Below are 57,671 nucleotides of genomic sequence, written 5' to 3'. Positions count from 1 at the left end.
CCTGGCGCTGCGCCTCGATGAACGTGACCGTCCCGTCGACCACGAACGCCGTCGGCGTGCTCGTGCCCCAGTCGTTTTCGGTCGCAGGCGTGACATCGTCGATCGCCTCGCCGAACGCCCCGGAGGGCAGCGGCGTCATCTGGACGTCCGGCGTGCGGTAGGTGCTGGCGTCGCACATCCGCCGCTCGCCGGGGAAGAACGTGAGCGAGGCGGTGAGCCCCGCGGACGCCGGATCCTTGAAGAACTGCTTGGTCGCGGCGACGACGGGATCCCACTTGAGCTCCTTGCTGTGCGAGGGCCTGTCGTTCATCCCCATGCTGCCCGACACGTCGAACGCGACAGCCAGGTACACGGGCTGGAGCCCGGCCTGGGCCGATTGCGTGGCGCACGCCTCGCCGGCCCCGGTCGAAGGGCCTGCGCCGCTGCTGGGGTTGCCCGAGCCGGCGCCGCTGCCCGAGGTCACCCCCCCTGAACCGAAGCCGCCGTCGTCTCCTCCGGTCCCATTGCCCGAGCTGTTCCCGGCGCCCGCGCCGCTCTGATCGAGATTCTCGTCACCACCCCCGCCGCACGCCGCGCTGGCAACGGCGACCGTGAACAAGGCAATGCCCATCGCAGGCAATCTCATGGCCTGACTCCTTTATAAGTAAGTACCGGCGCCGCGCGCCGGTAGATAAAGCAGACCACCACACGAGACCTCAGGAGCCGGCGCATCGCCGGACCACGCTCCTGAGAACTCGCCACCCATTCCCAGTATAAGCCATCGCGCGACGCATTGCGAGATGCGCCTTCTCAAAGTTCGTATCAGTTTCGTGCAATCGCGTTGGTTCGCGTCGGTTCGCGTTGGTTCGCGTTGGTTCGCGCTGGTTCGCGCGCCCTCAGCGCAACTCACCGGTGTGGCCGCACGCCTGTGCGCCTGTGTGACCTGCAGGCGCACACAGGCGCGCGCCGGTGCTACGGTTCGCGCCTGATGGTCCGCGCAGTGTGTTTCGATCTGATGGACACCGTCCTCTACGACCCGTACCGGGAGGCGCTCGCCGCGGCGATCCGGTCCGCCGCGCCCGCCGCGCCCGCCGCGCCCGCCGCGCCCGCCGCGCCCCTCGAGATTGCGAGGCACCGCGACCCCACGTGCTGGCCTGCGTTCGAGATCGGCGAGATCGATGAGGCCGAGTTCGCTCGCCGGTTCTTTCGTGAAGGCGCCGAGGGGCTCTCGTTCGACCTCGACGCGTTCAACCGGGTGCGCCGCGCGGGATATCGCTTCTTGCCCGGCGTGCGCGAGATCGTCGCGTCGCTCGAGGGCCGCGCGCTCAGGTTCGTGGCGAGCAATTACCCCGTGTGGGTCGAGGAGGTGCGCGAGGCGTTCGCGCTCGACGTCCTGTTCGAGGGGGTCTATTCGAGCCATCACCTGGGCGTGCGCAAGCCGGCGCGCGCGTTCTTCGATCGGCTCATGACGCGCATCGAGGTCGGCGCGGGCGAGTGCCTGTTCGTCGACGATCGCGCCGAGAACTGCGCGGCGGCGGCCGCGGTCGGGATGCGCGCGCACGTGTTCGACGGGCCCGCGGGGCTGCGCGCGCGGCTGGCCGGCGAGGGGCTGCTCGGCGCGTGACGGGCTCGCCCCGCGCCGCCCCGCGCGTCAGACCGCCGCGCAGAGCGGGCACGACGCGCCCGCGTGCGGCGCGTCGCCGCGATGGAGATCGAGGATGGCGCGGGAGATCTGCGCGAGCTCGCGCCGCACCTCGCGGCGCATCCCCTTCACGCGCGGGATGGCCATCGCGTCGTACGCCGTGGTCTGGTGCCGCATCCAGGCGATCACGGCCGACTCGGCGCGCTGCGCGACCGGGATCCGCTCGGTGCGGGCGACGGTGCCGCTGCCGACCGGCGTGGCGTGCAGCGCCACCTTGGTCGCGAGCGCCCGCGCGAGCGCCGCGTAGCGCGGCGAGAACCGGAGGAACGCGGCCACCGCCGCCTCGAACTCGCGCACGTACTCCTCCTGGTCGCGCTCCCTCCGCCGGGCGTCCGCCTCCCGCTTCTTCGCGTACGCGGGCGTGCTGCGCTCGGCCTCGAGCGCAGCGCGGGCGGCCTCGATGGTGGCGGCCGGCGCCCAGAGACCCCGGGAGAACGTCTTCCTCCCGCGCTTCTCGACGACCATCCAGGACGGGCCCGCGAGCTTCACCCTGCGGGTGAGCCCGGCGTCGCCCGGGGGCAGGCACACCCAGCCTTCGGGCGGCGAGAGCAGCGCGCCGTCGGGCGCGCGGAAGCGGCGGGGATCCGGGGTCGGGGCAAGGGTCAGGCACTCGGGCATGGCAAACCGCCGGCGTGCTAGGCCAGGTCATGCCGCGCGTCCAGAAGACGCCGGCCGGCGCCGTCGCCCCGCGCCGGAGCCGCCCCGCTGGAGGATGGTACGCTCCGCGCCAGCGAGGGGCGCTCGCCGGTGCTCGCCCCGGCGCGGCCAACAGGACAGGAGGACAGCGTGTCGGACGACGATCGCACGAGGTGGGACGCCCGCTACCGCGAGGGCGGCGGCGATCCGGGGGAGCCGTCCGCCGCGCTCACGGCGCTCGATCCGCTCCTGCCCCGGCGCGGGCGCGCGCTCGACCTGGCGGGCGGCGCGGGTCGTCACGCCCTGTGGCTCGCGCGGCGCGGGCTCGACGTGACGCTGGCCGACATCTCCGAGGTCGGGCTCGGCATCGCGCGGACCGCCGCGGCGAGAGAAGGGCTCGCGCTGCGCACGGTGGCGCTCGACGTGGAGCGCGACCCGCTGCCTGCCGGGCCGTGGGACCTCCTCCTGATCTTCTACTTCCTCGAGCGCAGGCTCGCGGCCTGCGCGGCGGAGCTCGCCCCGGGCGGCCGCCTCGTCGTCGTGCACCCGACGCGGTCGAACCTGCTGCGGCACGCGCACCCGAGCGCGCGCTGGCTGCTCGATGACGGCGAGCTGCCGGGGCTCCTCGGCGAGGCGCTCGAGGTGGTCCGTTACGAGGAAGGGTGGCTCGAGGAAGGGCACCACGAGGCTCGCCTCGTCGCGCGGCGTCGGGGCGTCGCGGCGCCTCCTCCGTGACGGCGGCCCGCCGCCGGCGTCGCGCGACGACCACGACGCACGAGCTCCGCGCTGGCGGACGCCGGCGCTCGTACGTCGCGCTGCGCGGGTCCCCAGGCTTGCCGCGACGCGAAGATCGCGCTTTGCTCGCGCCATGCGCTTCGCTCGCCTCGCGCCTCCCGATCAGGATCGCCCAGCCTTCTTCGCCCGCCTCGACGGCGCAGCCGCGCTCGTCCTGGACGCTCCGCCCTGGCTCGGCGGCAAGACCACGGGAGAGGCCGTGGCGTGGACCGACATCGATCTCGCCTGCCCCGTGGCCCCCACGAAGATCGTGTGTGTGGGGCGCAATTACGCCGCGCACGCGCAGGAGCTGGGCAACGACGTCCCGGTCGAGCCGCTCCTCTTCCTCAAGCCGCCCTCCGCGCTGATCGGTCCTGGCCAGTCCATCGTGCTCCCTCCGGAGAGCCAGCGGGTCGAGCACGAGGCGGAGCTCGGCGTGATCATCGGCCGCCGCGCCCAGGCCGTGCGGGCGGAGGACGCGCTGGATCACGTGCTCGGGTACGCCTGCCTGGGCGACATCACCGCGCGGGATCTGCAACGGAAGGACGTGCAATTCACGCGAGCCAAGGGGTTCGACACGTTCTGCCCCGTCGGGCCGTGGATCGAGACGGCGCTCGATCCCGCGGCGCTCCGCGTGCGGGCGGTCGTGAACTCCCAGGTGCGGCAGGACGGGATGACGGCGCAGATGATCTGGGGAGTGCCCGAGCTGGTCGCGTACATCAGCCGGGTGATGACCCTGGAGCCTGGCGACGTCATCGCGACCGGGACGCCCCAGGGCGTGGGGCCGCTCGTGTCCGGCGACGAGCTCGTCATCGATATCGCCGGCGCCACGGCCGAGGCGCGCGGGATCGGCGCGCTGCGGCTGTCCGTGGCCGCGCGGGGCGACGGCCCGAGCGGGCGGTAGCCCGGCGAGCGGCCCGGGGGCGGGCCGGGATCGACGCTCGAGCCCCGGCGCTCACCTCATCGACACGCTCACATCAGCCCTTCCGCTGCCCTGATATCCTTCCACGAACATCGAGACCTCGCTCAAGCTCCCCATGTTCATCCCCAGACTCTGCCATGCGTCAAAGTGGTTGGCGACGGAGATGGTTCCGCTCGTGCGCTTCTGCTTACGAACGCTCCAGAACTGATATGGGGGATTGATGCCATCAATCCCAATCACGTCGGATCGCTGGGTTTTGTAGATGTCATAGACGCCTCCGTCGCTCGCAACGGTGCCCATGGTTCCTGGTGCGCCAGGGGGACGCCAGGTGCCCCAGCCATCAATGATATAATATTCCACGGCCGGGCTCTTCGTCCATCCATAGACACCCAGGTAGGCATTGCCGTTTGGCTGAAAGTCCGCCTCGTAGGTCACGATCTGATTCCGTGACCCGGGCCTCAGACCTTTGCGGCCCAGCAGACTGTTGATGTCGCTCCATTCCACGCTGAAGCCATCCGCGGTGTTGGTCAGGCATCCGGTCCCCTGGTCCATCCAGAGTTGATAGGTGAAGCCGCAGTGGCTGCCGGTTTCATTGCCGCAGACCGCCGGTTCGGATGTCGTGCACGTGTCGGGTGCGCCGCCGGCCCCACCCTCCCCGCCGGCGCCGCCGGCCCCGCCGCCGCCCGTCCCCGGGCTGCTGCTCGACGACGAGTCCCCGCCGCCGCCGGCCTCGCCGCTGCCCGTCCCCGAGCTGCTGCGCGACGACGAGTCCCCGCCGCCGCCGCCGGCCTCGCCGCTGCCCGTCCCCGAGCTGCTGCTCGACGACGAGCCCCCGCCGCCGCCGCCGGCACCACCGCCGCCCGTCCCCGAACTGCTGCTCGACGACGACGAGCTGCTCGACGAGGAGTCCAGGACGTCGAGGTCCTCGCCCACAACGCGCTCGACGTTGCACGACAGCAGGCCGCATGAGACCGAAGCGGATACGTAGACAAGCAAGGGAGCGACGCGCATCGAAGGGTTCTCCATGATGGACCGGCCGAGCCTCAGACTTCTTCTCTCGATGGATTCATGAACCCATCGAGCCGTCTGCGGCCCCTTCGATCCAGCGGTCAAGACTCGAGTGTTCCAGCGAGCGCGCCCATGTTCCCGGTGATCATGGATGCACCCGCAGTGCCTGCGCCGACCACAGGCCTGGCGATCACGACGTTTGTCGAAGAGACACGCACATGCGAATGCCCCATGCAATGGGGATGGGCATCACGTCAGAGAGAGCGAGAGCACCTCGGACGCGCAGCCGCAAGAAGCAAGTGATCCCCGCAGTGGCCTCACCCGGAGTCGGCCCTTGTGCGATCCTGCAACCGACTGCGGCGCCCTGCTGAGAGAGGTCCGGACCGCCATGGGCGGCTTGGAATATTCTTATAATTACGAGGCGAAAGTCAAGGGTCCTTACGGCTTCATCGCGACAGTTTCGCGGTGCCGTGCCTTGCAAGATACAGCCACGCTGCGCGCACGGGTTCAATCATGGACCTCTGTCGCCCCTCGATTCGTTCACTCTCCTGGAAAAGCGACGACAGCGCGATCCGGGCAGTCACGACGGCGGAGGCGAAGGTACCGAGGGCGGAACGGCCGCGTCTGGGCTGCGCAGTACCGGTGCGTTGTCAACCGGAAAGCGCGCCATGCGAGGCACCTTGATTCGCTGGTAAGGCCCGTTGACCCCTTGAGACCAACGGCAGCATTGCGGTCTCGGGTGATATTTTCTCGCAAATGGGCCAAGACTTGCAGATTCCTCCCGGTTGACGCCAAACGGCCGGCGTCAGTACCGTGACTGCATGCGTTATATCGCGCATTCGCTCTCGATTTTTCTCACGCTCGGGGCCGCGACAGGCTTCACCAGCTCAGCCCGTTCGTCAGCGAGTGGGGCGACGACAACAGCGCCGGCACGAAGGGCGCGCCGGTGAGGACGTTGCAGCACGCGATCGGGCTCGCCGCGCACGGGCGAGGCCACGGGGAGGCAGCGACCCGGCGCGTGTACGCGTGCGGCGGGTCGTTCGAGGAGAAGATCACGCTGCCCTCGGGGGTCGACCTCTGGGGCGGGCGACTGTGTGACGGCGGCGATTGGTCGTATGATGGGTCGTTCGGCGGACCGGATCACCCGACCATCCTCGCTCCGCCGGTGGGGATCCCGCTGCGGGTGCTCACGGGAGGAGAAGAGGGCGCCACGTCCACGGTCTTCGGCGTGCGCGTCGAGGCGGCGGATGCGTCCGCGGACGATGGCAAGTCGTCGATCGCGATGATCCTGAGCTCCGGGGCCAGGGCGATCGTGCGGGAGAGCGTGTTCCTCGCAGGCGATGGCAAGGATGGAGAGCCGGAATACGAAGCGGCGCTCACACTTGAGCGCTGCTCGCTGAAAGCGCTCGGAATCCTCATGGACATCGCTAAAGCGGCGATCATGTCTGAGAACTACGGGCGAGCGACCGAAGCCGCAGAGCGACTGCTTGCCGATGCCACGGATCACGCCGACACATTTCAGTATGGGAATGCCGTACATTACGCGCACATCACCCTGGGAAAGGTCGCGTTAGCACGCAACGATCCGACCAACGCAGCAGAACACCTGCGGGCTGCGGGCGAGGTCCGCGGTTCGCCACAACTCGACACATTTGGGCCCAACTTCGAGCTCGCATCCCGATTGCTCTCCATGGGGCAGAGAGACGCGGTTGTCGACTACATCGACGGCTGCAAGAAGTTCTGGAAGAGCGGCGCAGCACGGCTCGACCAATGGACGCTCGCCATCGAACGCGGCGAAACACCAGATTTCTCAAAGCGCTGGACGACCTAACTCTACTGCGGGAAGTCGGCCGGGGAAACGAACCGCTAAACCGCTAAGAAAACCAGGGAACAGGGGGAATGCCCGGACGGCCGCCCTCCACGCTGGCCACCACATGGAGCTCGGCCACGTCGACGGCGAGAGGCAGCACGAGTTCAGCCAGGCGGACGCCACCGCGGCCGCCGCGCCACTGGGGCACCTCGACCCGAGACAGCGCGGCGCGAGTTCGGACTCTCGCGGCCCAGATGTCAAGGCGGAAGGAGGAGCGGGGTCATGGTACCGCCGTAATCCCTGACCTTGCCTCCCGCCAGCCTCCGAATGAAGCCAGCGGCGCTCTCGATGGCGTTGAGCCAGTCAGCGCCCTTGAGGCGCACGTGGTCATCGGTCTTGAACCCTAGCACGTCCACGGCCACAGACCACAACCCGTCCGGTTCCTCTCGAAGGTCGCTAATACGGATCGTTATGGTCCGCGGCGCGCTTCCGTCCGATGGCGTGAAGGTAGAGCTGAATCGAGCCAGCCTTCCACGTGACCGTGCATTCGGCGAGCTGGGAGCCGGCGCTGCACGGGTCCTCGTCGTAGCCCGTGTGATTCTGCGGCTCCAGCGGGACATACCCGAAGCCTCCGACCCCGCCGGTAGGGGTGATGATGCCCCCGCCGGCCCCCTCCGTTCCATGACCCCGGACGTAGCACTCTCCCATGTCGAAGTTGCACCCCGTGAGACCGAGAACCAGAAGAACGATTTGCCTCTGGCGACGAGGCTACGAGCGCAGAGCAGGCCGACCTTGCCGTGGAAGCGCATCGACATGGTAAACGCTCCTGGCCGAGCCTCGACACGCGGTGTGGGGACACCCGCCATTGTTCTTGGTGGGATCTGGGCGTCAAATAGAAACTCGGCGAGCAATCCGAAGTGACAGGAGTCGACCCGTCCCGGGCATATGCCGGTGTTCTGGCAGTGATGTGATTGGGAGTCTTCGCGTGCCAGCGCGATTGCGTGGCGCGCAGGAGCTCGATCTTGTCGCGGAACCCGCGGATCTCCTCGCGGGTGAGCGGGGGCTCGTCGTCGGCGAACGGCCTGCGCACGAGATCCGCCGCGTCGCGCCCGGCGGCGAGCTGGATGCGGCTCGACCAGATGACGCGGCGAGCGAGCTTGCCTGGGAAATACATCGTACTGTCGCCGAGCGACTCGGCCTCTCGGCGCAGCTCGGCCTCGCGGTCGGGGCTCAGCGTGTACTCTGCCGCTCCGCGGGACGAGAGAGCCAGGCCCTCCGCATCGCTCGAAGCTCGCGCTGCGCAGGAGGTGGCCATGGCTGCGCAGGAGAGCCAGCGGCGCTGCGCAGGAGGCGGCATTCGGTGAGAAAGGACACACAATCGACGTGCAGGAGGCCGCCGGCGCTGCGAGGGCGCCGTGCAATACCGACCGAGGTTGGGCAGAACGTTCACGTTCACGCTCGTGCCGTCGAAACCACGACCAGGACCACGACCCGCTCGGCGCTACGCCACCAGCGACGACCGACCGCCTCGATGGCGCGGCGCTACCTGCCGAGAGAGCGCTCCCTCAGACCCCCGCGCCCTCCCGGAGCACGATCGTCACGTGCGACAGCCCTGTCCCGCCGAGGAGCATCGCCTTCACCAGGAACTCGACCATCGTGTCGAGGCACTCGGCTGGCGAGAAACCCGCCCTCCCCGCCCCGAGCAGCGGCAGCGCCATGCTCCGGAGCTTCATCGTGTCCGCGTGATAAAAGCACCCTTCCAGGAGCCGCAGGATGAGATCGCGCGTCGGCCTGTAGGTGGCCACGTGATCCCAGTCGAGCGTGATCGCGTGGAACACGAACCGCGCGTTCAACCTGCCAGCGGAGCTGACCACCACCCCGCCATGCCGCACGGGAACGTACTTGCGCGTCTCCATGTGGCACACGCCGCCGCTCGCATGGTTCAGGGCCAGCGCCACGCCGCCCGACATGGTGAGCTGCCCGTCGTCCGCGCTCACGAGCGCGTCGGCCGAGACGCCCGCGATGTTCGCGCGAACGATCGAGAGCGTCCTGTCCCCGTGGAACTGGAAGGCCGTGACCGGCCCCGCAGGGCCGCCCGACAGGAGGGCGGGCCGGAAGCGCTTGTACTGCTCCATGTACACGCGGAGCGTCAGATCGTGCGGATCCCCCCAGCGGGTGCTCTGGGCGCCCACGAGGGCGGTGTCGATCTCGTCGAAGGACTGGAAGCGGTCCTTCGGGTCCTTGGCCAGGCAGCGCTCCAGGACGGCCTGCACGTCCTCGTCGAGCTCGGGACGGAGCGCCCGCGGCCGGGCCGGGATGTCCTGCCGGTGCGCGAGCAGGAGCGGCAGGAGCTCCTGCTCCTCGAACGGCCGCTGGCCCGTGGCCGCGTGGTAGAACGACGCGCCGTAGCTGTAGATGTCCGCGCGCGTGTCGCTCTCCTGCGGGCTCCACGCCTGCTCGGGCGCCATGTAGAACGGCGTCCCCAGCACGGTGCCCATCGCGGTGAGGGGCTGCTCCCGGAGCGCCGAGGGCCCCGTCGTGGCGGTCAGGCGCGCGAGGCCGAAGTCGGCGACCTTCAGCTCCCCTGACGGCGCGATCAGCATGTTCGACGGCTTCAGATCGCGGTGCATCACGCCGAGCTCGGCCGCGGCGGCCATCCCCCGCGCCGCATGGAGCATGTAGCGCCGCAGATCGTCGAGCGGCAGCGGCCCGTCCTGGAGCCGCGCGGACAGCGACGGGCCGCCCACGTACTCCATCACCATGAACGGCGATCGGCTCGAAAGGAAGCCGAAGTCGTAGCAGCCCACCACGTGCGGCGACTTGATGAGCGCCGAGATGCGCGCCTCGCGCAGCATCCGCTCCCCGGCGTTCGGATCCGTGTGCCCGGTGAGCACCTTGATCGCCACGACCCGCGCGAGCGCGAGGTGGCGCGCGCGGAAGACGGCGCCCATCGAGCCCACGCCGAGCAGCCCCTCCACGCTGTACCGGCCCGCGAGCTCCTTGCCCAGCGTCGACGCGTCGATCATGAACGGACCATCGCTTGCACCAGCGAGGATGTTCGGAACCCCGGGCGCCGCGGTCAAGGGGCACGGCGCGCGACGCGGATCAGACGGCGTACGCGGCGGGAGCGCCGTCCTGCGCGCGCTGGCGCGGCGCCTCGCGCAGCCTCGCGATCTCGGCCTCGACGCGGGCCCTGAGGCGCGGATCGTCGGCGAGGCGCCTGGCCCAGAGCCGCTTCATGCGCACCCACACGGTGCGCCGGATCACGCGGTCGCCGGGCGCCGCGGCGCTCCCGCTGCGCTCGGTCGCGACGATCAGCCGGGCATAGTCGGCCGCGTGCAGCGGGCCCCAGACGGCCTCCCACGCGCCGACGTAGGCCGCGTCGAACTTGTCGCGGAGCGCCCGCTCGCGGCGCCTGGCCTCCTCCGTCATCGAGTCCCGCCACCGCCGCTCGGCCGCTGCCCAGCGCGCCTCCGACAGGCCGTGCGCCCTGAGCACCTCGGCGCGGGGGACCGGCTTCTCGGCGAGCTCCGCCGTGACGATGGCGCACCGCTCGAGGCTCACCTCGTCGCCGTCGCCGAGCGGCGGGAGCGACGCGGAGGGAGATCCGTCCTCGCGCCGGAGGACGTGAAAGAAGCGGGACGCGGCGGGTCGCTCGGGCTCGCGCGCGAGGACGCCCGAGGCCGGGGCGGCGTACGACGATGACTCGACGGGCGGCGGCAACACCTCGGCGGGCGGCGGCGGAGCCTCCTCCAGCGCGAGGGTCGCGAGCCCCAGGGACGGGCCGGGCGGCGGTGAAACGAGCGCGCCAGACCAGGGCGCGCCGGGGATCGGCGCCCCGAGCTCGAGGCGCGGCGCGGGCCTCGGGTCGAAGAAGAACGGGATCGCGGGCCGCTCGCCGGCGCGCACCTCCTCCTCGCTCGACAGCGCGAGCGTCGCGCTCGCGCCGGCGTCGATCTGCGGTCGCGCTGGCTCGGGCCGGCCCTGCCGCGCCGATCCCGGCGCGGGCGCGAACGGAAGCGCCGGCGCGCGCACCGCCGCCTCGCCCTGCTCGTCCGAGAGCGCGACGGTCTGCAGCGGCGACGGGCGCTGGATCAGGTCGATGAGCTCGATCTCGTCGTCCGAGAGGTGGATGGTGCGCCCCGGATCCCCGTCCCGCTGGCGCGCCTGGCCAGGCGCGCCGGGCGCGTCCTCGATGTGCACGGTCCCTCGCGGGCCGGTCGGGAGCGGAGCCGGAGCCGCTCCCGCGGCGCCCGGGGCCCGCCCGGGGCGCAGGTCAGGCCACGCGAGCTCCTCGCCGTCGACGGCGACGCCGGCCGCGATCCGCACGGGCGCGAGGGCGTGGCCGTCGGGGACGGGGACGATCCGACGCCACACGACCGTGCAGCGCTGCTCGGCGCCGTCGATCCGGAGCGTGTCCGCGTTGAGCTCGATGACGTCGCCCCCCGCCGCAGGAGGCGCGGCGAGCCCCTGGATCCGCGCCATACCGCGCGCCCGGGGCAGGCGCATCTCCAGCCGGCGAGCGGCCGGGTGCAGGTTCTCGAGCACGATCCACTCGTCGCCGCGCAGGTAGTCGATCCGCTGGTCCGGGGGCGCCGCCTGGAAGTACGACCAGTCGAAGCCAGCGGGGATCTCCGCGTTCGGGCCCTCGAGCGTCTCGCGCCGGGTCTTGCCGAGCAGCCGCTTGCGCACCGGCCAGGCGCGCGCGATCGGGCCGAGCCCCGCGGGCCGCGCGGGGTCCTGGGGATCGAGGACCCTGGGCTCGCCGTCGCCCGCGTCGATGCCGAAGGGGTTCTCCCAGCCGTTCGCGCCGCGCGCCGCCTTCTCGTACACGAGGGGCATCCGCTGGAACGGCTTCTCGTCGCGGACGAGGAGGCGTTTGTCGAGCGCGCAGCCGCCCGCGCCGAAGACCGCGAGCCGCACCGGCAAGGACTCGACATGCGCGCCGTCAGGGGCGTGCGCGTCGCCCGTGAAGAGCACGTCCGCGCGGCCCAGGTAGGGCGCGAGATCGCCGGTGAACCGCACGCTCCGCGCGGGGTTCTTGCCGTGATGCACCTCGGCGCGGAGGATCTCCTGCGGCTCCGTGCGCCACATGGCCGCGCCGGGCGTGAACGCGAAGCTCGCCTTGACGATGATCGTGATGTAGCGCTGTCCCTGCGTGCGCCACGAGACGGCGGCGGCCTCCGCGCCCGGGAGCGACGCCACGGCGTCGGGCGGCAGCGCGCTCACGACCGCGTCCTTTTGTAGAAGCACCTCGCCATCGCTCGCATCGCGTCACGCATCGCTCTGCGACAAGTGAACCCGCTCCACGTGACCATCGCGTTGCAATCGCGTGATCCGCGTGTGGAGCCGGCGCGGCGGCGAGGGCGTGGGCGGGCGTGGGCGGACGTGGACCGGAGCCGCCGCTCACCCGCCGCACGGGTTCGCCCGGCACGCCCGGACGAAGCCGATCTCGCTCTGCCCCGCCTCGATCTGTTCGATCCACCAGCCGAGCCCCGGGTAAGCGGCCCGGATGAGCGCCGCGGTCTCCGCGAAGCGCGCCGTGTCTCCCCGCGCGGCGTAGATCTCGGCGCGGAGCGCGTGGGCCTCCGGCTCGTAGACGCCGCGGAGCACGTCGAGGATGGCCGGGTCCACGTCGCCGAGCGGCCGCGGCCCGTACATCAGGTAACGCAGGATGCGGTCGAAGCGGAGCGGATCGCCCGGCTCCACGCGGCTCGTGACCACCGCGCCGCTCTCCGGAGGGAGGCTCGTCCAGCGGCCCCAGGAGCCCACGCGGGCGGCCTCGGGCGCGAGGCGCCCGAGCTCGCGCTGCTCCTCGGGGCTCGGCGCCGCGAGCTCGATCGGCACCGGCGCGCTCTCCGCGCGGTCCGGCGGCCCGACGTAGACGATCGCCAGCGTGTACTGCCCGGGCTCGAGCCCCGCAGGGAGGTACGACGAGACGTCGATGAGCATGCGCCTGCACTCGCCCGGGCACAGGCGGAACACCGGCGTGCCGTGCTCAGGGAGCACGATCGGCGAGGGCTCGGTCCGCACGACCTCCTCGCCGGTGTCCGCCCGCGCGAGGCGGACGCCGATGGAGCCTGCGTTGCCCGCCCAGCTCGGGCGCGGCAACCGCAGGATGCAGGCCCCAGGGCGGTCGGCGCACAGCGTGATGGCCACGTGCAGGGGGAAGCCGAGCACATAGCGGCGATCGTGATCGAGCGAGCGGAGCACCAGCCCAGGCGGGTCGACCGGGTCCCCGGCGCTCCGCGTGTGTTCATCGGACATGACAATCCCTCATCTCCATCGAAGTCCCCTGTTGTTCTCGAGGCGCACGCGCCGGGTCTCCTTCACGTGGCGCCCGCACAGGTCGTTGCCAACCCGCCCGTCGGTCCCAGGGATGAGCTGCTGGTCGGCGTCCACCATCCAGTGGGACCGATAGTTCATGCAGCACGTCGTCCGGCGCGGCTGCCGGTAATCGAAGTAGCCGCACTTGTGCGGCATCCCGAAGGCGTGCGTGAGCTCGTGGACGATGGTGTGGAGCGTGGCTTGCTCGTAGCCGCGCCGGGGCCGCGCGGCCTCGGGGTCCCACCACGCCCTGTGATGGGTGAAGAGGATGGTCCTGCCGGCGAAGTACCTCGCCGGCCCGATGTCGATCGTGGGGCTCATGCCGGCGACGTAGGAGGCCCCTGGGCCCCGCACGTCGGCCTCGACGCTCGCGGGGATGCCGTAGCCCGGGGGCTCCCACGCCCCGTCCCTGCGGCGGGCCCGCGGGAAGAAGAAGAGGCGCCGCTCGTACGCGTGCGCCAGGGACCCGTCGCCCGCCGTGAACTGGCGCTGGATGTCGTGCGGCGCCAGCCAGAGGCGGGTCCGCGGCGGGTCGTCGAGGACGGCCGCGCTCGCGGCCGAGAAGCTGATCTGCCAGCCGTCCCAGCGAAACGTGACGTAGCTCGCGTCCGGGTGGGTGCCAGGGATCTCCACGTACTCGCCGCGCCGCTCGCCCTCGCCGCCGTCCAGGATCGTGACGCTCCCGGAGAACAGCAGCTCGCCCCGGACCTCGGGCACCGGGTGCGGCTCGAGCGCGGCGATCAGGCAGAACCAGCCAGGGTCCCCGGCATGCTCGAAGTGCTCGCTCACGAAGCGCGAGGCCATCTCGCCGAGCGCGTCCGCGTCGAGCGCCAGGTGCTGCAGGTCCTGGATCACGCGCGCCTCGGCGAAATCGAGCTGGGTGAAGACCGGCTCGAAGTGCTCCGGCGCCAGCTCCACGGGCAGCGGGGGCGCGCTCTCCATCCGGATGTACTCGACGTCGATCCGGCGCCAGAGCGTCATGATCCCGGTCTCGTCGCCGGCCGCCTCGGCGACGCCGGCGGCGTCGAGCGCGGCGCTCACGATCAGGTTGTCCCCGGCGACATCGGACATGTGGCGCCGGACCTTGCTCCTCCTCCCGACGATCGCCGTGCTCGCGCTGGTCTCCGTGATGTCGGAGAGCGCGTAGCCCTCCACCTCTTCCCAGCCAGGCGCCCTGTCCTGCGTTCCCTCGTTGTCGTCTTCGACCGGCCCCACATAGTCCCCCGCGGCGTCGTAATCGTTCTCGTCGAGGGTGGGAGCCCAGTCCGGGTGCACCTCCGGCCACTCATTCGAGGGATCGTCGGGATCGCGCGCGCTCCAGCGAATCCGGGCTCCTTCTGGCAGCTCGCCGTCGGAGCTCGTCACCTCGACCGTGATCTCGACGAGCTGCGTATTCTTTGCCCACTGCCCATCGAGATCTCGATTGATGTAGACGCGTCCCCGGTTATCGAGGCTCTTGTAACCAGGCTTGTATCCAGCCGCCCGCGTCGTCCCCGGCGGCGCCGTGCTGTCGTGAAAGCCCGGCAGATACAGGCCCTTGATGTCGACAATCCGCACCGAGATCATCGGGGCAGAGCATTGCAAATGCCGCGCTCAGCTCGGCCGCCTCCGGGCCTCTCATCCGTCGCGGCGCCTGCCCTCCGCTTGTCGCTTTCTCCCGGCGCGCGTTCGTGCGTAGACTCCACGCCCTCATGAGCTTCGAGCCAGTTGCAGGGTTTCGCTTCGGCGCCGTCAGCGCCGGGATCCGGAAAGACGGGCGCATCGACGTCGCGCTCGCGGTGGCCGATCAGCTGGCGATCGTGGCCGGCATGTTCACGCGGAATGTGGTGCGCGCGGCGCCCGTGGACATCGCGATGCAGCGCGTCCTGTCGGGGCGCGCGCGCGCCGTCGTCGCCAACAGCGGGTGCGCGAACGCCTGCACGGGCGAGGCAGGCTGGAAGGCGACGCTCGATACGACGCGCGCCGTCGCCGAGTCGATCGGCGCCTCGGAGGACGAGGTGCTCCCCGCCTCGACCGGCGTGATCGGCGCCGTCCTGCCCGCGCACCGGATCATCGAGCGTGTCCCCGAGCTGTCGGCCCGCCTGTCGCCGAAGGGCTACCTCGATTTCGCCCAGGCGATCTGCACGACCGACCGCTGGCCGAAGCTCGCGCAGCGCAAGCTCGGCGCCGGCGCGACGCTGCTCGGCATCGGCAAGGGCGCCGGGATGATCCACCCCGACGTGGGCCCGCCCCACGCGACGATGCTCGTCTTCCTGTTCACCGACGCCGTGCTCGACGCCGGCGAGGCGAGCGACGCGCTTGCGGCCTCGTGCGACGTGACGTTCAACGCGTGCAGCGTCGACGGGGACACCAGCACCAACGACACGGTGCTCCTCCTGTCCTCCGGCGCGTCCCAGCGCCGCGTCTCGCGCGACGAGCTCTCGGCGGGCCTCACCGAGGTCTGCGGCGAGCTCGCGCGCTCGATGGTGGCCGACGGCGAGGGCAGCACGCACGTCGCCGAGATCCGCGTCCGCGGGCTCGCGACGCGCGACGGTGCGCGCGCCGTCGCGCGCACGGTGGCCACGTCGATGCTCGTGAAGACCGCGCTGTTCGGCAAGGACGCGAACTGGGGGAGGCTGCTCGCCGCCGCGGGCCGCGCAGGCGTCCCCTTCGACCCGCGCGAGGCCCAGATCCTCGTCGGCGGGATCCCGATCGTGCGGAACGGCGCGCCGGTCGGGGCGGAAGCCGAGCTCAAGGCGAACGAGGTGCTCGCGCGCGACACCTACGTCATCGAGCTCGTGCTCGGCGGCGGCCCCGGCGACTTCGCTTACCTCACGAGCGATCTCGGACACGGCTACGTCGACGTGAACGCGGGGTACCGCTCCTGATCCTCGCGGGGTGACCGGCCGGGCTGCTCGCAGGGAGCGCCCCCACGCCTTCGCCCCGACCGGAAGCGCCGGCCGCGGCCTTCCCCACCGCTCCCGGGCCCCGAGCGCCGGCTGTCCCCCGCCTCACCTCCGCGCGATCCCCGCGGATCAGTGAACCTCGCGCGACGAGCGCAGGTGAACGCAGGTTCACAAGCGGGTTCACGAAATGAGCGCCTCGTCGGGCTTCCCGGCGCTCCGCTCCTGCCGCCCCGTGGCACGCTGCGTGTTAGCGCGCGTCATGGTAGTCGTGCGGGAAGGCCGCGCCGGTGCCGGCCGCCGCTGGAGGACTTCGATGCTGCTTCATTCCCCCCTTGCGAAGATCCTGGGTCGAGGCGCGCTGTTCCTGATGATCACCGCGACCGCGACGGGCTGCGGCGGCTGTGGCGATGCGTCGCTCCAGTGCGACCCCGATGGCGAGAACTGTTTCCTCTGCGACGGCTACGGGTGTCGCCCGGCAGAGCCGGACATCGACACCGCCAGCAGCGGGGGTTCGGGCAGCGCGGGTCCGGCAGACCCGGGCCAGGGCGGCGCGGGCCAGGGCGGCGCGGGCCAGGGCGGCGCGGGCCAGGGCGGCGCGGAGGCCGAGTGCGACGCGGAGCTCACCACGTGTCCCTGCGACGGCGACAGCGCGTGCGAGGACGGCACGCGGTGCGTCGACGGGCTCTGCATCGCGGCGTGCGAGTTCAGCTACGAGTGCGGCGACGGCAGGGTGTGCGTGAACGGCGAGTGCAAAGGTGGCTGCTCCAGCGCCGCGCCCTGCGCGGAGCCCGGCACGCGCTGCGATCGCGGGGTCTGCGTCCCCGACCCCGCGAACCCCGAGTGCGGCGACGCGGCCCCGTGCGGGGGCGGCGCGATCTGCGTCGACGGCGCCTGCACAACCGGCTGCGCGACGCACGCGGACTGCGCGCCCGGCGAGGTGTGCAACGCGGCCACCGGCGCGTGCATGGACGACCCCTCGCCTCAGCCCGGCTGCGGCGCCAAGGCCTGCGCGGCGCAGGGCCAGGAGTGCATGGAGGACGGCTACTGCCACTACCCGTGCGAGGACACGCGGGCCTGCCAGCTCATCGACAGCCGCTTCGTCGGCTGCGAGGACGGGTTCTGCAAGACGCGGGAGGAGGTCGCGCCGGAGTGCTCGCTCGACGAGCCTTGCCCCGACGGCGAGCGCTGCATCTCGGGCAAGTGCCTCTGAGCTCCCGCACACCTTGACCGTCCGTCACGCGGCGGGTAATCGCCTCCAATGGTCTCCCGCTCTCCCGTCCATCGGCCCGCGCCGCTCTTCGCTCGGATCGCCCGCGCCGCCGCCGTGTCGCTCGCCCTCGCCGTGCCGAGCGTCGCCGCCGCCGAGACCCGGATCGCCGTCGTCGACGTGCAGCACGCCGTCATGCAGACGGAGGACGGCATCCGAGCGCAGGCCACGCTGAAGAAGCTCTTCGACCGGCGGCAGCAGGAGCTCGACGCGAAGCAGACCGAGCTCCAGCGGGCGCGCGAGGACATCGAGAAGCAGTCGCGCGTGCTCTCGCGCGAGTCGCTCCAGAAGCGGATGGAGGACTGGCAGCGCCAGATGGTCGAGCTCCAGACCGTGTTCGTCGACTACAACAAGGAGCTCCAGAAGAAGCAGGGCGAGCTCACCGGGCCCATCCTCAAGAAGATGATGCTCATCGTCGGCAGGATCGCGAAGAGGTCGAGCTACGAGATCATCTTCGACAAGCAAGCGGCCCCGTACGTCCGCGCCGATCTCGATCTGACGGAGCAGGTCATCCAGCTCTACAACACCGGCGGCGGCGAGGACGACGCCGGCGGCGACAAGGCAGAGAAGAAGGACGACGCGAAGTAGCGCGCCGCCCGCGCGCTCCACACCGCGGAAAGGAGCCGGCCTTGCCCGAGCGAACCCAAGCGCCCGTCACGCTCGACATCCATCAGATCCTGTCGATCCTGCCGCACCGTTACCCCCTCGTGATGGTCGACCGGGTGACGGAGATCACCGCCAACAAGTGCATCCGCGGCTACAAGTGCGTCGCCTACAACGAGCCCTGGTTTCAGGGGCACTTCCCCCAGCGGCCGATCATGCCCGGGGTGCTGATCCTGGAGTCGCTCACGCAGCTCGGCGGCATCCTCGCCTATGCGTCGGATCCGTTCGACGCCACGTCGAACCTCATGTTCTTCCTCGGCATCGACAAGGCGAAGTTCCGCCACACCGTGACGCCCGGCGACCGGCTCGATCTCTACGCCGAGGTGCTGCACCACCGCTCGAACGTCTGGAAGCTGCGCGGCGAGGCGAGCGTCGACGGGACGCTCTGCGCCGAGGGAGAGATGCTCGCGTCCATCGTCGATCGCGAGCCCTGATCGGAGAGAGAGGGAGATCTCGTCATGAGCCCCAGCCCGTCGCCGTCGTTCGCCCGTGTCCTCGCGGCCCTCTGCGCCTCGCTCTCGCTCGCAGGCGGCTGCGGCGGCGCCGCGCCCGTCGCGCCCCCGGCGCCCGAGACGGGCGGCGGCCTCATCGGCTCGGCGGCGCCCGAGCTCGCGGCGGAGGTCGTGAGCGGCGAGGGGCCCTCCACGCTCAAGGACGCCCGCGGCAAGGTGGTGATCGTCGATTTCTGGGCGACCTACTGCCGCCCCTGCAGAAAGTCGTTCCCCAAGTACCAGGCGCTCGTCGACCGCTTCGGCGGCAATCTCGCCGTGCTCGCCGTCTCCCTCGATGCGCCCGAGGACGTCTCGACGGAGCAGCTCGCGGGGTTCGCGGACGAGGCGGGCGTCAGGTTCAAGATCCTCTGGGACAAGGACCAGAGCGCGGAGAAGGCGTACAGGCCGCGGAGGATGCCGACCGCGTTCGTCGTCGATCGGGGCGGCGTCGTGCGCCATGTCCACGCGGGCTACGAGGACGGCGAGGAGGACAAGATCTCCCGGGAGGTCGAGGCGCTGCTCGGCCCGGCGGCCGCTCCGCCGCCTGCCGGCGGCGGCGGCCGATCCCCTTGAGGTCCCCGAGGAGGCGACGCGCGTCGTGACGACCCCCACCCTGATCCGGCGCGTCTCGGTCGAGGCGCTCGACATCCCGTTGCACGAGCCGTTCGGCATCGCCGGCGGCGCGCAGGAGCGCGCGGCGAACCTCCTCGTCACCGTGGAGCTCGCCGACGGGACGCTCGGCTTCGGCGAGGCGGCGCCGCTGCCCGCGTTCAACGGCGAGACGCAGGACGGGTCGCGCGCCGCCGCCCTCTCCTTGCGCGAGGCCGTGGTGGGCTCGGACGCGCGCGCGTGGCGCGCCGTCGCGCGCGCGCTCCGCGAGGCGTCCGGGGGCGGCGCGGGCGCGGCGCGCTGCGCGATCGAGACAGCGATCCTCGACGCGCTCACGAAGCGCGCGGGCATGCCGCTCTGGGCGTTCTTCGGCGGCTCCGGGGCGGCGCTCACGACCGACATCACCATCACCACCGGCTCGCCGGAGCGCGCGGAGGAGGCCGCGCGGCGCGCCTCGGCCATGGGCTTCCGCGCGCTCAAGGTGAAGGTCGGCGGCCGCCTCGCCGCGTCGGACCCGGCGCGCATCGAGGCGATCCACGCGGCCGCGCCCGGGGCGTCGCTGATCCTCGACGGCAACGGCGGGCTCACGGCGGGCGAGGCGCTCGCGCTCGTCGCGCACGCGCGCCGGCTCGGCGCGGACGTCGCGCTGCTGGAGCAGCCGGTGCCGCGGGACGACTGGGACGGCATGAAGGAGGTCACGCGGCGCGCCGGCGTCGACGTGGCCGCCGACGAGAGCGCCGCCTCCGCGGAGGACGTCCTCCGCGTCGCGGCGGAGCGCGCGGCGACCGTGGTCAACATCAAGCTGATGAAGGGCGGCATCGTCGAGGCGCTCGACATCGCGGCGGTCGCCCGCGCCGCGGGGCTCGGGCTCATGATCGGCGGGATGGTCGAGTCGGTGCTCGCGATGACGGCGTCGGCGTGCCTGGCCGCCGGCCTCGGCGGGTTCTCGTTCGTCGATCTCGACACGCCGATGTTCCTCGCCGAGAACCCGTTCGACGGCGGCTTCGTCCAGCGAGGCCCGGCGCTCTCCCTCGAGGGGATCCGCGCCGGCCACGGCGTCACCCCGGAGCGCCGTTCTCCAGGGGCGGGCTAGCGGCCGCGTCGCCGACGGCGCCGATCCACGCCGGCACGCCCAGCTGGTCGAACGGGCCCCGCAGGTCGTCGGGCAGCGGCGCGGCGAGGCGCAGCGGCGCGCCCGTCTCGGGGTGGGCGACGGCGAGCTCGGCCGCGTGGAGCGCGAGGCGGTGCAGCGCATACCGCTCGCGGAACAGGCGGTTGTGCTCGCCCTTGCCGTAGTTCACGTCGCCGATGATCGGGTGGCTGATGTGCTTGAGGTGCCTCCGCACCTGGTGCAGGCGGCCCGTGCGCGGGCGCGCCTCGACGACGGCGTAGCGCTCGAGCGCGTGGAGGCGCTCGAAGTCGGTGACGGCCGGCACGCGCGGGCCCCCCTCGCGCCGCGGGATCGGGTGATCGATGCACCCGCGCTCGGGGGGGACGCCGCGGACGAGCGCCAGGTAGCGCTTCCGCGCGAGGCCCTGCTCGAACTGCGCGCAGAGCAGCGCCGCGGCGGCGGGGTCGAGCGCGACGAGCAGCACGCCGCTCGTCGCCCGGTCGAGGCGGTGGACCGGGTAGACCTTCCGGCCCAGCGCGCGCTCGGCGAGGTCGACGAAGACGACCGGCGCGTCGCCCCAGCCGCGGTGCACGAGCAGCCCGGACGGCTTCGCGAAGGCCGCGACGCGATCGTCCAGGTGGAGCAGGGAGAGCTGCATCGCGGCCGCGCTCATCCCGTCCCGAGCGCGAGGTACCGCGCGAGCCGCTGGTACAGGGCGGCCGCGAGCTCCGCGTCGTGCTCGCAGACCTCGGCGAAATCGTCCTTGCGGATCCGGATGAGCCGCGTCCGCGCCGCGGCGACGGGCAGGTCGCCCTTGCGCCGCGCGCCCACGAGCGACTCCGGGAAGAGCAGGCCGGAGGACCCGACGCGCCGCCCGTCCGGCAGATTCACGGCCCCGTCGAGCACCAGGTAAGCGACAAGATCGCTCGCGACGTCGCGCGGGATCCGATCCCCCGCGCCGAGCTCCACCTCCACGCCGGCCGCGAGCGCCCCGAGCACCGCCGCGGGGCTCATGCCGGCGAGGAGCGGGCACGCGGAGAGCACCGACAGATCGCGCGAGGACGGGCCGGCGTCGTCCGCGCGCTTGACGAAGCGCTCCTTGATGTCGATGACGATCACGCTCGCGTTGTCGTGGCCTCCCCGATCGCGCGCGTGGCCGAGGAGGCCGGCGGCGACCTCCTCGGGCCCGCCCTTCGAGCAGAAGCGGGAGAGCGCCGCCTCGCTGTCGACCGCGTTGTGCACCCCGTCGGTGCAGAGGACGATGCGGTCGCCGCGCGAGAGATCGACGAACACGGTGTCGACCGCGACGGTGCCCGCGAGCCCGATCGCGTTCACGAGCGGGTTCCGTTGCGGCTTCCTGGCCGGGGTCGGGTTGCCGGCCGCGCGGAGCGTATCGTAGAGGGCGTGGTCCTGGGTGAGCTGGACGGTGGTCGTCGGGCGAACCAGGTACGCGCGGCTGTCGCCCGCGTGGGCGAAGAACGCCCGGCTGTGCGCGAGCACGACGAAATCGAGCGTCGTGCCCATCCCCTGGTAGCTCGGCTCCATGCGGCGCGCCTCCAGGATGGCCGCGTGCGCGGCCTCGCCCACGCGCCGGAGCAGCGCGAACACCTCGCGCCGCGCCTCGATGTTCGGGTCGGCCACGTACGCGTCGAGGAGGGCGGCGGCGGGCGGCCGGAGCACCTCGGCGCGCACCGTGTCGACGGCGATCTGAGCCGCGACCTCGCCCGCGGCGTGGCCGCCCATCCCGTCGGCGATGCCGAAGAGGGCGAGCTCGGGGCAACAGAGGATCCGGTCCTCATTGCTCGGGCGGACGAGGCCGACATCGGTCGATGCGGCGAACTCGATGCGATAGTCGAAGCGAGGGAGGATCCGGGACACCGCGCCCAGGATAGACACCGTGCGGGCGGCGTCAAAATGGCGCGTCTGTCGACGGCCGCGCGGCGGCTCCGCGCCCGCTCGCCTGCGCCGGCCGGCGCTCGCCCCTCCCCCTGCCGCGAGCGCGCGCCACGTTGCCGCCCCGCTGCCCCCCTGGCGTGGCGGCGCGCAGCGGGGCCGCGCCCTGGCCCCGCTGACGCGGGCCGGCGCGCCCTGCGCCCCCGGTCGAGGCGAGGCCGTGCCCCCGGCGGACACACCAGCGTGCAACGCGCACGGATCCACAGTTGGCCCGACTCTCGCGTCTTCGGGGAGCATGCAACTCATCGAGGTGGACGTCGGGCGCTTTCGGCTCGAATTCGGCGGAGGGCTCGGGCTGGAGGTCATCGTCCTGTTCAGCCGCTCGGTGGCCTTCTGGCGCTGGGGCGGCGAGCTCGTTGCGGAGGTCAGCGTCGGCGTGAGCTGAACCGGACAGCCGCCGTCTCGACCCGAGCCCCGCCGGCCACAGCAGATTCGGGGCGCGCAGCGAAAGAGCCCCAGACGAAAAATTCCGGTAGGATTCGGCTCGACCGCATGAGGCCTCGCCGCTGTCTGACATCCACCACGCTCGCTCCCGCCGCGGCTCTGCCGGAGGCCTGCGCAGCGACTCCGCCGTTCACGCTCGAGCTCGGCGGTCCGGCGCGGACTGCGGGGCGCGCGACCTCGCGCCGCTCGCGGAGCGCGCGATGACGGTAGAGCCGCGGATCGACGTCGCCACGATGCGGCGCGCGCTGTCCACCGCCGAGGCGGTGATGGCGCTGAACCCCCCCGAGTCGCCGATGAGCGAGGGGTACCGGCTGTTCCGGGTGTCAGGCGGTGACGTCGCGTGGCTGGACCTGCCCGCGAACAGCGGCGCATACGCCGTCTTCGGCTCGCACCCGCGCTGCGACGTGAAGTTCGCGTCGGGCGACGACGTCTGCGTGCGCCACCTGGTCGCCACCTGCTGCAACCTCCCCGACGGCGGCTTCGGGCTGCGGCTCATGGATCTGCAGACCTCGATCCCCTTCTTCGTGGACGACGACGTGCCGCGGCGGTCGATCGTCGTCAGCGGCCCGCTGCTCGTGCGCATCGGCAAGCACGTGGTCGGCGGGCTCCCGGTCGGGCCGCGCGCCTCGTCGAGGGTGCTCGAGGTGAGCTCGTGCGGGATGAGCGAGCCGCCGCGCGGCCTCGAGAGCGTCGCGGACAAGGCCGTCAGCGAGGGCGCCGCGCCGCCCGCGGCGACCGAGGGCATCACGACAAGCCACCGCTTCGCCCGCGGAGAGATCTCGCACATCACGTCCGTGCGCCCCGTCGCGCACATCGAGGAGATGGTCGCGCCGCGCGCGAAGAGCGGGTACGTGCGGCTCACGCTGCAATCGAGCGAGCGCAGCGCCGCGGTCGAGCTGCCCCAGCAAGCGCTCGACGACGGCGTGCTGCTCGGGCGCGCCGACAACTGCCTGGACCGCGGCCTGCGCGCCGTCCTGAGCACGCACATCTCGCGGACCCACCTGCTGCTCCTGCGGGACGGCGCGGAGATCATGGCCCTCGATCTCTGCTCGACGAACGGGACGAGGTTCGCAGGCCAGAAGGTCCGCCGCGTGATGGTGCCCGCCGAGGGCCTCGCGCTCACGCTCGGCCCCGAGCTCACGCTGGTCTGGCACCCGCAGACCTGACACGCCGGCCGCGCCTCGCGGCGAGGCGCCTGGCGATCCCCGAGGTGCGGCACGTTCGGCCGAAGCACCGCGCTCCCCAGGCCGAGCAGCGCGGCGCGCTACGCGCTACGCGCTACGCTAGGAGCTGGCGCGCGATGACGAGGCGCTGGATCTGGCTCGTGCCTTCGTAGATCTGGAGGACCTTCGCGTCGCGCATCATCTTCTCGACGGGGTACTCCTTCACGTAGCCGTTGCCGCCGAACACCTGCACGGCGTCCACGGCGGTCTGCATGGCGCTGTCAGCGCCGTAGGCCTTCGCGAAGCTCGAGACGATCGGGTCGCGCACCCCGTGATCGAGGTTCCACGCGGCCTTCTGGTAGAGCAGGCGCGTCCCCTCGACGCGGATCGCCATCTCCGCGAGCATCCACTGGATGAGCTGGTGGTTGCCGATCGGCTGGCCGAAGGTCTTGCGCTCCTTGGCGTAGGCCACGCACTCGTCGACGCAGCGCCGCATCAGGCCCGTCGCGGCCGCGCCGATGTCGGGGCGGGTCTGGTTGAAGGTCTCCATGGCGAGCTTGAAGCCCTGTCCCTCGGGCGCGAGCAGGTTCGCCTTCGGCACCTTCACATCGTCGAGGAACACCTGGGCGGTGTCGCTCGCCCGCTGGCCGAGCTTGTCCTCCTTCTTGCCGACGCGGACGCCGGGCGTGTCGCGGTCGACGATGAACGCCGCGATCCCCTTGTGCCGCAGCTCCGGGTTCGACGTCGCGAAGATCACGTAGTAGCGCGCGTAGCTCGCGTTCGTGATCCAGCACTTCTGCCCGTTCAGCACGTAGTCGTCCCCGTGCTTCGTGAAGCGCGTCTTGAGGCCCGCGACGTCGCTGCCCGCGTCCGGCTCGCTCGTGCAGTAGCTCGCCATGATCGGCTCGGCGGTGAGCATGCCGAGGTACTTCTTCTTCTGATCCTCGTTGCCGGCGAGCTTGATCGGCGTGAGCGCCAGGCCGTTCGCGAGGAAGCTCGTCTGGATCCCGGTGCACCCGTACGAGAGCTCCTCGGCGAGGAGGGCGTTCTCGAGCTCGCCCATGCCCGGGCCGCCGTACTCGGCCGGGCAGGTCGGGTTGACGAGGCCGATGTTCCAGCCCTCCACGAAGACATCCATCGGGAAGTACGATTTCTGATCGCACTCGGCCGCGATCGGGAGGATGCGCTCCTTCGTGAAGCGACGCGCCGTATCGATGAGAGCCTTGTGCTCTTCGCTCACAGAGAAATCGACCACCTTGTGACCTCCGGCTAGTGGGGCGGGGACGGCGCTCACCGGGCCCGCCAGCTATGCGGGACGAGGGCCTGCGCCCCCGTCACTCCTTCATCCTGCGCCTGCGCCGCTCGAGCTCGGCGCGCACGGCGCGGCTGCCCAGAATGTAGCCGACGATCAGCCCAAGCATCAGCACCACGGGGATGTAGAGCGCGTGCTGCGGGGTCATCTCCCCCAGGTTCGGCATCAGCCCGCCCCCTGGCCCGCTCCAGCCCGTGCCTTCTGCACGGCGGCCTCGAGCGCGTCGATGCGCCGGTCGATCTGCCTCTGCCGGCGCCAGGAGACGAAGACCAGCGCGAAGAGGATGAGCCAGATCGCGGCGTACGCCTCGACCAGCAGCTTCTCTCCGCTCTGCATGTCGTTCCCCCCCTCGACGGGGCGGAAGGCCTGCGCTCGGTCGTCCGTCGTGGTGCTCGTCGGCTGCTGCAACGCCGCATGGGAGAACAAGGAATGATTGGATTTCATGTTGTCAGTCCTCTCCGATGCCGGCTTCGAGGGCCTCTTGCTCGAGCTCCGCGAGCCGCGCGGACGCGAGATCGACGCGGTAACGCGCCCACACGAGCGCGAGGGTGAGCAGGGTGAACGAGAGGAAGCCGAAGCCGAGCGCCATCTTCATGTCAGGGTGCCCGAGGCCGCCGCCTTTGCCCGTGATGACCGTGGGGTGGTTACCGCCCCACATCTTCACCGAATAATGGATGATCGGCAGGTTGGCCGCGCCGAGGACGCCCAGGGCCGCCGCGAACTTGCGCTCGGCGTCGCTGTCGCCGGTGAAGGCGCGGAGCACGACGTAAGCGATGTAGATAAGCACGCTGAGCAGCGACGTCGTGAGGCGCGGATCCCACGTCCAGTACACGCCCCACGCCTTGGCGGCCCACAGCGGGCCGGTGACGAGGACGATCAGCCCCATCGCCACGCCGACCTCGGCGCCGGCCTTCGCCAGCGAATCCCAGCGCTGCGTGCCGCGCGCGAGGTAGCCGGCGGAGCCGATGAAGCAGACGGTCGCGCCGATGTACATCGCGTACCCGGCGGGGGCGTGGAAGTAGAAGATCTTCTGCACGATCCCCATCGTGGCCTCGGTCGGCACGACGTACGCCACGAAGTGGAGAGTGCCGATGACGGCGAGGGCCGACGCCGCGAGCAGGACGTAAAACGCGATGCTGGCGCCCGCGGACGCGCCGCTCGCCGCGCGCCGCGCCGCATCACCGTTCGCTGCCAAAGCCACCTTGTGCGGCGCCCGCTCGACGTTGACGTTGGCTCCCATGCTGTCGCGCACCGTACTGCCAAGGACGGTCGCGTTCAAGCCGGGGTGACGCGGGGCCGAGCGGCGCCCGAGCGACGCAGCGCGCGCCTCAGCGCGGCCGCCCCCTCGCTCAGGTGCCGTCGGGCGCGATGGCGTCCCAGCCGGTCGCCTTCGCGAGCCGCGACATCGCCATGTCGAGATCCATCGTCGCGTTCAGCTGGTTGAATCGGTTCGTGGCATATGCCTTGGCTGGATCGATGAGATCCTTGTCCGCCATCGTCCCGACGTCGATTCCTTGCTGCACCATCACGAGCCAGCGCTTCCCGTACCTGGCCGCCTTGGTGTAGGCGTCGAGCCGCTTCTGGGCCTCCACGACCTCGGCATAGGCGGTCTCGACCTCGGTCGCGACCCCGCCCATGGCGAAGCGCTGCGTCGCGGCCATCTCCTCGAGCTGCGCCTCGGCGGCGCGGATGCGCGCCGATTGCGGCAAGAGGTCGAGCTTCCACTGCAGCGCGAGCGCCGCGCTGTAGTGGAAGAAGTTGCCGGGGTCGCTGGTGAACGGGTTCAGCTGATCCGCGACCTCCGGGGCGGCGCTCACCCCGACCTGCAGGGCGATGCCGATGTCGGGGAACAGCTGCGCGCGCGCGAGCCGCACCTGCGCGGACCTCGCGTCGAAGCCCGCGCGCGCCTGCGCGAGCTCCGGCCGGTAGAGGCGCGCGGCGGTCAGGTAACGGGTGACGTGGCCGAGCCGGTGGTTCGGCGGGCGGATCGGGACGTCGGGGATGTCGAGATCCGCGACGCCCGTGTAGAAGCGCAGCCCCGCCAGCGCGACCGAGATGTATTTGTCGACCTCGGCCCCGCGCGCCTCGAGCTCGGCCCCGAAGGTCTGCAGCTTGAGCAGCTCGATGGGATCGCCCTCCTCGCGCTCGACCTGCTCCTCGAGGCGCCGGAGGGCCTTGTCCATCTCGGCCCTCACGTCGACGAGCAGGCTCCGCGAGTCGCGCGCGAGCTGGAGGCCGAAATAGGCCTTGCGGACGTCGAGCCGCACCGCGTCCCGCTCCTTCTCGACGCTCGCCTGGTTCACCCGGACGTTCGCCTCGGCGGCGTCCCGGAGGTTCGTGATCTTCCCGAACGTCCAGAGCGGGACGACGCCGTCGATGTTCACGCGCCAGCCGACCCCGAGGCTCGAGGTGAGCGAGACGTCGGTGTTCGGGCTGAAGACGTTGTTCCCGCGGACGGTCGGCGCGAGCGCGACGCCGCCCGTCAGCTTGAACTGCGAGAACGGGGCGTACCGGGCCTCGTCGAGCTGCGCGCGGACGTGGTCGAGCTTCGCGCGCGCGACGGCGACGTTCGGGTGATTGCGATCGGCGAGCGCGAGCACGCCGGGGAGATCGTGGACCACCGCCGCTCGCCGCCCGGGAGCCCCGCCGGCGTCGGCGGCGGCGGCAGGGAGCAGCGCCAGCCGGACCGCGAGGGAAAAGGCGGCGGCAGCAAGGGCAGCTCGTGCAGCGCGTCGGGCCATTTTCGGCGCAACGTAGCACGAGCCGGGCGCGCGCTTCTGCGACGTGCGCCCGGCGCGACCGACGTGTCCGCGCGTCAGCCCGCGCCGCCCTTGCTCGGCCCCGCCCCGTCGCTCTCCCCCTGCGCCGCCTCGTCTCCGCGCGACGTGACCTTTTTCTTCAGCCTCCGGAAGTTCGAGCGATCCATCCCCGCCTGCCGCGCCGCCTCGCTGAGGTTGTTGCCCGTGCGCTCCAGCAGGCGCCCGACGTAGATCTGATCGAACGCGTCGACGGCGCGCTCCTTGGCCTCCGCGTAGGGGAGATCGCAGAGCTCGGCCGGCAAGACGAGCGCGTCCCTCGGAGGGCGAAGCGGCGGCCCGGAGCGCCCCGACACCGAGGGCGGCAGATCCGCGGGCAAGATCGCCTCGCCGCGCGCGGAGATCACGGCGTGCTCGATGGCGCTCTCGAGCTCGCGCGCGTTGCCCGGCCACGCGTGCTCGCGGAGCAGGCGCGCCGCCTCGGGGCCGATCCGCTTGACGTCGCGCCCGTGCCGGCGCGCGCACCGGTTCAGGAAGTGGCTCGCGAGCAGCGCGACGTCCTCCTTGCGCCGCCGGAGCGGCGGCAGCTCGACGACGATGACGCCGAGGCGGTACGCGAGATCCTCCCGGAGCTGGCCGGCGGAGGCGAGCTCGCGGAGCCCCTCGCACGTCGACGCGATCACGCGCACGTCGACGCGGCGCGGCTCGCCCCCCGCCCTCGCGATCTCGCCGTGCGTGAGGACCCGGAGCAGCCTGGCCTGGGCCGCGGGCGGCAGCGCCGAGACCTCGTCGAGGAAGAGCGTGCCCTTGTCCGCCGCCTCGATCAGGCCCCCGCGGGCGCGCCCGTCCGGCGAGGCGTCGCCGCCTTCGCCGAAGAGCTCGCCCTCGGCCCGCGACCCTGGCAGCGCGCTGCAGTCGACGGCGACGAACGGCCGCGCGGCGCGCGGGCCGCGCCGGTGGACGGCGCGCGCGACGAGCTCCTTGCCCGTACCGCGCTCGCCCACCAGCAGGAGGGGCGCGCCGACGGCCGCCACGCCGAGCGCCTTCCTGTAGGCGTCCTGCATCGCGGCGGAGCTCGTGATCACCTCGCCGAGCTGCTCGTGCTCGTCGACCCGCTCCTCGAGGGCCCGCGCGCGGCCCGCGAGCCGCCGGCGCTCGATCGCGCGCTCGATCGCGATCGAGACCGCGGCCTCCGCGTCGACGGGCTTCGTCACGAACCCGTACGCGCCGGCGCGCACGGCCGCGATCGCGGCGTCGAGGTCGGCGTGGCCGGCCATCACCACGACCTCGACGTCGGGGTACGTGGCCCTGATCCGGTCGAGCACCTCGGCGCCGCTCATGCGCGGCATGGCGAGATCGAGCAGCACCGCCTCGACGCGGGTCGTCGCGAGCAGCCCGAGCGCCGCGGGGCCGTCCTCCGCGGTGAGGACGTCGAAGTCGCGCACGAGCGCGCGCGCCAGGCCGCGGCGCAGGGCCGGCTCGTCGTCGACGAGGAGGATACGGGCGCGATCTGCGGCGTTCACGAGGCGGGGCGGGACTACAGCGGCTTGCGTGGGGCGAAGGGCGGGATGTCGGTGCCCCGGCGCGTCTGCGGCTCCCTCGGCTCGTCCGTGACCGCGTGCGCCGTGTGCGCCGTGTGCGTCGCGGCGAAGGCGGGATCGCTGGAGCGGCGGAGCTTCCCCGGCGGCGGCGAGGACTGCGGCTCGCCGCCCGCCGCCGGCGTGTAGATCTGGCCGTGCTGCTGGAAGACGCAGATCCGGTTGCCGCCCTCGCGCTTCGCCTGGTTGAGCGCGCTCTCGGCGGCGCGGATCAGCCCGTCCTTGGAGCGGACGTCGCGCGAGGGGTAGAGCGCGACGCCGATCGAGACGCTGCACGGCCTCGCCTCTCCGCCGAACTCGACCGGGTTGCCGGCGGCCTCGCGCCAGATCCGCTCGGCCACCGTCAGCGACCCGGCGAAGTGGGTGCTCGGCAGGACGATGAGGAACTCCTCGCCGCCGTAGCGCGCGACCACGTCGACCTCCCGGACGGAGCGGCGGATCCCATCGGCCACGCGCCGGATCACGGCGTCGCCGAGCGTGCGCCCCCCGGTCTCGTTCATCGCCTTCAGCCGATCGATGTCGACGAGCACGCAGGCGAACGGCTCGTGGTAGCGCTCCGCGCGCTTGAACTCCTCGTTGAGCCGCGTGAAGAGGTACCGGTAGTTGTAGAGCCCCGTCATCTCGTCGTGGATGGAGAGCTGCTCCAGGTAGGCGCGCTGCGCCGCGACCTGGTCGTGCAGCCGCTTGATCCGGAGCATCGCGCCGACCCGCGCGAGGAGCTCCTCCTCCTCGAACGGCTTGCAGACGTAGTCGTCGGCGCCGATCTTGAGCCCCTCGACCCGGTTCGCCGTGTCGCTCTTCACGGTGACCAGCACGACGGGGAGGAACGACTCGGAGGTCATGCTCTTGAGCAGCCTGCACGCCTCGAGGCCGGTGAGCCGGGGCATCACGATGTCGAGGAGCACGAGATCGACCCCTCCCCGCCCGATCAGCTCGATCGCCTCCTGACCGTCGTCGACCGCCTCGACCTGGAAGCCGGCCTTCTGGAGGATGCTCACCAGCATCTGGCGCGCGAGGCGGTCGTCGTCCGCGACGACGATCCTGGCCGGTCGACCGCTCGGGAGCTCGATCGGCGCGGAGAGCGGAGCGCTTCGGAGTTCGTCGCTGTTCGGCACCGGCACATCCTCCCTTCGGCCGGGGCCGGGCGCAACGAGATCGCGCTGCGGCGGACGCCGCCTCGCCGCCGGTCGCGCGCGGTCGCGCGCAATCACGAAGGCAATCGCAGGAGTTGCCCGGGCAAGTCGCCCCAGCATCGCCGATCTCGCGCGGGCTGCCGTCGCGCTGGTTTCGCGGTAAGGACCCGGCATGACTCAGGCGCGGTTCTGGAAGCTCGCGGCGCTCGCGCTGGCCTTCACGCTCGGCGTGATCCTGTGGGGCGCGTTCGTGCGCGCGACCGGCTCGGGCGCCGGCTGCGGCAGCCACTGGCCGACGTGCAACGGCGACGTCATCCCGCGCTCTCCGAGCGCGGCGACCCTCATCGAGTTCACGCACCGCGCCACCTCGGGCGTCGCGTTCCTGCTCGTCGCGCTGCAGCTCGTCTGGGCCTTCGTCGCGTATCCGTCGGGCCACCCCGTGCGCGGCGGCGCGGCCGCGTCGATGCTGTTCATGATCACCGAGGCGGCGGTCGGCGCCGGGATCGTCCTGCTCGAGTACGTCGCCCACGACGCGTCGGCGGCCCGCGCGATCTGGATGGCCGTGCACCTCATCAACACGTTCCTGCTGGTGGGCGCCATGACCTGCACCCTCTACTGGGCGCGCGGGGGCCGGCGCGTGCGCTTGCGCGGCCAGGGGGTGACGGGCGCGCTGCTCGGCGTCGGGCTCGCCGGGGTCCTGGCGGTGGGCGTGACCGGGGCCATCGCCGCGCTCGGGGACACGCTCTTCGCCGCGGCGTCGCTCCGCGAGGGCCTGGCGCAGGATTTCTCGCCCGCGGGGCACTTCCTGCTGCAGCTGCGCGTGCTGCACCCGACCGTGGCGGCGGCCGTGGGCGTCTACCTCCTCTTCGCCCGCGGCGCCGTCGCTGCCCGGCGCCCCTCGCCCGAGGTCGCGCGGCTCTCGGCGGCGACCGGGGCGCTCGTGCTGCTGCAGATCGGCGCGGGGCTCCTCAACCTCTTCTTGCTCGCGCCGGTGTGGATGCAGCTCGTCCACCTCCTGCTCGCCGATCTCCTGTGGATGGTCCTCGTCACGTTCGCCGCGGCGGCGATGAGCGAGTCGGCCTCGGCGGCGGACGCGGGCCCGCCCGGGGAGAAGGCCCGGCGGGAGGCGGTCGCCATCTAGAGCGGCGGTCACCCGCGTCGGATACGGGCCCATCTCGACGTTTTCGGTGCTCAGCGCACTGGAGTGCGCTTCCGCGCCGAAAACGCCGATCTGGACCCGTCTCCTGTGCGGGTGACCGCCGCTCTGCGACGCTCGTACCAGGCTCAACTGAAAATCGCTCTAGAGCTCCGAGCTCTCCTCGTCGCTCCCGGGGTCCTGCGAGATCGTGCGGCGCTCCGAGCGCGTGCGCGCTCCGTCGGCCGGCGCCGCGGAGCGCTGCTCGGGGACGGACGGGGGGAAGTCGACCTGGAGCACCATCCCTTGATCGGTCTCGATCACGCGGTAGGTCGCGTCGGCCTGGGTGCGCAGGTCGATCACCATGTCGAGATCGTTGCCCTGGCCGACGAGCTGCACCTGGGTGACCGGGGTCGCGAAGAACGACGTCACGAGCGGGAAGCGGTTCGTCTGGATCGCCCCCGCGCCCTTCAGCCGGTAGACGAGGCGTCCGGCGGCCTTCGACTCGGCGACGTCGACCTTGCCCCCGTGGATCTGCACGAACACGCGCGAGCCGCCGGTCGGGAGCATGCGGAAGCCGGGGAAGGTGGCGATCGGCCGCCCGGCGAGGCTCGCCTGCGCGTCCTTCTTGGGCTTGCGCGCGCGCCCGGGGCGCTGCGGCGCGCCGGCGCTGCCGCCGCGCGGCTTGTTGACCGCCGGCTTCTGCGGGGCCGCGGCCTTCTCCGGCGCGGCGGGGGCCTTCGGGGCCGGCTGGGCGGTGGCGCCCTGCGCGAGGGCCAGCGACGAGGCGAGGCCGAGGGCCAGCGAGAGGCTCAGCGAGAGGTGCCTGGAAGGTCGCATCCTAGCAGTACAGCACGACCGCCTGGCCCAGCAAAGACGGCAGCACGGTAAGCTCTGCGTGTGCCGGCCCGCGCTCCACGCTTCTCGCACGTCATCGGCGTCGACGACGCGCCGTTCGCCCGCGACCACCGCGGCGACGTGCAGGTCGTCGGGACGGTCTTTTCGGGGCTGCGCCTCGAGGGCGTCCTCTCCACCCGCGTGAGGCGCGACGGGCGGAACGCCACGCCCGCGATCGCCGCGATGATCCGCGGCTCCCGCTTCTACGCCCAGGCGCAGGTGGTCCTGCTCCAGGGCATCGCGGTGGCGGGCTTCAACGTCGTGGATCTCGCGGCGCTGCGCGAGGCCCTCGCCCTGCCGGTCGTCGTGGTGGCGCGGCGCCTCCCGGACCTCGACGCGATCCGCGACGCGCTGCTCTCGCGCGTCCGCGGAGGGCGCCGCAAGTGGGCGCTCATCCAGCGCGCCGGCCCGATGGAGCCGGTCGCGGGCGTGTACGTGCAGCGCGCCGGGATCTCGCTGGACGACGCGAGCGCGCTCATCGCGCGGCTCTCGGTGAACGGCCACCTCCCCGAGCCCCTGCGCGCCGCGCACCTCATCGCCGGCGGGCTGACCACCGGCGAGAGCCGCGGGCGCGCGTAACTGGACGCTGACGAGCCGCTGACGAGCCGCAGACGGGCCGCGACGGCTCGCGCGCGTCAGAGCGCCTGCCGGCGCGGAGCGCTGGCGGCGCCCGCCTTCTCGGCCTTCTTCCCGCGGCCGGTCACCTTCGAGTAGATGACGTCGAGGTTGGCGTTGATGTCGAGATAGAACTGAGCGTCAGGGCTGTAGAAGAAGTTCCTGCGCTGTCCGTCCTCCCCGAGCTGCCTCGTCGTGTTGTTGTAGCCGAGCGTGAGGTCGACGACCTCGTAGACCGGGTAGCTCACGTTGAGATCGAACGCCGTCTGGGCGGCGTAGGTGGGCCCCTGGGAGCCCTCGTACGGGGCGCAGCCGGTCGGGATCTTGGCGCATCCCTCTTCGAACTCGTGCTTGAACTGGCTGATGAGCCTGAAGCTCGTCGCCAGGGAGAGGTCCTTGTAGAGCGGCAGGCCGACCTCGAGGCCCGTGGTCAGGCTATCCATGGTCTGAGACGCCCCGGTCAGCTGGTCGTCAAACATCGGGTCACCGCTCGCCGCCGTCCGGGGCCGCCGGAGGCCGGAGCTCACTGGCGTGTACGAGTCCGCGAACAGATGGGCGTAGGTCACGCCGAGCGTCGCCGTCACGTTGTTCAGCCCGTCGGCCTTCGAACCGAGCAGCTTGATCTTCTGGGTGATCTGCGGGCCAACCGACATGAGGAAGTACCTGCCGGAGTTCCAGCTGATCGGCGAGGTCGGCAGGAGCACCCGCAGCCGCATGGCCCCGTCCGTCTTGTACTCGCCTTGGTTCGCGCCGCCGCTCTTCCAGAGTTCGCGGCTGTATCGGGCGCTGAGCCCGATGTCCTTGAACTGCGGCTCACGGTAATCCGTCGTGGTGTCGCTGTTCGTGAGCTCGGTAACCCAGCCGATCTCGGCGGCCACCGACACCTTGTCCTTGGGCTGGTCGAGCACATAGAAGTTGGGCCGGAACGTGAAGTCCCAGCCGTAGACCTGGATGGCGGGGATATACCCGCCGCCAACGCCGAAGAGGGTCGTGCTACCGCCCTGGTTCCAGGTGAACGTCGTCCCGCGCCAGCGCAGCGTCGTCTCTTCGTCCTCCTCCTGGACGGTGTCGGCCCCAGTGGCCTGATTCCACTGCACCATCGGGGAGACCGCTGCGTCGGGCCGCGGTGTCACCGGGGCGGGCAGCGGCTCTGCTGGAGGGTCCGGCTGCGCGGGCGGCGCTGGCTGCGCGGGCGGAGCAGCGCCGGGCGGAGCAGCGCCGGGCGGAGCAGCCACGCCCGGCGCAGCAGCAGCAGCGCCTGGCGCAGCGGGAGCGCCGGGCGCCGCAGCGGGAGCGCCGGGCGCCGCAGCGGGAGCGCCGGGCGCTGCCGGCGCCGGGGCGGCCGGTGGCTCGGCCGGCTGGAGCGGCGTGGGATCGACCGGCGGAGCTGTCGGCGGCGCGGGCGGCGTCTGCGCGGACGCCACCGAGATGCTGCCCAGGACACCGGCAGCCACAAGCAACGATCGGAACGTCATCTCCACTCCCTCTCCTGGTCGCCTCGGCCCCTCACGCTCCACCGCGCGCTTGGCCAGACGTCGGCCACACTCCGCGCGCCCCCCGGCGGTCAGCGCGCCGGGGGACCTGCTCGGTCCGCCCCACGTGCAGAAAACGTACCCTGCCGCAAATCGAACCCAAGCATCGGAAATTATTCAATATATGCCGCCACCGCCGCGCGCCCGTTACGGGGCTGACGCGCACCCCCGTTGCGAATGTGACGATGCCTGAAGTAAGCCAGCGGGCGATGGAGCCGATGTCCTTCCCGGGCGACAGGGATTCGCCCCTCTCGCCGCGATCTCCAGGAAGCCCCCGCGGCGACGACGGCGGGGGCCACCGGCCCACCGAGATCAACGCCCTCCTGGGCCGCGGTACGCACTTCGAAGGCAAGCTCTTCTTCGAGGGCCGCGTGCGCATCGACGGCAGCTTCCGCGGCGAGATCCGCGGCGAGGACGTGCTCGTGATCGGCGAAGGGGCGCTCGTGATCGGGGAGATCCACGTCGTGACGTGCATCGTCACGGGCGGCGAGGTCCAGGCGAGCATCCGCGCCCGCGATGCCATCGAGCTGTACGCTCCATCCAAGGTGACCGGCGCCCTGCACGCGCCCGCCATCTTCATCGACCGCGGCGTGCAGTTCGACGGCTCCTGCAAGATGGCCCCGCTCGACGAGGAGCCAGGCGAGCGGCCCCAGCGGCCGCCCACGGCGTCGTCCGAACCCGACGCCGACGCTGCCGGACAGGCCGCGAGCGCCGCGCCCACGACGCCCACGATCGACGACAGCGGCGGCAGCACGCAACGTGCAACACGCGCGTGAGCGTTGAGCGCGCCGACGCCGACCGCTGAATTCCGACCTCGTCCGACGAAAGCATGTTTTCTGTAGTGCGCAGGCGTGCGGCCGCGTGCTGACGGAGGTACATCTAGCGAGGGGCTGCCGTCTCGCCGCCCGAGGCGCATGTCCGCGACGTGGGGGGGAGCCCGCGCTGACGGACGTCGCTCGAACAGGAGAGTCCATGAAGAAGCTGTGGTCCCTGTCCTTGATCGCCTTCTCGCTCACCGTCCTCGCCCTCTCCCTCTCGCCGCGCGCCGCCCGCGCCGCCGACGCCGAGTCGGAGAAGCTCGCGTCGCTCGGGAAGGCGCTCCGGTACACGCTGAAGACCACCGGGCCCGTCGCCGCGATCGACACCGGGGGCGCGGCGATCCTCGTGAAAGCGCCCCTGCCGACGGTCCGGAAGATCGTCACCTCCTACGGCAACTACAAGACGTTCATCGGCCCCTTCGACCAGAGCCGCGTGCTCGGGAAGCGCAAGGGCACGAGCGAGGTCTATCTCCAGGTGCCGATCCTGAACGGCGCCGCGCACATCTGGACGGTCGCCGACATGTCGCCGCCCACCAAGGACGGCGCCGACGAGGTGATCTCCGGCCGCCACAAGCGCGGCAACGTCGCCGACTTCCGCGCCCGCTGGCGGCTCCGCGCCGTCGACGAGCACCACACGATCCTGAAGCTCGAGCTGTTCGTCGCCCCGAAGCTCCCTTTCCCGCCCTCGGTCGTGACGACACAGCTCGTCAAGGCGGCCGACAAGGCGGTGACCGCTGTGCGGAATCGCGCACAGTCCGAGGCCCCCCCCGGCGTCGGGGCGACGACCGCCGCCGCCACCGACGTTCCGCCAGGCACCGCGGCGAGCACGTCGGCCGCCGCGTCCGCTGGCGCCGCTCCCGCCGCGCGAGGCGACGACCAGAGCAGCGTGACGGCGGCCCCCGCCGTGCTGCCAGCGAGCGTGGCCGATCTGCCGCCGGCCGACGACACAAGCGTCCGCCGCGACAAGGACGTGGCGCACCGCTAGCTCTCCCCGCAACCGACGCGACCGACGCGACCGACGCAGCCGACAGGGCGCCTCGGGACAGAGCGCCCAGCCACCCCTCCTCGCCTCCCCCCTTCCGTCCGCCCTTCCCCGCTCGGTCTACCGAGGCGGCTCACGCCCGTCGTGACGCCCGGTCGCCCGGTGGTGCGGTCATTTGCCCCGAGAGGGGCCACATGAAGACGGGAAGGCGGGAAGATCATTCGGGTTTTCTTCCCGCCTTCCCGCCTTCATGTTCACATGACTGCACTACCGGTCGCCCCCGATCGCCGCCGTTCACCACTGAGCCTGTTGAAAACCCCGGAGCGCCCCGGGCGAGCTCCGGCGCGCGCTCGTTGGGCGCAATTCCGCAGATCTACGGAGGCTGCGGCCCGGACCGTCCAGGGTTCTCAACAGGTTTTTCAACACGCATTCCGATTTCCCCACAAGAATTCCCACATTCCGCGGAACTTTTTCAACAAGGCGCGCCCCCGGCGGAGGTTGCGAGGGGACGGATGCATGAAGTAAAGCGTCTGCCGTGAGGTACCCCTTGCTGGACGTGCATTCAGATGCGCCGGCGCCCTCTCAGCCTCCTGCCGTGGCCGGCGCCTGCGCTTCCCGGGAGCGGCGCTCGGCCGTCTCGCGGTGGTGAGCAGAACATCGCTCCTCATTGTCCCGACCGAGCGGCACGTTGAACGCGAGCTCGCCTCTCTCGATCTGCGCGACGCGCGCACCGCGGACCAGCAAATCCGCTCACGGTGGAGCTTCGTCTCCGAGGCGCTCGCCCTGCTGGCGCCGGACGCCGCCCTTGCGAGCCCTCACACCACCCGCCTCGCCACCCGGCTCGCCCTCGACGCCCTGCCGCCGGATCGGCTGCGGCAGCCGGCCGAGCCCGCCGCGCGCGTCGCGCTAGCGCACGCCCTCGACCGCGCCCTCGGGAGCTTCCGGCGCGCCGGGACCTCCCCGGCGGAGCTGCGGGCGCTCGGGACCCCGTCCGCGATCGCCATCGCCGAGGTCCTCGATCGGGCGGACGCCGCCCTGCGGGCAGCGCGCCTCGTCGACCCGCGCTGCGCGGGGTTCCTGCTCGCGCGGGCGCTCCGCTCGGCCGGCGCGTCCGCCGCGCTCCCGCTCCCGCGCAAGGTCACGATCCGCGGCGCCGTGGCCTGGGAGCCCGACGATCTCGCCTGGGTCGAGGCGCTCCACGCCACGGTCCGCGCCCGCGGCGGCGCGGGCGTCACCGTCGAGCTGCCCGCGCTGCCGGACGACGGCGCGGCGCCGGTCGCCGACGCCCTGGAGCGGCGCTGGGCCTCGCTCGAGGACGCGCCGGAGATCGCGTGGGTGCCCGACGGCGGAGCGGAGCCGCTCGTCGCCATCGCGGCGAGGACCCCGGAGGGCGAGGCGCGCGCCGCCGCCGCCGAGGTGGCCGCCGCGCTCGGCCGCGGGATCCCGCCCGAGCGGATCGCCGTCGTCGTGCCGGCGCTCGACGACGCCGCGCTCGAGCCCCTCCGCGCCGCGCTGGCCGACGCGGGCGTCCGCTCGTCGGAGCCGCGCGGCCGCGCCGCCGCGAGCTGCCCCGACGGGCGCGTCGCGCTCGCCATCCTGCGCCTCGCCGTCGGGCCGGTGCGCCGCGAGCAGGCGATCGAGATCCTCCGCGCCCCCGGGGTCCACGCCGGCGCCTGGATGGACCGCACGTCCGCCGCCGAGGCGGAGCGGCGCTCGACCGACCTCGCCCACCGGCTGCGCGACGTGCCTGTCGAGGTGGATCGCACGGGCCGGCTGCTCATCGACGGCCTCATCTCGGTCGTGGCGGCCCGCCGCGCGGACCGCCGCGCAGGGACGGGGCGGACGCCGCCGGCGCCACCGATGACAGCGCAGGAGGCGCTGAGCGACGCGGAGCTCGCCCTGGGCCTCTCGGTGCTGGGCGGCGCGCACGGCGACGAGGACGACGACGACGACGAGGCGTGGATGCCGCACGCGCTGGAGCGGCTGCTCGCCAGCGCCCGCTGGATCGGCGAGGCGGCGACGCGGCCCGAGATCGTGCGGCGCTTCCTGTCGCTCCTCGACAAGCTGGGCTTCGGCGAGCCCGGGATCGAGGAGCTCCGCGCCGCGCTGCGCGGCGAGCGGCGGAGCGGCGGCGCGCTCGCGCTCGAGGCGATGGGCGCGATGGGTGCGATGGGCGCGATGGGTCAGGGCGCGCGGGCCGCGCGCGCGATCCGCGAGCAGGCCGAGGCGCTCGCGCGGGCCGCGTACGACCTCGGCTGCGAGGAGCGCCCCGCCACAGCGGCCGAGATCTACGCGGAGCTCGAGCGGGCCGCGGCCGAGCAGGGCGCCGGGCCGCGCGGCGACGCCGGCCGCGCCGGCGCGGTGCGCATCGACGTCGCCGCGGGGTTCACGGCGCTCGAGCACGACGTGGTGGTGGTGACCGGGCTCGACGCGCGCGCCTACGGCGGCAGCCCGGGCGCGGACGAGACGCTGCTCGGCGAGGCGCTCCGCGGGAGGCTGCCGGCGCCGAGCCGCCCCGCGTCGGGGCGAGAGCGCCAGGCGGCCCAGCGCGCGGAGCTCGGCTGGGCGCTCGCCGGCGCCCGGCGCGTCGCCGTCTGCTACACGCGCGGGGTAGACGACAGCGAGCCGAACGAGCCGCACCCGCTCTTCGTCGCGGCCGCGGCGGCCGGCGCGCAGCAGCGGACGGAGCCCGCCTCGCGCGTCGCCCCGGACGCGGCGCCCCTCGGCCCGCGCGACGCGGAGCTCATCGCCCTCGCGGGCGGCGGGCGGCCGGCGGCGGACCTCGCGGAGCGGATCCGGATCGAGCGCGCCCGCGCGGACTTCTTCCTCGATCCGCGCGCGCCGATCGACCTCCACACGGGCCGCGTCCTCGTCGACCGCGATCCCGCGCTCGCCGCGCAGCTCAGGGCCGCGATCGGCGGGGCGCACCCCGGCAGACCGATCGCCGTCACCCACATCGAGCGGGCCGTGGGCTGCGCCTTCGCGGCGTTCGCCCGGCGCGTCCTGCACGTGCGCCGCGCCGAGGATCTCGCCGAGTCGGCCGACGCGCGCGAGCGCGGCACGCTGATCCACCGCGCCCTGCAGGCCTCGTTCGAGGCGCTGCGCGAGCTCGGCCCGGAGCGCGATCCGGCCGAGCAGCTCGCGGCGGCGCGCGCCGCGGCCGAGGCGGCGCTCGGCGCCTCGGCGCCCATGGCCCCGCTCCGCCGCGAGGCGGTCGAGAAGGCGATCGCGGACGTGATGGAGGTCGTGGCCCGCACGCTCGACGGAGACGGGGAGGACGCGTCGCCGGAGCTCCGCTTCTTCCTGGCCGAGCGGCGCTTCGGCGCCGGAGAGCCGCCCCCGTGGCAGCCGCTCGAGCTCCCCCCGCTGTCCGACGAGGAGGGCGGCCCGAGCCTGTGGGTCGACGGCCAGATCGACAGGCTCGATCGATCGACCGACCAGCGCGTCGTGCGGGTCGTCGACTACAAGACCGGCAAGCTCCCCGACGCCAAGGAGCGGCGGCGGGCGCTCCAGCTGCCGCTGTACAGCGCCATCGCGGCGCGCGCGCTGGGCGCGGAGGAGGTGCGGGCCGTCTACATCGGCGTGCGCCAGCGCGGGCTCATCGAGCTGTGGCCGCGCACGGCGGACGAGCAGCGCGCGCTCGCCGAGGGCTGGGCCGAGGCCGCGCGCACCGCGCGGGCCGCGGTCATCGCGCTCTGGGAGGGCAAGGCCGCGCCGCGGCCGGCGCTCTCGACGATGTGCGCGCGGTGCGACGCGCGCGACGTGTGCCGCCGCCCCGCGGTCGTGCCGAGCGACGAGGCCGCGGAGGAGGTCGCGTGAGCGGCGCCCCGCGCGGCGCGGCGCTCGCCGAGGGCGACGCGCTCATCTACGCCTTCCGCCGCAACGTCGTGGTCGCCGCGAGCGCCGGCACCGGCAAGACCCACCGCCTCACGGCGCTCTACGTGCTGCTCACGCTCGGCCTCACCTCCGTCGGCCTGCCCGACGCCGCGTCGGCCGCGCCGCCTGTGCCGCCGGACCGCATCGTCGCGACGACGTTCTCGCGCGCCGCGGCGCGGGAAATCGCCCACCGCGTCGAGCGATCGCTCCGCGAGATCGCCCGCTGGAACGGCGAGGCGGACATCCCCTTCGCCGACATCCTCCGGGCGCGGCAGGCGGCCGTCGCCGGCCTCGCCGGCGCGGGCGGCGGCGCGCCGCTGCCCGTCGCCGAGCTGCGCAAGCGCGCGGAGGAGGCGCTCGCCCGCCTCCCTGCCGCGCGCATCGACACGCTCCACGGCGTCGCCAAGCAGATCGTGGACCGGCACGCGATCGCGATGGGGCTCTCGCCCTCGGCCCGGATCCTCGACGAGGAGGAGGCGCAGGCGCTCAGCGACCTCGCCGTCGACGAGGCGCTGAGCCGCGCGCTCGCCGAGGGGGGCGAGCGCGCCGAGGCGGCGCGCGCGCTCATGGCCGCGACGGGCGGCGTCGAGGCCGCGCGGAGCGAGATCACGCGGCTGCTCGACCGGCTCGACGAGGACGGCCTCGCGCCGCGCCGGCTCGCCGTGTCCGACCACGCCGCCGAGGCCAGCGCGCTCGCGCGGGAGCTCCGCCGCCTCGCCGCCGGGAGCGCCGCGCTCGGCAGCGCCGCCTTCCGCGCGCCGGCGGCGGCGCTCGTGGCGGCGCTCGGCCGCGAGGACGGCGGCGCGCCCTTCCCCGCGAGCGCGGCGAGCGCCCCGCTCATCGAGCTCCTCACGCAGCGCAAGCCGCACAAGAACAAGTCCACGCCGGCCGACGAGGCGCTCATCGCCTTCCGCGAGGGGCTGCCGGGCGAGACCCACCGCGACAAGGCGCAGCAGCTGCTCGGCTTCCTCCGCGAGGCCCCGGCCCTGTCGCGCCGCGAGGCGCGGATCATCGAGCTGCTGGAGGAGATCCGCGAGCGGCTCTCGGCGATCCGCCGCACCGAGGGCGGCCTCGGGTTCGGGGATCTCCTGCGCGCCGCCCGCGACGGCCTGCGGGACGATCCGGCGATCGGCGCGGCGGTCCGCGGCTCGGTCGACGTGCTGCTCGTCGACGAGTTCCAGGACACGAGCGCGGTGCAGCGCGATCTCGTGTACCTCCTGCGCGAGCGGGACGACGCCGCCCTCGCGCGCCCGGCCGGCGCGGCCCCGACGGCGGCCAGCCTGTCCGGTCATGGCCTGTTCCTCGTCGGCGATCGCAAGCAATCCATCTACGGGTTCCGCGGGGCCGACGTCTCCATCTTCTGCCGCGTCTGCGCGGAGCTCGCCGGCGCCGCCGCGGGCCGCGCGCTCGAGCTCGCGCCCGCGCTCTGGTCGCCGGATCCGAGCGCCGATTTCGTGGCGCTCCGCGAGAGCCGCCGGTCGACGCCCGAGCTGCTCGCGTTCATCAACGCCTTCTCCGCGCGGGATTTCGCCCAGGATCGCGGCGCGGGCGACGGCGGCGCGGGCGACAGCGACGCGGGCGCGCCCCCGGCCTCGCCGCGCGAGTTCGAGATCGCCTACAGCGCGGCCGAGCACCTCGTCGCGGCGCCGGGCAGGGCCGCGGAGGGCCCGACGGACGTCGTGCTCGTCAGCGACGGCGGCGGCGCTCCGGACGGGGTCGACGCCCTCGTCCGGGACGCGCGCGGGCAGCTTCGCGAGGCGCTGATCGCGGCCGCGTACATCGCGCGGCGCGTCCGCGGCGCGGGCGGCGACGGCGCCGCGGGCCGCGAAGGCGCCGCGGGCGGCGACGGCGCCGCGGGCCGCGAAGGCGCCGCGACCGGCGATCTGCGCTTCCGCGACGTCGCCGTGCTCACCCGTCGGAGGAGCACGATCCCGCTCGTCGAGCTGGCGCTCGCGCGCCTCGAGATCCCGTACGTGGTGGCCGGCCGCGCGCTCTTCGACGCGGCCGAGGTCCGCGATCTGGCCGCGATCCTCCGCCTCCTGCTCGATCCGCGCGATCGCCTGGCCCTGGCGACCGTCCTCCGCGGCCCGGTGGTGGCGCTCTCCGACACGTCGCTGGCGCTGCTCGCGCCTCCCGGCCGCGGCCTCGCGGTCCCGTTGCTCGGCCGCTGGCCCGCCGCCGCGCCGGCGCAAGGGGCCTGGTCGCCCTCGCCCGACGACGCCGAGCTCGACGGCGGGCGCCCGCTCCCCGCCCTCGCGCGCCTCCCCGCGGGGGACCGCGAGCGGCTCGAGGCGTTCCGCGCCCGCTATGCCGGCCTGCGCCGCGCCGCGCTCCGCTCGACGCCGGGCGAGGCGATCCGCGCCGCGGTCACCGCCTTCGATCTCGACCGCGTCATCGCGGCGCTCCCTCGCGCGCAGGCCCGCCTCGGCAACGTCGACCGCCTGGTCTCCATCGCCCGCCGCCGGGGCGGCTCGCTCGCGAGCTTCGTCCGCTGGCTCGACCGCCGCATCCGCGACGAGGCGGACGAGCCCGAGGCCGCTGTCTTCTCGCCCGACGACGACGCCGTGCGGCTCACGACGATCCACGCCAGCAAGGGGCTCGATTTCCCGGCGGTCGTGCTCCTGGATCTCAACGCGGAGCCCCGCGCGGCGCAACCCGGCCTGAGCTACGTCCCCGCCGCGGGGGACCGGCCCGCCGCCCTGCTCGTGCGCCACTTCGCGCGGGTCGTCGACGGGCGCTCGCGGACCGGCTCGCTCCACGACGCCGGGGCGTCGGCGCGCGGGCCGTTGTTGCCCGTCAGCACGCCCGCGCTCCGGGCGGCGCGCGCCGAGGTGCGGGCGCGGGAGCGCGCCGAGCGGCAGCGGCTCACGTACGTCGCGATCACGCGCGCCCGCCGCGAGCTCGTGCTCGTCGGCGCCGAGGCGAAGCCGCGGAGCGGCTCGGCGTGGCTCACGCTGAAGGCGGCGGTCGACGCCGAGCCCCGGGCCGCGGCGGCAGCCGACGGCGAGCCCCGCAGCGCCGCGGAGGACCTCGGCATCGAGGCCTCCACGCTCGCCGGCGCCATCCGCGCGACGCTCGACGCCAGCGCGCTGCTCGCCGGGGCGAAGGCGCCCGCGCCCGGCACCGACGCGTACGCGCGCGCCGCGCCGGCCCCCCGGGCGCCGCCGGCGACGGGGCCCGCGCGCGCGCAGACCGTGCTGGTCGCGGCCGCGTCCCTCGCGGCGTTCCAGGCGTGCCCGCGCCGCTTCCGGCTGCGCCACCTCCTCGGGATCGGCGAGCCTGCCGGCGAGGGCCAGCTCGGCCTGTTCGACGTCGAGGGCCCGCCCGAGCTGCCGGGCGAGGAGCGCGTCGAGCTCGAGGACGGCGCGGACCCTCGCCCTCCTGGCCGCGCCGTGCACCGGGTGCTCCAGCGCTGGCCGCGCGCGCGCTGGGGTGAGCCGACCGAGGCCGAGGAGGTCGCCGCCCGCCTCGCCTTCGAGGGGTTCCCGCCGCACGGCCCGGACGTGCTGCGCACCGCGGAGCGCGTCGCGCGCTTCCTGGACGGCCCCTACGCGCGGCAGGTGCGCGGCGAGGAGGCGTCGCTCCTCCGGGAGGAGGCGCTCGTGCTCGACGTCGAGCCCCAGCACGCCGGACGGCGGCGCGGCGCGAGGCTCGCGCTCTCGCTCGCCATCGATCTCGCCGTCCTGCACCCGGGCGGCCTCGTCGACGTCGTCGAGTACAAGCGCGCGCGCCCCCGGGCGGATCTCTCGCCGTACGAGCTCCGCCTGCGCGCGTGCGCGCTCGCGCTCAGGCGGCGCCACCCCGACCGCCCCGTCCGCGCAGGCGTGCTCTTCGTCGGCGCCGAGGTCGAGCCCGCGTGGCTCCCGGCCTCGGGCCCCATGGGGACCCTCACCGACGACGAGCACGCGCGGTTCGAGCGCGAGCTCGCCCGGCTAGCCGAGCGCTTCGCCGAGGCGAGGGCCGAGGATCGCTTCGACGGCGTCCCGGTCGAGGCGTGCCGCAAGCTGCGCTGCGGCTTCGTGCGGGCCTGCCACGGCTAGCGCCGCCGCGGCCCCCGAAGCCCGTCGAGCGAAGACGGCGAGGCCCCCCTCGACGACCTCGCTCCTACCGCGCCCCCGCCTGCTCCTCGATCTCCTCCTGCGACGCGCTCTGCGCCGGAGCGCGCCGCGGCGGCTCCAGCACGAGCGGCAGGATCTCCTCCATCGACGACACCATCGTGATCTGGATCTGATCCTTGACGTCCTGCGGCACGTCCTCGAGGTCGCGCCGGTTCTTCGCCGGGATGAGCACGTGCCGGATCCCGGCGCGGTGGGCCGCGAGCAGCTTCTCCTTGACGCCGCCGACCGGCATCACCCGCCCGCGCAGCGAGATCTCCCCCGTCATCGCGACGTCGCTGCGCACCGGCGCCCCGAGCAGCAGCGACGCCACCGCGGAGAACATCGTCACGCCCGCGCTCGGCCCGTCCTTCGGCGTGCCGTGCTGCGGGATGTGCACGTGCAGATCGATCTCCTTGAGCCACTCCGGATCGAGGTGCAGCCGATCGGCCTTGCTGCGCACGAAGCTCACCGCCGTGCTCGCCGATTCCTGCATCACGTTCCGCATGTTGCCGGTGAGCACCACGTTGCCCTTCCCCGGCATCTTCGTCGCCTCGATGAAGAGGATCTCGCCGCCGGCCGGCGTCCACGCGAGGCCGGTCGCGACCCCGGGCTGGAGCGTCCGCTCGGCGATCTCGGGGCGGTGCTTGTGCGGGCCGAGCACCTGCTCCACGTGCTCCGGCGTCGCCACCTCGTGCACGTCGTGGCCCTCGGCGACCTTCACCGCCGTCGCGCGGCACACCGCCGCGATCTGCCGCTCCAGGCCGCGCACCCCCGCCTCGCGCGTGTAGTGGTCGACGACCGCCTCGATGCCCGGCTCCGTGAACTCCAGGCGCTCGTCGGTGAGCCCGTGCGCCGACAGCTGCTTCGGCACCAGGAACTCCCGCGCGATCCCCAGCTTGTCCGTCCGCGTGTAGCCGGGCACCTCGATGACCTCCATGCGGTCGACGAGCGGCCCCGGGATCCCGTCCCAGTTGTTCGCGGTCGCGAGGAACATCACCTGCGACAGATCGAACGGCAGGTCGAGGTAGTGGTCCTGGAACGTCGAGTTCTGCTCCGGATCGAGCACCTCGAGGAGCGCCGCCGCCGGATCGCCCCGCAGGTCGACGCCCATCTTGTCGACCTCGTCGAGCACGAGCACCGGGTTCTTGGTCCCCGCCTTCTTCAGCGCCTGCAGGATGCGCCCGGGCAGCGCGCCCACGTACGTGCGCCGGTGCCCGCGGATCTCCGCCTCGTCGCGCACGCCGCCGAGCGCGATCCGCTCGTAGCGGCGCCCCATGCTGCGCGCGATCGACTTGCCGAGCGACGTCTTGCCGACGCCGGGCGGCCCGATGAAGAGCAGGATCGGCCCCTTCTTGTCCGTGCGAAGCTGCCGGATCGCCGAGTACTCGACGATCCGCTTCTTCACCTTCTCCAGCCCGAGGTGATCCTCGTCGAGGCAGCGCCGCACGCTCTCGACGCTCAGCTTGTCCACCGTCGTCTTCGACCACGGCAGATCCGCGATCCACTCGAGGTACGTCTTGGTCACGTTGAACTCGGCCGACTGCTGCGCCATCGAGCGCAGCCGGCTGAGCTGCTTGCGGACCACCTTGTCGACCTCCGCCGGCACCTTGGCGCGCCGGATGCGCTCGCGGAGCTCCTCGATCTCGTCGTCGTCGCCGCCCTCGCCGAGCTCCTCCTTGATCGACTTCATCTGCTGCCGGAGGATGTACTCGCGCTGCGACTTGCCCATCTCCTCCTGCACCATGGAGGAGATCTCCTTCTTGACCCGCAGCACCTCGAGCTGGCGGCCGACCATCGCGAGCACGAGGCGCACGCGCGCCTTCACGTCGAACGCCTCGAGGATCTCCTGCTTGTCGCCGACCGAGGCCTGCGCCTGCGGGAAGTTCGAGGCGATCAGATCGGCGAGCGCGCCCGGCTCGCGCACGTTGTCGAGGATGCCCGCCGTGTCGCGCGGCAGGTTCGGCATCAGGCCGAGCACCTCGCGCGTCGCCTCGCGCAGGCCCGCGCCGAGCGCCTCGAGCTCCACATCGCGGACGAGCGACTCCGGGATGCGCTCGATCCGCGCGCGCATGTACGGCTCCAGCGAGAACGCCGACTTCACCCGGAAGCGGCCGAGCCCGTTCAGCACGACCGAGTAGTTGTTCGGGCCGAGCCGGATGACCTTCACCACGCGCGCGACGGTCCCGACGGAGTAGAGCTCCTTGAACGTCGGCTCGTCCACGTCGGGCGACCTCTGGCTGATCACGCCGACCAGCGCGCGCTCGCGGCCGAGGAGATCCTCGACGAGGCGCACGCTCCGCGGCCGACCGACGTTGATCGGCACGACCGACATCGGGAACAGCACCGAGTTGCGCAGCGGGAGGATCGGGACGCTATCCGCGTCGGGCGAGGGAGGCGTTCGCGAAGAAGGATCGCCGGTCGGCATGCAGACAACCCTAGTACAGCGCTCTTCTCGAAGCCATGACGCGGGCGCGCCGCTAGAAGTCCTTGATCTTCCAGACCCCGTGCTCGCGCGTGAAAGCGACCGTGCCGCCGGCGCCGTAGGCCATGGACGCGCTGTCCCCGGTCTCCTCGATGGTCGCGGTCGGCAGCGCCGCCTTGATCGCCTGGACGACCCGGTTGATCTGCTCCTTCTGCGGCCCCTCCCAGGCGCTCTTCAGCTTCTCGGGCGTGAGCTGCCCCGCGTCGGCCGCGGCCTTGACCGTCCCGGGCCGACCGCCAGGCTTCTGCGCCGCGTCAGCTCCCGCGCCGGGCGGCGCGGCTCCAGGTCCGGCGGGCTGCGCCGGGCCCTCGCCGCCGGCGCGCGCGGAGCCCGCCTCGCCGGGCGCGCCTGCCTCATCGGGCGCGGCGCCCGCGGGCTCGACGAGGCCTTCCCTCTCGGCGTCGGGAACGTAGCGCATGATCACATCGTAGCGCCTCCGCTCGAAGGCCCGCAGGAACCCCACCAGCGCCTGCCGGGGCGTCGCCTGACCGTAGAGATCGACCGCCGCCGCGTCGAGCCGCCAGCGGCCGCCCTCGAAGACGAGCAGGAGCTCCTCGCCGTTCGGCATGGTGACCGTCGCGGTCACCACCGGATCGGCCGCGGGCCGCGCGATGGCGCGGGCGATCTCGAGCGCGTCGTCCGGGTTGTCCCGCACCGCGCGCCGGAAGGCCTCGAGCGACATCGACCGCTTGGCCTCGTCCGAGAGCAGCCGGTAGGCCGCGTCGACGCGCCCCTCCTGGAGCGCCTGCGCGTAGGCCCGGAGCGTGTCGCTCGGGCCCTGCTGTGCGTAGCTCGATCCGCACGCCGGGAGCGCGAGGGCGAGCAGGAGAAGCGCCGTGCGTTTCACGGATCGCGCCATAGCACACGCGGCGGCGAGCGCGCAGATGGCGCGGCGTCTGGGTGCGGCTTGCCGGGGATCGCCAGGAGGCGCTAACACGTTCGACAGATGGATAACCTCCGGCTCGAACGTCGCCCGGAAGCCCGAGCACTCAGTGTTGAGCGTCTGCTCCTGGACATCCGGGACGGCAGGCTTCGGATCCCGGACTTTCAGCGCCCGCTCCGCTGGCGCTCCGCCCATGTGCTCGAGTTCTTCGACAGCGTGTACCGCGGGTTCCCTGTCGGCGAGCTCCTTCTGTCCAAGAGATCAGCTGAGGCGCGGCTCCTGCACTTCGGCCCGCTCCGGGTGGATGCCCCCGCCGTTCCCGACGCCCTCTTCGTCGTCGATGGCCAGCAACGCATCAACGCGCTCGCCGGCGCCTTGTTGCACCCCGACACGCGACCACGCGGCGACATCCACGCGATATGGTTCGATTTGGAGAAAGAGTGTTTCGTCCGCTCTCGCTCGGCCGAGCCGCCGCCGCACTGGATCCCGCTGAACGTCATCTCCGATTCCTTCCTGCTGCTAAGCTGGCTGCACGAGTGGCCGTTCCGTAGCGAGCGGCCCGACTTGGTCCAGCGTGCCATCGCGCTCGGCAAGGCCATCCGGGAGTACCAGATCCCCGCGTACATCGTGGAAGGGGCATCGAAGGAAGTCCTCCGGCTGATCTTCAAGCGGGCCAACACCTCCGGCGTGCGGATGAAAGAGAGCGAGGTGTTCGAGGCGCTCTTCGACGGTACGGAGCTGCGCCCGATCGAGAGCTCCTGCGCGCGCCTCCAGGAGCAGACCGGGTTCGGCGTCATGGACCGAGACTGGTTCCTACGCTGCCTCAAGGCCGTCGAAGGCCGGGATCCGCGGCGCACCTTCACAGAACGCGAGGGCGATGCCGCGGAGGTGAGGGCGTACGCGGTCGAGGACACCGAGACCGCGCTGCGCCGTGCGATCGGTTTCCTCGCCGACGACGCCGGGATCATTCATCTGCAGCTCCTGCCCTACCGGCTCCCGCTCATCCTCCTCGCCCGATTCTTCCACCTGCACCCGAATCCGCACCCGCGTACGCGGACGCTCCTGGTCCGCTGGATCTGGCGCGGAGCGCTCGCCGGCGTTCACACGGACAGCAGCCACGCGACCGTCAACAACCTGCAATCCGGGATCGACCGCGATGAGTTCGCCTCGGTGGAGCGCCTGCTCCTCACGGTCCCGAAGGTGGCGGAGCCACCGGCCGCCTCTACGGCCTGGTCGGGCCACAGCGCAGCCACGCGCCTCTGCGCGATCGCCATGCTTCACATGGATCCTCGGAACGTCGAGACGGGCGAGGTCTACACCACGCAGGAGGTCCAGAAGCTGCTCGACAGGCGGGATCTGGCCAAGATCTTCCGCGACGTGGACCAAAGCGCGCCGTCGACGGTCGCACGGCGCCTCCTGCTTCCAGTCAGCCGGCAGCTCGCCAGGCTTCCGCGCGCGCCGGATGAGGTCCTACGAAGCCACGGTATGGACCGGGACGCCGCAGACGCGCTTCAACGCGGGGACATCGCCGGATTCGTCGAGCGCCGCGCGCGGGAGCTCGACCGGTGGTTTCAGCGCTTCTTCTCCGAGCGAAGCGCTCCGGGCGAGACCGACCGCCTCCCCGTCACCGAGCTCGTTCGGCGGGTTGAGGCGCAGGCTGCCACGACATGAGCGCCCTTGAGGTGCGCCTCGGAGCCGTGCGGGTCGGCATCCTGGAACGCTTCAAAGACTGGGACTACCGCTTCTCCTTCGACGATTCCTGGCTCCGTATGGCTGAGCCGCCGGTGCTCGGCCAGCTCTTCGAGGACCGCAAACCGCACGACATCGAGAGCACCGGCAACCTGCTCTGCTGGTTCGATCACCTCCTCCCTCAGGGAGGACTTCTGCGCCGTGCCGTCGCCAAGCAAGCGCACTGCGACGACGATGACGAGTTCGATCTACTGCAAGTCCTCGGCGAGGATCTTCCGGGCGCCGTCATCCTGGCACCCTGCCTGCCGCGGCTCACGCGCGAGCCCGGCGTGAATCGCATCCAGCCTCCGCCCACGGCAGAGGGATTGCTTCGTTCATCGCTCGCGGGGGCGCAGTACAAGCTGTCCGTTCGCAAGGGAGAGCGTGGCCTGACCCTCCCGGTGCAAGGAGAGACGGGATCCTACATCGCGAAGTTTCATGATCCGCTCCACAAGGAGCTACCTCGGGTCGAGCTCGCCACGATGCTCTGGGCAAAAGCGTCGGGCATCGCGGTCCCGCCGTGTCGGCAGGCGCGCATCGAGGAATTCATGCCCCTTCCGGAGGGAACCCCGATCGGCGACGGAACGGTGTTCCTCATCGAGCGCTTCGATCGTCTACCAGGCGGCGAGCGCGTCCACATCGAAGATCTGGCCCAGGTGCTCGATCGCCCGCCTGGCGACCCAGGACAGTACACGGGACGCTACGAGCACATCGCAACCATCCTCGCGCACCTCGCGCCCGAGGATCTGCGACCGTTCTGCGAGCGCCTCGTGTTCTGCATGCTCTGCGGGAACACCGACGCGCATCTGAAGAACTGGTCCCTGATCTATCCGGACAAGCGTCACCCTCGCCTGTCCCCCGCCTATGATCTGGTGGCGTCCATCCTCTACGTACCGCCGCTCGGCGACGGGCTCGCGCTCGACCTCGGCGGTTCGCGCCGGTTCGAGGACGTGCGGATCGAATCGTTCCGACTGCTAGCAGAGGTCGTCGATCGCCCGTTCGACGAGGTAGCGGGCTGGGTCCGGCAGGCGGCGGAGCGCGTGCGCGAAGCGTGGCATGAGCATGCGGCGGAGCTGCCTTACCGTTCGAAGGAGCGCGCTCGCATCGACGAGCACATGGCGCGCGTCCCGCTGGCGACCGCCACGCCGTCCAGCTGACGGACTATCGCCCGTCACTTCGCGCGCTTCAGCACCGCCCCGTCCTTCACCGGCGCGCCGTCGCTGCCGTCCGGCGATCCCTCGTTGATCCAGTAGACGGTCGCCTCGTCCACCGCGATGTCGCCCGGCCGCGCCTGCCCCGAGGCCAGCACCTCCTGCTCGCCGCCGCCCTTCGGCATGCGCACGACCGTCCCCGCGTCGCGCCGCGTCCAGTACACGTGCCCCTCGTCCACCGCGAGGCCGTTCAGCTGGCCCTGATCCGACGCGATCTCCTCGGGCGCGCCGACCTCCGCCCCGCTCAGATCCGCCCGGAAGACGCTGCCGCCCTCGAAGCTCGCCCAGTAGACCGCCGCCGCGCTCCCCTCCCCGTCCACGTCGAGCGCGATCTCGCGCGGCGTGAGCTGCTCCGCGGCGATCGTCACCGAGGCCTCCCCCACGCGGCACGCCACCGCCCCGTCGGTCCTGCCCAGCGTGCCCTGGTACGTCCAGCACACGGTGTCCCCCGCGCTGGCCACGCGGTAGGGCGACGAGAACGCCGCGCCGGTCGGCGTCAGCTCCTCCGGCGCGCCGAGCTCGACGTCCGCGCCGCTGCCGCTCAGCTGCGCCCGGAACACGCCGCCTCCCCAGAGCTCGGTCCACGCGAGCGCGCCGCCCGAGAGCGCGAGCCCCTCGGGCTGCTCCAGATCCGCGAGCAGCACGCGCGGCTCGCCGCCCGCGAGCGGGACCACCCGCAGCGTGCCGTCCTCCGCGTTCGTCCAGAAGGCCACCTGCCGCACCTCGTCGATCGCGAGATCCCGCGGCGAGGCCTGCGTCGCGCCGAGGATCAGCGGATCTCCGCCGCCGACGGGCGCCGTCTTCAGCTCCCCGTCCTCGTGGGCCATCCCCTCCCCGTCGAACGTGGCGCCCGCGATCCACGTCACGCCGCCCCCCGCCACCTGCAGCGACACCGGGTGGACCTGCGCCACAGCGATGGGGACCGGCGCCGACGCGTCGGGCCTCGTCGACTCGCCGCCCTGCAGCGCCGACCACGGGCCGCACGTCGGCAGATCCGTGCCCTTCCTGCGGCACTGCCCCTCGCCCGCCGCCGCGATCGCGAGCCCCGCCAGCTTGCCGCTCTGCGCCCGCCGGCACACCTCGACCGGCAGCCGGAGCACGTTGCCCTCCTCCACCCGGAAGCCCGCGTCGCTCTCCGCGTCGAGCGGCACGAAACACGCGCTCTCGCCGCAGATGCCGCCGCCCTGCGTGAGCAGCGCGACGTTCACGTCGCCGCTCGGCGCGGCGGCCCGGCACACGGTGCCGTCCGCGGCGAACGCCTCGAGATCGATCGGCGCCGACGCGGCGCCGGCGAAGCACTGGAGAGTGTCGAAGCAGAGCCCGTCGCCGTCGCCTGCCCCGCCGCCGAACACCGCCACGGCCTCGTAATCGGGCAGCGCGCGCGAGTCGACCTCGCGCGGCACACACGAGCCCGCGACGCAGCTCTGGCCCTCGGGGCAGCTGTTCTTGACGAGCACGTTGCCCTCCGCGTCCCGCCGCGCGTTGCCCTGCTCGTCGCGCTCGACCTCGGCCGAGCCGTCGCACAGGAACTGGATGGGCATGTGCAGCGTCGCCGTGCGCCCCTCGGGCACGGTCGTCAGCACCTCGCGGAGCAGGCGCACCCCGTCCTTCCCGCCGCGGCTCGCGATGACGCGCACCCGGAGCGCCTGCGACGGGTCGTCGGGCGTGAGGAAGCCCAGCGTCGCCGGCAGGAGGATCGACCCCTCGCTCCCGAGCCGCTCGAACGTCTCGTCGTAGACGACGGACCCGTCGAGCGTCGCCTCGATCCGGACCGTATCGATGTCCTTCGGCAGCGACATGTCCGTCTGGAAGACGACCATGAGCTGCCCCTTCTCCCCGCCGCAGGCCGGAGCCCCCGCCGCCGCCGCGAGCGAGAGCAACGCCGCCGCCGACATCGGTCCCGTCCGCTTCGTCCGCTTCGTCCGCTTCATCCGCATCAACGTCTCCCTCCGAAGCCGAGTGGGACCGTGCCCAGGCTGCCCTGCTCCGCCGGCGTCCCCGGCTCGAAGAGCAGCGAGCCCGCGACGAGCGCGCCCGCGAAGATCGCCGCGCCGCCGCCGATCCAGAGCCACTTGCTCGCGCCGCCCCGCTGCGCGGCGCGCTCGAGCGACACGTCGATCCGGCGGCGCTCGTCGTCGCGGACCAGGATCTGCGCCTCGTGGGGCGCCATCCCCGGCGCCGTCACCCGCAGCGCGTGGGTCCCGCTCTGCACCGAGCCCTCCCAGCGGCCCTTGCCCACCACCTTGCCGTCGATCGCGATGAGATCGTCCTGCCCCGCCGCGATGGCGAGCCGCCCCCGGTGCACCGCCCGGTCGAGCCGCGCCTCGAGCACGACGCTGTCGCCGCCCACGACCTTCACCTGCCGGACGAAATCGACGAAGCCCGGCTTCGACACGCGGATGCGGCGCTCGCCGATGTCGATCGGCACCGGCGCGGCGAGCGGCGTCGTCCCGACCGGCTCGTCGTCCACGAACACCGCGGCCCCCGGCTCGCTCGCCGTGATCGCGAGGAGGGACACGAAGATCCCGGCGGCCTTGAGCAGATCGGCGATGTCCTGCCTGTCGCGCGCCGACAGCGCGGCGCCCCCCTCGGCCTCCAGCCGGCGCAGCGTCGCGAGCATCGACGCGTAGCGCCGCAGGTTCTTCTGGCAGAGCGCGACCTTCCAGAGCAGCCGGTGATCGCGCGACAGCTCGTACGCGCGCTCGTACCGCGCGAGCGCGCCCGCGTAGTCGCCGTCGTCGAACAGCGCCGCGCCCGCCCCGTGCTCGGCCCTGGCCATCCCGGTCAGCGACTCCGCGAGCGGCGCCTCCGCGGGCGGCGTCGCGGCGGGCGGCGTCGCGGCGGGCGGCGTCGCGGCGGGCGGCGTCGCAGCGGGCGGCGTCGCGGCGGGCGCCGTGCGCGCCGGCTGGGCCGCGGCGACGCCCGCCGCGAGCCACACGCCGAGCGCGGCCGCGGTGGCGCGCCCCCAATGGCCCAGGTGCTTCCCTCGCATCGATGCTCCTTGCTGGCGGAGGCACGCCGCGATGGCCGCGCCCCGACTCTCCGACTCTCGAGCTCGGATCACCGCGATGTTACCCGATGCACGCGCCGCACGAGCAACTGTTGGAAACGTCTCGGACAAATCGCCTTTGCTCCGCTTGCGGTGGCGGGGATACCATCCGGCGCCCATGAGAGGCTTCATCACGGTGGGCGCGGCGCTCGCGGGCGCGCTGATCGGCATCGCCCTCGGCCCGTCGTCCGCGCGCGCGGAGGGGCCCGGCGCCGTCGCGCTCAGCCGGTTCGAGCCGACACCCGCGGGGGATCCGCTCTTCGGTGTGCCGTCGCCGTTCATCGGAGGGCACCTGGTCCCGCGCGGGCTCGCCCTGTTCGACCACGCGGAGGACCCGCTCACGCTCGGAGGCGGCGCCTCGCCGGAGCGGACGATCGTCGGCAGCCAGTCGCTCCTCCACGTCGGCGGCTCCCTCTCGCTGTGGGATCGGCTGCTCGTCTCGGCGTCGCTGCCGCTCGCGCTCGCCCAGAGCGGCGACGGCGCCGCGGCGGCGGCCGGCGCGGGCGCCCCCGAGGCGCCGTCTTCCCCGGAGCTCGGCGATCTGCGCCTCGGCGTGCGCGTCCGGCTGCTCGGCGACGAGGGCGACCCCTTCCAGCTCGGCACGAGCGCGTCCCTGCACCTGCCCACGGGCAGCTCGGACGCGTACGTCGGCGAGGGCGCGGTCCGCGTCACGCCGCAGCTCCTGCTCGGCGGGCGCATCGCGCGCGTCGTGTGGAGCGTCGCGGCCGGCGCGGTGATGCGGAGCTCCGAGAGCCCCTCGACGCTCGCCTATGGCGGCGGCGCGGGCGTGCTCCTCTGGGACGAGCGGCTGCAGCTCGGCCCGGAGGTGGTCGCCGAGACGATGCTCCAGGGCGGCTCCCTGTCGCTCACCGCGCGCGAGCGGGTCGAGGTGGAGAGGACGACGAGCGCGGAGCTCCTGCTCGGCGCTCGGTTCCGCCCGTTCCGCCCGTTCCGCCCCCTCGCCGGCCTCGTCGTCGGGGCGGCCGCCGGGCCGGGCATCGGCGACGCGATCGGCACGCCGTCGTTCCGCGCGATGGGGACGGTGGCGTGGGCTCCCCCGGCGCCGCCGCCCGCCGGCGCGGCGGCGGACGCGAACGCGGATCCGGACATGGACGGCATCCCCGGCGCGCGGGACGCGTGCCCGTACGCGCACGGCCCGGCCAGCGCCGACGCGAAGAGGAACGGCTGCCCCGTCGAGGACGAGGACGAGGACGGTGTCGCCGATCAGGACGACCTCTGCCCCCACGCGGCCGCGGGCTCCGGGGGCGGCGACCCGTCGCGGCGCGGCTGCCCCGAGCCGGCGCAAGGCGAGCAGGGGCCGGCCGCCGGCGGCGCGGGGCGATGACGGCGACGAGCGCGATCGGGCCATGGGACGCGGCCCCGCGCGGCGAGAGAGGGTGAAGAGGATGAAGCGAACCGTCATGATCACCGCGCTCGGCGTCACGCTGGCGCTCGCCGCGGCGCCGCGGAGCGCGGCCGCGCAGTGCTCCGCCGCCGGCCCGCTGCAGGACCTCATCGATGGCCTCGCCTTCCGGTGGGACATCGGCATGGACGGGGTGATCGGCGACGGGACGAACGACGCCTTCGACACCGGCATGGCGCTGCGGGTGGACGGGACCAGCTTCCCCTCCTCGCCCCGGGCCGAGGAGATGGACGGGCGGCAGCTCGTCCACGGGCCGGCGCTGATGGGCGAGCTCGAGGTCACCCGGAAGATCTACGTGCCGACGGACGAGGGCTGGGCGCGCTTCCTGGAGATCCTCCGCAACCCCACCACCGGCGAGCGGACGGCGGTCGTGCGGATCGAGACCAACGTCGGATCCGACAACGGCACCACCATCACGCAGTCGTACACGGGCGATCTGGCGTTCACGCCGGCGGATCGATGGCTCGCCACGGACGACGCCGACGACATGGCGGGGGACCCGAGCCTCCATTTCAATTTCTTCGGGCCTTCCGCGGCGATCGTGCCGGGGAGCGTCGGGATGACCACCTTCGACTGCGCGGCGACGCAGGGGCCCGTCGTCGAGTTCACCCTGAAGCTGCCGCCCGGGGGGACGCGGATCGTCATGCACTTCGGCGGCCAGCGCGCGAGCCGGGCCGACTCCCACGCGGGCGCGGCCCACCTCGACGCGCTCCCGGCGCCGGCGCTCGCCGGGATGTCGGCGCGCGAGCGGTCCTACGTCGTCAACTGGGACGCGGACGGCGACGGCGACGGCGACGGCGACGGCGTGAAGGACCTCGACGACAACTGCCCCTCCGTCCCGAACCCCGACCAGTCCGATCTCGACCGCGACGGCGAGGGCGACGCGTGCGACGGCGACGACGACGGCGACGGCGTCCTCGACGGCGACGACAACTGCCCGCTCACGCCGAACGCCGATCAGTCGGACCTCGAGGGCGACGGCGCGGGCGACGCCTGCGATCCCGACGACGACGGCGACGGCGTGCCCGACGACATCGACAACTGCCCGTCGGCGCCCAACGCGGGGCAGGAGAACAACAAGGACGAGTCGCCGCCGGACGAGCGCGGCGACGCGTGCGACGACGACGACGACAACGACCGCCTGGGCGACGACGGCGACAACTGCCCGCTCGTCCCCAACCCCGATCAGGCCGACGCCGACGCGGACGGCCGGGGCGACGCGTGCGACCTGAACGCGCTGGACAGGGACGACGACGGCGTGGAGGACGGCGTGGACAACTGCCTCTCCATCCCGAACCCCGACCAGTCCGATCTCGACCGCGACGGCGAGGGCGACGCGTGCGACGACGACGACGACGGCGACGGCGCGCCCGACGACGGCGACAACTGCCCGCTCACGGCGAACCCGAGCCAGCGCGACGGCGACGACGACGGCTACGGCGACCGGTGCGACGACGACGACGACGGCGACGGCGCCCCCGACGCCGACGACAACTGCCCGCTCCTCCCGAACGAAGGGCAGGAGGACGCGAACGGCGACCACGTCGGCGACGCGTGCGACTGCAGCGCGCCGGCGAAGCCCGACGGCGCCCCCTGCGACGACGGCGACCCCTGCACCCGGAACGACGCGTGCGACGGCGGCGCCTGCAAGGGCGGCGATCCGGTCGCGTGTGCGCCCTCCGGGAACGTCTGCACCTCCGCGCAGTGCCACCCGAGGCACGGCGAGTGCGCGCTCTTCCCCAACGAGGGCGCCCGCTGCCCCGGCGGCACCTGCGTGGCCGGCGGCTGCGTGCCCGACGACGCCGGCAGCGGAGGCGGCGGCGCGGGCGGCAAAGACGGTGCGGGCGGCGGCGACGCGGGCTCGGGCGGCGGCGGCGATGCGGGCTCGGGCGGTGGCGACGCCGGTGCGGGTGGCGGCGGCGCCGGTGCGGGCGGCGGCGAAGACGGCTCTGGCGGCGAGGGCCTCACCCCCAGGCCGCTGCGCGGCGACCCCCGGGCGCACGGCAACGGCTGCGGGCTCGCGGCGGGCGCCGGCGGGCCGGCGGGCTCGGCAGCGGCGTGGCTCGCCGCTGCGGCGCTCCTCGCGCGGTGGCGGCGGCGGCGCGGGTGACGCGCGCCGACGGCCGCGTCACTCCACGGCCGTGCTGACAGGGGCGCCTCCGGCGGCGGCGCCCCCCTCCCCCGCTGCCGCCGGCTGGCGAGGCCCCTCCGCGCCGGCGCTCCCGGCCTTGCCGCCGGCGTAGCGCCTGCCGGCTCGCTCGGACGCCTTCAGGACGGGGCCGCGGATCGTCTCGATGGCTTCCGCCGGAGCGCTGGAGATCTCCAGGTTGGAGAGCACCGCGGCGACGACGCGGAGCCATTGATTGCGCGCCGCCAGGATCGTCGCGTTCACGACCGGCG

Annotated in this window: 46 protein-coding genes and 2 pseudogenes (2 of these 48 only partly in view); 23 read left to right on the top strand and 25 right to left on the bottom strand. The window is 72.9% G+C overall.

Annotated features, from left to right (window positions below; translation table 11 throughout):
- Nucleotides 1-625: the 5' portion of a vWA domain-containing protein gene (locus WMF27_RS14595; protein WP_437768271.1), read on the bottom strand. Its footprint begins 572 nt before the window's first position; only the first 625 of its 1,197 coding nucleotides appear in the window; its start codon is at nt 623-625; the stop codon falls past the left edge of the window.
- A gap of 342 nt (nt 626-967) precedes the next feature.
- On the opposite strand from WMF27_RS14595, the gene WMF27_RS14590 reads away from it, so the two are divergent.
- A complete protein-coding gene (locus WMF27_RS14590; protein ID WP_437768272.1) occupies nt 968-1,603 on the top strand; it encodes an HAD family hydrolase in 636 nt (211 codons plus the stop codon).
- 27 nt (nt 1,604-1,630) lie between these two features.
- Here WMF27_RS14590 and WMF27_RS14585 read toward each other — a convergent pair whose 3' ends face one another.
- The gene (locus tag WMF27_RS14585; RefSeq protein WP_437768273.1) at nt 1,631-2,299 is read right to left on the bottom strand and encodes a DUF2293 domain-containing protein; all 669 of its coding nucleotides are present in this window, start codon (nt 2,297-2,299) and stop codon (nt 1,631-1,633) included.
- A gap of 168 nt (nt 2,300-2,467) precedes the next feature.
- Between WMF27_RS14585 and WMF27_RS14580 the strand changes: the two genes are divergently transcribed.
- Together WMF27_RS14580 and WMF27_RS14575 are read left to right on the top strand one after the other, a co-directional pair.
- Entirely contained in the window at nt 2,468-3,052 is a 585-nt protein-coding gene (locus tag WMF27_RS14580) for a class I SAM-dependent methyltransferase (RefSeq protein WP_437768274.1), read from the top strand.
- Between the two features lie 133 nt (nt 3,053-3,185).
- Entirely contained in the window at nt 3,186-3,995 is an 810-nt protein-coding gene (locus tag WMF27_RS14575) for a fumarylacetoacetate hydrolase family protein (protein WP_437768275.1), read from the top strand.
- 51 nt (nt 3,996-4,046) lie between these two features.
- Here the strand turns inward: WMF27_RS14575 and WMF27_RS14570 are convergent.
- Nucleotides 4,047-4,577: pseudogene (locus tag WMF27_RS14570) on the bottom strand (glycoside hydrolase family 11 protein); the annotation flags it as partial.
- A gap of 55 nt (nt 4,578-4,632) precedes the next feature.
- Between WMF27_RS14570 and WMF27_RS14565 the strand changes: the two are divergent.
- Together WMF27_RS14565 and WMF27_RS14560 are read left to right on the top strand one after the other, a co-directional pair.
- Nucleotides 4,633-5,001, top strand: a complete 369-nt coding sequence (locus WMF27_RS14565; protein ID WP_437770010.1) for a hypothetical protein — start codon at nt 4,633-4,635, stop codon at nt 4,999-5,001.
- 966 nt (nt 5,002-5,967) lie between these two features.
- Nucleotides 5,968-6,393: pseudogene (locus WMF27_RS14560) on the top strand (hypothetical protein); the annotation flags it as partial.
- Nucleotides 6,394-7,088: 695 nt separating this feature from the next.
- Here the strand turns inward: WMF27_RS14560 and WMF27_RS14555 are convergent.
- The 6 genes from WMF27_RS14555 to WMF27_RS14530 all read right to left on the bottom strand — a co-directional run bounded on the left by WMF27_RS14555 (nt 7,089) and on the right by WMF27_RS14530 (nt 14,724).
- Nucleotides 7,089-7,247, bottom strand: coding sequence for a hypothetical protein (locus WMF27_RS14555; RefSeq protein WP_437944196.1), 159 nt, complete (start codon nt 7,245-7,247; stop codon nt 7,089-7,091).
- A gap of 40 nt (nt 7,248-7,287) precedes the next feature.
- Nucleotides 7,288-7,539, bottom strand: a complete 252-nt coding sequence (locus WMF27_RS14550; protein WP_437768276.1) for a hypothetical protein — start codon at nt 7,537-7,539, stop codon at nt 7,288-7,290.
- Nucleotides 7,540-8,396: 857 nt separating this feature from the next.
- On the bottom strand, nt 8,397-9,857 hold the full coding sequence (locus WMF27_RS14545; RefSeq protein ID WP_437768277.1) for a serine/threonine-protein kinase: 1,461 nt from the start codon (nt 9,855-9,857) through the stop codon (nt 8,397-8,399).
- Nucleotides 9,858-9,936: 79 nt separating this feature from the next.
- Entirely contained in the window at nt 9,937-12,084 is a 2,148-nt protein-coding gene (locus WMF27_RS14540; protein ID WP_437768278.1) for a DUF2169 family type VI secretion system accessory protein, read from the bottom strand.
- A gap of 153 nt (nt 12,085-12,237) precedes the next feature.
- Nucleotides 12,238-13,098 (bottom strand): hypothetical protein, encoded by an 861-nt coding sequence (locus WMF27_RS14535; RefSeq protein WP_437768279.1) that lies wholly within the window; start codon nt 13,096-13,098, stop codon nt 12,238-12,240.
- A 9-nt stretch (nt 13,099-13,107) separates the two neighbouring features.
- The gene (locus WMF27_RS14530) at nt 13,108-14,724 is read right to left on the bottom strand and encodes a hypothetical protein (RefSeq protein WP_437768280.1); all 1,617 of its coding nucleotides are present in this window, start codon (nt 14,722-14,724) and stop codon (nt 13,108-13,110) included.
- Nucleotides 14,725-14,849: 125 nt separating this feature from the next.
- On the opposite strand from WMF27_RS14530, the gene argJ reads away from it, so the two are divergent.
- The 6 genes from argJ to WMF27_RS14500 all read left to right on the top strand — a co-directional run bounded on the left by argJ (nt 14,850) and on the right by WMF27_RS14500 (nt 20,166).
- On the top strand, nt 14,850-16,025 hold the full coding sequence (argJ, locus tag WMF27_RS14525; RefSeq protein WP_437768281.1) for a bifunctional glutamate N-acetyltransferase/amino-acid acetyltransferase ArgJ: 1,176 nt from the start codon (nt 14,850-14,852) through the stop codon (nt 16,023-16,025).
- 331 nt (nt 16,026-16,356) lie between these two features.
- Complete coding sequence (locus tag WMF27_RS14520; RefSeq protein ID WP_437768282.1) at nt 16,357-17,253, top strand: hypothetical protein; 897 nt, start codon at nt 16,357-16,359, stop codon at nt 17,251-17,253.
- A gap of 48 nt (nt 17,254-17,301) precedes the next feature.
- The gene (locus WMF27_RS14515) at nt 17,302-17,898 is read left to right on the top strand and encodes an OmpH family outer membrane protein (protein ID WP_437768283.1); all 597 of its coding nucleotides are present in this window, start codon (nt 17,302-17,304) and stop codon (nt 17,896-17,898) included.
- 41 nt (nt 17,899-17,939) lie between these two features.
- Complete coding sequence (gene fabZ / locus WMF27_RS14510) at nt 17,940-18,407, top strand: 3-hydroxyacyl-ACP dehydratase FabZ (protein ID WP_012235490.1); 468 nt, start codon at nt 17,940-17,942, stop codon at nt 18,405-18,407.
- A gap of 24 nt (nt 18,408-18,431) precedes the next feature.
- A complete protein-coding gene (locus WMF27_RS14505) occupies nt 18,432-19,037 on the top strand; it encodes a TlpA family protein disulfide reductase (protein WP_437768284.1) in 606 nt (201 codons plus the stop codon).
- 25 nt (nt 19,038-19,062) lie between these two features.
- On the top strand, nt 19,063-20,166 hold the full coding sequence (locus WMF27_RS14500; RefSeq protein WP_437768285.1) for a dipeptide epimerase: 1,104 nt from the start codon (nt 19,063-19,065) through the stop codon (nt 20,164-20,166).
- Here WMF27_RS14500 and WMF27_RS14495 read toward each other — a convergent pair.
- Together WMF27_RS14495 and WMF27_RS14490 are read right to left on the bottom strand one after the other, a co-directional pair.
- On the bottom strand, nt 20,132-20,842 hold the full coding sequence (locus tag WMF27_RS14495) for a pseudouridine synthase (protein WP_437944195.1): 711 nt from the start codon (nt 20,840-20,842) through the stop codon (nt 20,132-20,134). The genes WMF27_RS14500 and WMF27_RS14495 overlap by 35 nt on opposite strands.
- Before the next feature lie 11 nt (nt 20,843-20,853).
- On the bottom strand, nt 20,854-22,062 hold the full coding sequence (locus WMF27_RS14490; protein ID WP_437768287.1) for a protein phosphatase 2C domain-containing protein: 1,209 nt from the start codon (nt 22,060-22,062) through the stop codon (nt 20,854-20,856).
- Between the two features lie 310 nt (nt 22,063-22,372).
- Between WMF27_RS14490 and WMF27_RS14485 the strand changes: the two genes are divergently transcribed.
- Together WMF27_RS14485 and WMF27_RS14480 are read left to right on the top strand one after the other, a co-directional pair.
- Nucleotides 22,373-22,522, top strand: a complete 150-nt coding sequence (locus tag WMF27_RS14485) for a hypothetical protein (protein WP_157906681.1) — start codon at nt 22,373-22,375, stop codon at nt 22,520-22,522.
- 259 nt (nt 22,523-22,781) lie between these two features.
- Nucleotides 22,782-23,747 (top strand): FHA domain-containing protein, encoded by a 966-nt coding sequence (locus tag WMF27_RS14480; protein ID WP_437768288.1) that lies wholly within the window; start codon nt 22,782-22,784, stop codon nt 23,745-23,747.
- 112 nt (nt 23,748-23,859) lie between these two features.
- On the opposite strand, the gene WMF27_RS14475 is transcribed toward WMF27_RS14480, so the two are convergent.
- From WMF27_RS14475 to WMF27_RS14445, 7 genes are all read right to left on the bottom strand, one after another.
- Nucleotides 23,860-24,999: an acyl-CoA dehydrogenase family protein gene (locus WMF27_RS14475; RefSeq protein ID WP_437552715.1), complete on the bottom strand. Its 1,140-nt coding sequence runs from the start codon at nt 24,997-24,999 to the stop codon at nt 23,860-23,862.
- Between the two features lie 79 nt (nt 25,000-25,078).
- On the bottom strand, nt 25,079-25,222 hold the full coding sequence (locus WMF27_RS14470; RefSeq protein ID WP_012235483.1) for a hypothetical protein: 144 nt from the start codon (nt 25,220-25,222) through the stop codon (nt 25,079-25,081).
- The gene (locus tag WMF27_RS14465) at nt 25,222-25,500 is read right to left on the bottom strand and encodes a CcmD family protein (RefSeq protein ID WP_437768289.1); all 279 of its coding nucleotides are present in this window, start codon (nt 25,498-25,500) and stop codon (nt 25,222-25,224) included. The genes WMF27_RS14470 and WMF27_RS14465 overlap by 1 nt, the downstream gene beginning before the upstream one ends.
- Before the next feature lie 4 nt (nt 25,501-25,504).
- A complete protein-coding gene (locus WMF27_RS14460) occupies nt 25,505-26,296 on the bottom strand; it encodes a cytochrome c biogenesis protein (RefSeq protein ID WP_437768290.1) in 792 nt (263 codons plus the stop codon).
- Between the two features lie 109 nt (nt 26,297-26,405).
- Nucleotides 26,406-27,797, bottom strand: coding sequence for a TolC family protein (locus WMF27_RS14455; RefSeq protein ID WP_437768291.1), 1,392 nt, complete (start codon nt 27,795-27,797; stop codon nt 26,406-26,408).
- 74 nt (nt 27,798-27,871) lie between these two features.
- Nucleotides 27,872-29,335, bottom strand: a complete 1,464-nt coding sequence (locus WMF27_RS14450; protein WP_437768292.1) for a sigma-54-dependent transcriptional regulator — start codon at nt 29,333-29,335, stop codon at nt 27,872-27,874.
- 14 nt (nt 29,336-29,349) lie between these two features.
- Complete coding sequence (locus WMF27_RS14445) at nt 29,350-30,525, bottom strand: diguanylate cyclase (RefSeq protein WP_437768293.1); 1,176 nt, start codon at nt 30,523-30,525, stop codon at nt 29,350-29,352.
- 190 nt (nt 30,526-30,715) lie between these two features.
- Here WMF27_RS14445 and WMF27_RS14440 point away from each other — a divergent pair, with 190 nt between their 5' ends.
- Nucleotides 30,716-31,684, top strand: a complete 969-nt coding sequence (locus WMF27_RS14440; RefSeq protein ID WP_437768294.1) for a COX15/CtaA family protein — start codon at nt 30,716-30,718, stop codon at nt 31,682-31,684.
- A 159-nt stretch (nt 31,685-31,843) separates the two neighbouring features.
- Here the strand turns inward: WMF27_RS14440 and WMF27_RS14435 are convergent, their stop codons facing one another.
- Nucleotides 31,844-32,518, bottom strand: a complete 675-nt coding sequence (locus tag WMF27_RS14435; RefSeq protein WP_437768295.1) for an AMIN domain-containing protein — start codon at nt 32,516-32,518, stop codon at nt 31,844-31,846.
- Between the two features lie 60 nt (nt 32,519-32,578).
- On the opposite strand from WMF27_RS14435, the gene WMF27_RS14430 reads away from it, so the two are divergent.
- The gene (locus WMF27_RS14430) at nt 32,579-33,154 is read left to right on the top strand and encodes a DUF99 family protein (protein ID WP_437768296.1); all 576 of its coding nucleotides are present in this window, start codon (nt 32,579-32,581) and stop codon (nt 33,152-33,154) included.
- 56 nt (nt 33,155-33,210) lie between these two features.
- Here the strand turns inward: WMF27_RS14430 and WMF27_RS14425 are convergent, their stop codons facing one another.
- Nucleotides 33,211-34,665, bottom strand: coding sequence for a hypothetical protein (locus WMF27_RS14425; RefSeq protein ID WP_437768297.1), 1,455 nt, complete (start codon nt 34,663-34,665; stop codon nt 33,211-33,213).
- 242 nt (nt 34,666-34,907) lie between these two features.
- Here WMF27_RS14425 and WMF27_RS14420 point away from each other — a divergent pair, with 242 nt between their 5' ends.
- The 4 genes from WMF27_RS14420 (at nt 34,908) to WMF27_RS14405 (ending at nt 44,438) form a co-directional block, all read left to right on the top strand.
- Complete coding sequence (locus tag WMF27_RS14420) at nt 34,908-35,498, top strand: bactofilin family protein (RefSeq protein WP_437768298.1); 591 nt, start codon at nt 34,908-34,910, stop codon at nt 35,496-35,498.
- Nucleotides 35,499-35,694: 196 nt separating this feature from the next.
- Nucleotides 35,695-36,525, top strand: coding sequence for an SRPBCC family protein (locus WMF27_RS14415; protein WP_437768299.1), 831 nt, complete (start codon nt 35,695-35,697; stop codon nt 36,523-36,525).
- A 642-nt stretch (nt 36,526-37,167) separates the two neighbouring features.
- Complete coding sequence (locus tag WMF27_RS14410) at nt 37,168-40,341, top strand: PD-(D/E)XK nuclease family protein (protein WP_437768300.1); 3,174 nt, start codon at nt 37,168-37,170, stop codon at nt 40,339-40,341.
- Nucleotides 40,338-44,438, top strand: a complete 4,101-nt coding sequence (locus WMF27_RS14405) for a UvrD-helicase domain-containing protein (protein WP_437768301.1) — start codon at nt 40,338-40,340, stop codon at nt 44,436-44,438. The genes WMF27_RS14410 and WMF27_RS14405 overlap by 4 nt, the downstream gene beginning before the upstream one ends.
- Before the next feature lie 64 nt (nt 44,439-44,502).
- Here the strand turns inward: WMF27_RS14405 and lon are convergent, their stop codons facing one another.
- Complete coding sequence (gene lon, locus WMF27_RS14400) at nt 44,503-46,920, bottom strand: endopeptidase La (protein ID WP_437768302.1); 2,418 nt, start codon at nt 46,918-46,920, stop codon at nt 44,503-44,505.
- Nucleotides 46,921-46,972: 52 nt separating this feature from the next.
- Entirely contained in the window at nt 46,973-47,824 is an 852-nt protein-coding gene (locus WMF27_RS14395; RefSeq protein ID WP_437768303.1) for a hypothetical protein, read from the bottom strand.
- A gap of 99 nt (nt 47,825-47,923) precedes the next feature.
- Here WMF27_RS14395 and WMF27_RS14390 point away from each other — a divergent pair, with 99 nt between their 5' ends.
- Both WMF27_RS14390 and WMF27_RS14385 read left to right on the top strand, forming a co-directional pair.
- Nucleotides 47,924-49,531 (top strand): DUF262 domain-containing protein, encoded by a 1,608-nt coding sequence (locus WMF27_RS14390; RefSeq protein ID WP_437768304.1) that lies wholly within the window; start codon nt 47,924-47,926, stop codon nt 49,529-49,531.
- Entirely contained in the window at nt 49,528-50,745 is a 1,218-nt protein-coding gene (locus WMF27_RS14385) for a type II toxin-antitoxin system HipA family toxin (RefSeq protein ID WP_437768305.1), read from the top strand. The genes WMF27_RS14390 and WMF27_RS14385 overlap by 4 nt, the downstream gene beginning before the upstream one ends.
- Before the next feature lie 14 nt (nt 50,746-50,759).
- Here WMF27_RS14385 and WMF27_RS14380 read toward each other — a convergent pair whose 3' ends face one another.
- Complete coding sequence (locus tag WMF27_RS14380; RefSeq protein ID WP_437768306.1) at nt 50,760-52,736, bottom strand: hypothetical protein; 1,977 nt, start codon at nt 52,734-52,736, stop codon at nt 50,760-50,762.
- Nucleotides 52,736-53,791, bottom strand: a complete 1,056-nt coding sequence (locus WMF27_RS14375) for a PEGA domain-containing protein (protein WP_437768307.1) — start codon at nt 53,789-53,791, stop codon at nt 52,736-52,738. Before WMF27_RS14375 ends, WMF27_RS14380 begins: the two co-directional genes overlap by 1 nt.
- 175 nt (nt 53,792-53,966) lie before the next feature.
- Here WMF27_RS14375 and WMF27_RS14370 point away from each other — a divergent pair, with 175 nt between their 5' ends.
- Both WMF27_RS14370 and WMF27_RS14365 read left to right on the top strand, forming a co-directional pair.
- Nucleotides 53,967-55,193 (top strand): hypothetical protein, encoded by a 1,227-nt coding sequence (locus WMF27_RS14370; RefSeq protein ID WP_437768308.1) that lies wholly within the window; start codon nt 53,967-53,969, stop codon nt 55,191-55,193.
- Between the two features lie 61 nt (nt 55,194-55,254).
- Complete coding sequence (locus WMF27_RS14365; protein WP_437768309.1) at nt 55,255-57,381, top strand: thrombospondin type 3 repeat-containing protein; 2,127 nt, start codon at nt 55,255-55,257, stop codon at nt 57,379-57,381.
- A gap of 18 nt (nt 57,382-57,399) precedes the next feature.
- Here the strand turns inward: WMF27_RS14365 and WMF27_RS14360 are convergent, their stop codons facing one another.
- On the bottom strand, nt 57,400-57,671 hold the 3' portion of the coding sequence (locus WMF27_RS14360; RefSeq protein WP_437768310.1) for a hypothetical protein. Its footprint extends 574 nt past the window's final position; the window shows 272 of its 846 coding nt (coding positions 575-846); the start codon falls outside the window, past its right edge; it ends in the stop codon at nt 57,400-57,402.

This window comes from Sorangium sp. So ce281, from assembly GCF_051527395.1.
GTDB classification, from domain to species: Bacteria; Myxococcota_A; Polyangia; order Polyangiales; family Polyangiaceae; genus Sorangium; species Sorangium cellulosum_B.
This window is presented reverse-complemented; position numbering and strand designations above follow the sequence as displayed.

Coding starts and splice junctions, on each gene's coding strand:
- WMF27_RS14590 (WP_437768272.1), top strand. CDS start 968: ATGGTCCGCGCAGTGTGTTTCGATCTGATGGACACCGTCCTCTACGAC.
- WMF27_RS14585 (WP_437768273.1), bottom strand. CDS start 2,299: ATGCCCGAGTGCCTGACCCTTGCCCCGACCCCGGATCCCCGCCGCTTC.
- WMF27_RS14575 (WP_437768275.1), top strand. CDS start 3,186: ATGCGCTTCGCTCGCCTCGCGCCTCCCGATCAGGATCGCCCAGCCTTC.
- WMF27_RS14550 (WP_437768276.1), bottom strand. CDS start 7,539: ATGGGAGAGTGCTACGTCCGGGGTCATGGAACGGAGGGGGCCGGCGGG.
- WMF27_RS14545 (WP_437768277.1), bottom strand. CDS start 9,857: ATGATCGACGCGTCGACGCTGGGCAAGGAGCTCGCGGGCCGGTACAGC.
- WMF27_RS14535 (WP_437768279.1), bottom strand. CDS start 13,098: ATGTCCGATGAACACACGCGGAGCGCCGGGGACCCGGTCGACCCGCCT.
- WMF27_RS14530 (WP_437768280.1), bottom strand. CDS start 14,724: ATGATCTCGGTGCGGATTGTCGACATCAAGGGCCTGTATCTGCCGGGC.
- argJ (WP_437768281.1), top strand. CDS start 14,850: ATGAGCTTCGAGCCAGTTGCAGGGTTTCGCTTCGGCGCCGTCAGCGCC.
- WMF27_RS14520 (WP_437768282.1), top strand. CDS start 16,357: ATGCTGCTTCATTCCCCCCTTGCGAAGATCCTGGGTCGAGGCGCGCTG.
- WMF27_RS14515 (WP_437768283.1), top strand. CDS start 17,302: ATGGTCTCCCGCTCTCCCGTCCATCGGCCCGCGCCGCTCTTCGCTCGG.
- WMF27_RS14505 (WP_437768284.1), top strand. CDS start 18,432: ATGAGCCCCAGCCCGTCGCCGTCGTTCGCCCGTGTCCTCGCGGCCCTC.
- WMF27_RS14495 (WP_437944195.1), bottom strand. CDS start 20,842: ATGCAGCTCTCCCTGCTCCACCTGGACGATCGCGTCGCGGCCTTCGCG.
- WMF27_RS14485 (WP_157906681.1), top strand. CDS start 22,373: ATGCAACTCATCGAGGTGGACGTCGGGCGCTTTCGGCTCGAATTCGGC.
- WMF27_RS14480 (WP_437768288.1), top strand. CDS start 22,782: ATGACGGTAGAGCCGCGGATCGACGTCGCCACGATGCGGCGCGCGCTG.
- WMF27_RS14470 (WP_012235483.1), bottom strand. CDS start 25,222: ATGCCGAACCTGGGGGAGATGACCCCGCAGCACGCGCTCTACATCCCC.
- WMF27_RS14465 (WP_437768289.1), bottom strand. CDS start 25,500: ATGAAATCCAATCATTCCTTGTTCTCCCATGCGGCGTTGCAGCAGCCG.
- WMF27_RS14460 (WP_437768290.1), bottom strand. CDS start 26,296: ATGGGAGCCAACGTCAACGTCGAGCGGGCGCCGCACAAGGTGGCTTTG.
- WMF27_RS14455 (WP_437768291.1), bottom strand. CDS start 27,797: ATGGCCCGACGCGCTGCACGAGCTGCCCTTGCTGCCGCCGCCTTTTCC.
- WMF27_RS14440 (WP_437768294.1), top strand. CDS start 30,716: ATGACTCAGGCGCGGTTCTGGAAGCTCGCGGCGCTCGCGCTGGCCTTC.
- WMF27_RS14435 (WP_437768295.1), bottom strand. CDS start 32,518: ATGCGACCTTCCAGGCACCTCTCGCTGAGCCTCTCGCTGGCCCTCGGC.
- WMF27_RS14425 (WP_437768297.1), bottom strand. CDS start 34,665: ATGACGTTCCGATCGTTGCTTGTGGCTGCCGGTGTCCTGGGCAGCATC.
- WMF27_RS14420 (WP_437768298.1), top strand. CDS start 34,908: ATGCCTGAAGTAAGCCAGCGGGCGATGGAGCCGATGTCCTTCCCGGGC.
- WMF27_RS14415 (WP_437768299.1), top strand. CDS start 35,695: ATGAAGAAGCTGTGGTCCCTGTCCTTGATCGCCTTCTCGCTCACCGTC.
- lon (WP_437768302.1), bottom strand. CDS start 46,920: ATGCCGACCGGCGATCCTTCTTCGCGAACGCCTCCCTCGCCCGACGCG.
- WMF27_RS14390 (WP_437768304.1), top strand. CDS start 47,924: ATGGATAACCTCCGGCTCGAACGTCGCCCGGAAGCCCGAGCACTCAGT.
- WMF27_RS14385 (WP_437768305.1), top strand. CDS start 49,528: ATGAGCGCCCTTGAGGTGCGCCTCGGAGCCGTGCGGGTCGGCATCCTG.
- WMF27_RS14380 (WP_437768306.1), bottom strand. CDS start 52,736: ATGCGGATGAAGCGGACGAAGCGGACGAAGCGGACGGGACCGATGTCG.
- WMF27_RS14375 (WP_437768307.1), bottom strand. CDS start 53,791: ATGCGAGGGAAGCACCTGGGCCATTGGGGGCGCGCCACCGCGGCCGCG.
- WMF27_RS14370 (WP_437768308.1), top strand. CDS start 53,967: ATGAGAGGCTTCATCACGGTGGGCGCGGCGCTCGCGGGCGCGCTGATC.
- WMF27_RS14365 (WP_437768309.1), top strand. CDS start 55,255: ATGAAGCGAACCGTCATGATCACCGCGCTCGGCGTCACGCTGGCGCTC.